This is a genomic window from Calothrix sp. CBUCES-K 9914, from assembly GCF_059640475.1.
Map to the genome: position 1 here is coordinate 1 of NZ_JBXXZH010000023.1, position 57,671 is coordinate 57,671.

The window sequence follows — 57,671 nt, forward strand, 5'->3', positions numbered from 1 at the left end:
GACTCTGTAATTATTGCTAATTCGGTTGCGCTAGCTGGACATGTATATATAGAATCGCGCGCTAGGCTCAGTGGAGTACTAGGTGTGCATCAATTTGTACATATTGGCAGACACGCGATGGTTGGCGGAATGGCGCGTATCGATAGAGACGCACCACCATATATGACTATCGAAGGAAACCCAGCTAGAGTTCGAGCAATTAATTTAATTGGACTTAAACGCGCGGGTTTTATTCCTGAAGAGTTACAAAATCTCAAAAAAGCCTTCCGCATTTTATATCGCTCGCAGTTATCCTTCAAAGATGCTTTAGACGAAATTGAAATGCTTGGTGATACCGAACATTTGTTACATCTACGTCGTTTCCTGCTACTCTCACAAATGCCTGGAAGACGCGGTTTAATACCTGGTAAAGGCAAAGCTGCAAACATAAGTGATGAATAGGAAGTTAGGAGTTAGGAGTTAGGAGTTAGGAGTTAGGAATTGAGAGTTGAGAAGAATAAATCAATATTTTTGTATCAACTATAAGCTTTTAACTTGATCTTTTTCTAAACTACTATATCAACTTCGTTAAATTCCTAACTGATAACTCCACGCTTCCTAACTTCTAACTCCTAATTCGTTTTGGTGCGTGACGCCACCTGATGATAGCTTCGTTTAACAATTGTCAAGCGCGTCACGCACCCTACCTCCTAACTTAATTTAAATGCGAATATTTATAAGCACTGGTGATGTATCTGGAGACTTACAAGGTTCCTTACTTGTTCGTGCGTTATTACATCAAGCATCTTTATCTGGTTTACAATTAGACATTGTGGCATTGGGTGGAGACAAAATGCAGCATGAAGGCGCCACTATAATCGGTAATACGAAAAAAATTTCTTCGTTTGGTTTGTTAGAAGCTTTACCTTACGTTCTGCCCACACTCAAAATTCAACGTCAAGCAATTGCATACCTAAAGCAAAATCCACCTGATTTGGTAGTACTTATTGACTATATGGGACCAAATCTGGTAATAGGTAATTATGTAAAGCGCCATTTGCCAAATGTCAAAGTTGTATATTACATTGCACCCCAAGTTTGGGTTTCTACTTTAACAGCTAAAGATACTAAGCGAATTATAGATGTTTGTGACAAGCTATTAGCGATTTTTCCCGCTGAAGCAAAGTATTTTCAAGAGCGCGCGGCAAATGTTAGTTGGGTAGGACATCCATTGGTAGATAGAGTCAAAGAATTTCCTTCTCGACAAACCGCGCGCGCTAATTTACAGATAGCGGATAATGTTACTGCGGTTGCACTGCTTCCAGCATCACGTTCCCAAGAGTTGAAGTATGTGTTACCTGTAATGTTTCAAGCTGCTCAAGCTTTACAGGAGAAGTTAGAGCAAGTGCATTTTTGGATTCCGCTTTCTTTGGATATATACAAAGATAAAATCGAAAAAGCGGTACAAGAATATGGACTAAAAGCAACAATAGTATCAGGTCAACAACAAGAAGTACTTGCTGCGGCGGACTTAGCGATTACTAAATCCGGTACAGTAAATTTAGAATTGGGACTTTTGAACGTACCGCAAGTAGTACTGTATCGTCTCAGTCCTTTTACTTATTGGGTTGCAATAAAAGTGTTGAAAGTAACTTTTGATTACGCTTCACCTGTTAACTTGGTGGCAATGGATGAAATAATACCAGAATTTATTCAGGAGCGCGCGACAAAAGAAAACCTTGTACAAGCAGCAATGGAACTATTATTAAATCCCGAACGCAAAAAGCTTATGCAAAAAGATTATCAAGAAATGCGCGCGCGCCTAGGAGAACCAGGAGTATGTGACAAAGCAGCTAAAGAAATTTTAGGATTATTGTAAGTAATCTAAGTAATATAATAACTTATTAAGCATTTTTGTTTACCCAAAATTTAAAAATTAAGTATTAATATTGATAAAAAAGCATATTTTTATTTCGTATGGTTGTATTATTTTATATCTAAGATTATATATTTCTTACAAGCGGTTAGAATTATAAAAAATTGGGGACACTGAGTCCCCCTAATGTTTTAGATATCAGGCAACGCTTCCCAAGATATTACCATGCCTTTTCCAGATTTTGGTTCACTAAGTTGGGTTGCCATTTTTTACCCCACGCTTCGGTTGATTTATCTTTATTGTAATTTTAGATGAAATACTCGGTAACAGATTTGTTTCACTCTCGTCTTATAAAAATGTGAACCGTGGTTCACATTTTGTTAATGATAATCATAATCAAAGTCAGTTGGAGTAATATAGCATTTTTCAAACAAGTGAGGTACAAATTGATTTAGCACAGCTCTTGTGGAACGGGCATCCCTGCCCGTCCCGCCTGTGCTTTATTTAAATGGGAACCGCTATATAGTAGGTGCCTATAGGTTGATACTACTTTAGTATTATGTAGTACAATAGCAAGCCTGTAAAAATTAATGATTGAATTTTACAGACAATTTATTACCAGCCAAAAAATGAGAGCAGAAGCTTTACGTCTAGCTCAGAGCGCACTCTTACCGGAGATGATGCCACTTTCAAGCATCCTTATTATTGGGCATTTTTTGTTTTAGTCGGAAATTGACAGTAATAATGTACTCTCGGAGAGATGCTGCATACTTCAAATTTGTTTAGCTATTAAACTATAGGAATAGATTATTTTTATTTCTAGCTAACTTTTGATAGAAGCTAGCGCAAATAGCTACAAGTATATTATTCTAGATTCAAGCGTATGTAAAATCCGTTTGATATAATTATACAGACTTGATTTTATAGGCTTGTAAATACAAATAAAATAGTATAAGCAGCAAGACAGAATGAATCTAAAGCACGACTTTGATTACTTTGAAGGAAGCTCTTTGTCAGAATTATACGCCCAAGATGTACAAGACGCATCTTACGCATTTATTTTAAATTATCCTACCACTGCGGGCTGGGCTGCTTACCCGAACAAAAGTAAATATTTAATTCAAGATGGTAGTGATGAATATAATAAAATTTCTTATGATAAACTATTTCAAAAAGAAGCCTGGAAAAATCTCGCGGTCTTAGGTGATATCATTTCGGGTATTATGGTGAGTCCACCACCGAAATTATTATTTGATTATTGGCACCAGCATTTTGGTTTTAATTATAATAACATTCACGTGATTCCGCAATCACTTTATTTTGATTTTCTGAATCAAAACAAGCACTTCGATAAATTTATTTCTTTATTCCCTTTCGATGCTTTACAAACAGACAAACACGCTGTTGCACCTGATATTCATTATCATTTACTAAGTAAAGTGAGCTTGTCAAAACTGGGAGTGCAGTGTCCAAAATACAAAACTTATAATCTTGAAGAAGTAAATATAGAAGATATTCAGTTGCCAGAATATCCATATTTAATTAAAGTATCTCACGGACTCTCAGGAGAAGGTACTTACATTATCAAGGGTGAGAATGATTTAAAGTACTGCTATGGAGAACTGAGAAAGTATCGCGCGAGTCAGTTGGTATCCACAATTGTTGTCTCAGAATTTGTGAATCATATAATTCATAATTACTGTGTACAATTTTATCTTAGTAAGACTGGAAATATAACATTAATTGGTACAACAAGCCAACTCGTTACAGAAGAAGGAAGTTATTTAGGGGGAATAATCAACTATCGTCAAACTGATATGAGCAGATTCTTTACCATGATTGATGCGATAGGTCAATATGCTCATAAACTAGGTTATTTTGGCGCCATTGGATTTGATGTTTTGGAAAACCGTGATGGGGAAATGTTTGTCATTGATGCAAATTTTCGAGTAAATGGTTCCACTCCATTGTGTTTACAGCGTCATGCATTACTAAAACTTGGAAAAGAAGTTGCTAAGTATTCGAGTGATTATCGCATTGCTGGAACTTTAGAATCAAATTTTGAAACATTGAAACCTGAACTTGAGAGCAGCGACTTTATAATACTGTCAGCGCAGGAAATTAACAAGGGAAGTGAGTATACTGATATCTATGGAATTATAGCAGGGAATACGCTTCAGGAAATACAGTCTATTGAGAATAAATTGCAAAGTAAGGGTTTACTGATTGTTTAATATTAGTCACTGCACAGGCTTTCCGACCTGTGCTACAATTCATCGTAATTGATAGTTTTTTCTGTGTTAAGCACATGGCAATGCCTTTTTCGTAATATGCTGCTTCGTTGATGAAGATGGGGTAAACCGTGGATGTTCCTTCATAAAAAATTTCTTGCCCGTCAAATGTTATAAATACTGGGTCGCCTGGATTTAAAGGGTGATAATCTTTAAACTGACGTTGAGGATGAATCATCGCTTCAATTTCACCCCCCGCGTTTCTGGGATAATCGATGGCACCAGTATAATTATAGACATTTAGTATATTTGGAATTTCAGGAAGTTTATCTTGGTTGTATGCTTCAAAATAGTCTAAAGCAGCAAGTACAAGTTGTTCTGTTTTCTCAAATAATTCTGCATATAACACTCCTTGTGGAACAGCACCAACTTCGATAGCAAACCCTAATTCGCTAAGAGAGTCAAGATATACACCGTTTTGAGATTTGGGTGAACAGCAAACCTTTACACCATCACTAATACAACTCAAGTAAGCAGATAGCCTGAGTAAAAAAGGATGCTCACTACTTAGTAGTATACTCAAACCCATGTTCGAGGTTGTAGTGTGTAAATCAATAATTACATCAACAGGTAAACCTTGCGGAGATAATAAAATTTGTTGAATTTCCTTCGCGCGCGTATCCTCATAACTAGCAAGTGTAGCAGAACGCAAATCAGCAGGACTAAAACATCGATTTAAATCTTTATCGATATATCGTCTACATTCTTTGATTGCTTTGGGATTACCAAATAGAACCTGAGATGAAAAACTAGGTCTAGTTATTAAATCTTGATTATTAGTAAATTTTTTGGCTAAGTAGACTCCGGTTAATTCATTACCGTGCGTACCACCAACAATTGCAACAGTGTTGATTTTATTCATGATAACACTCTGTGTGAATAACGTTTGCTTTATACCTGCTTGATATCTGCTGGTTAGTAGCTCAATCAATTTTTTTGTTGTAATACAAATCTATATCCAAACAACTCATGATAGTTGTATTCAGCGTTAAAGATTTCCAACGCACACGTTCATTTGTCGGGAATCTGACACCCGGTATATATACTAAAGCGGGAGGTTTTCACTCTCGTGTGTTATTTTGGTAGAATTTACGGCGTCTATGTCTATACAGGTAATAAATAAAGATTGATGTTGAAATTAATTTTATCGCGCGCGGGTTTAATGACTGTTTGCTGTTTAATGGTAGCCTGCACGCAAGCACAGGATAATCAAGCAACGAGTACTCCAACAGAAGCGGCAACTGCTACAAACGTAACTGCTACTCCTACACCTACAGTTACTGCCACGACAACAGTAACTGCTACACCGAAAACGACTTCAACCCCCGACACTAAAAAAGGTGGCGAAAAGGTAGTTACTACTGCTTCAGGATTAAAATATGTAGACCTAAAACCAGGTACTGGCGCCACACCAAAAAAAGGTCAGACTATCAGCGTTCATTACACTGGTACTTTAGAAAAAGGCACTAAGTTCGATAGTTCGCGCGATAGGGGTCAACCTATTGAGTTTACGCTTGGTGCTGGGCAAGTAATCAAGGGTTGGGACGAAGGTTTAAGTACTATGAAAGTTGGTGGGCGCCGCAAGTTAATTATTCCACCCAACTTGGGTTATGGTGCCGAGGGTGCAGGTGGCGGTGTTATTCCTCCGAATGCTACTTTGATTTTTGATGTTGAGTTAGTGGGAGTTAAGTAGTGAAGATTTCCTGAAGATTTCATATTCCCGACTTCTTAAAGAAGTCGGTAATGTTTTTAATTTCGATGACTTTACCTTTTAACTGTTGACCATACCAAGGCGTATTTGCGGAAAGTGTATGTAAATTTGTTTGCTTGACTGTCCAAGTTTCTTGAGGGTCAAATAGCACTATTTCACAAGGTTGGTTCGGCGCCATTGTACTAGGTTTTTGCTGGATACATTGTGCTGGACTAGTACTAAGCGCACGCCACAATTGTAAAGCTGTAAGTTCACCTGTTTCTACTAAATTTTGCCATAACAGCGGTAATGCTAATTCATAACCTATCGCTCCTGGTGGTGCATCAGCGAAAGCAACGGTTTTCTCTTCATATGTATAAGCTGTATGGTCAATTGCAATTGCGTCGATGATTCCTTGCTGCACACCTTTTCGTAATGCCATCATATCACTGGGATTACCTAATGGTGCTTCCAGATGTAAACTCGGATTATAACTTTTTAGTGCAAGAGTATCAAGTAGTAAGTGCATCCAAGTTGTACTTGCAGTTATTGGTAAATTCTGTGATTTTGCCCAAGCGATTAATTCTACACCGCGCGCCGTAGATACCCGCATAATATGAACTGGTGTGGATGTAGCGGCAACTAATTCTATCAATGCGGCAATTGCTGATGTTTCGGCACTTTTTGGTATAAAAGGTAATCCAAATCTTACTGCATTGGTGCCTTCACGCATAACGCCATTTCCTCTTAGTTGAGTATTACAAGCCCAAAAAGCGGCTGGTTTGCCTAAAGGTTGTAAGTATTCAAGAACACGTCGAATCATTCCTAAATTATCTAAAGGTTTACCATCTGCAAAACCCACTATTCCTACTGCTGCTAAGTCTGTGAATTCGGTTATATGTTGTCCTGCGATATTTTGAGTAATTGCACCCCAAATGTTTAAATGAGGAATTGGGAACGGGTGACTAGGAATAGAAGTAGCTATTTTTTGCAGTTGTACAACTAAAGCAGGACTATCAATTGCTGGGGTTGTGTCGGGTAAAATGCAAACGCGCGTAAAACCACCATGTGCTGCTGCTTGTAACAGTGTACTTAAAGTTTCGCGTTCCTCAAATCCTGGTTCACCAGAATGGCTGTACAAATCTACTAACCCCGTTCCTAAAACTAATCCCCGACAGTCACGAATTTCTGTATTGGATGGTAAATCAGATTGTAATTGGGAAGTGCTAGCTGCAATTTCTATAAATTTACCATCGTTAATTAGCACGTCTGCTAATTGGTCGGTTTCGGAAACTGGGTCGATAACTCTTACTTGTTGTAGTAGTTCAGCCATAAGAAATAGAGTTGGGAGGTAGGGTGCGTAACGCTATAAAAATCATAAAATGAAACTAATGAACTAGTGGCGTTACGCACCTTACGAAGCTTCTAATTCCTAATTCTTAATTCCTAATTCGTAAGGTGCGTGACGCTATTAGATGCTAGCTTCGTGCGCGAAATTATTGTAGCGTCACGCACCCTACCTCCGCGCCTTATAAAGCTCCTGCGGCAGTTTTATCGAGTACACCTCCACCTAGATGGGTGGTAATATTCATCGCTTGTAAAACTGGAAGACCGTTTAAACCAGAGGGATAATCAATAACGCTGACGGCGCCATTGCCTTGACGAAAATTCCAGAAGTTTTCCGATGATAATCCTAGGATATGACAAAGCAGGGTCTTATTTGTCGCATCATGAGCAATGATTAAACCAATCTGTTGCTGTTTATCTAGCGCACTTTGTATAATTGATTGCCATGCAGCAGTACTACGCTCACAAACTTGCTGTAAATTTTCGCCTTCCGGCATTTGGACTTCAGCAGGAACTGTACGCCATCTAGACAACTCTCCAGGGTATTCTTGCTCGATTTCTTGCTCAAATTTTCCTTCCCAAAGTCCGTGGCTAATTTCACGTAAATCACTGTTAAATTTTAACTCTACATTCTCGTGAGAATTTAAAATAATTTCGGCTGTTTCTTTGGGACGTGCCATTGGACTTGATACGGCAAAATCTATACCTACATCTTTTAAAAATTCACCTGCTTTCTGCGCTTGCAACCTCCCATTATCATTGAGGGGAACATCAATATTACCTTGAAATCTACCCTGACGGTTCCACTCAGTTTCTCCGTGACGCACAAGCAACAACCGTACACCTTGATGTCCCGGACGTATTGATGGGATAATCTCACCCATATGCTGCGTTTGATTCATGGACTCAAGTTGGACACTTTCTCCCAAACCACCGGAGAAATTTAAAACGCTAATTCCACAATTTGATTGTTGAAGCGAGTGATACCGTGCTGGAGAAATTGACAACGCAGTACTAATCAACGCACGGTTGATACCGTTGTGTCCCACAATCAATATAGTCTTGCCACGATGGCGCCCTAAAATTTCTTTCCAAAATTCTTTTGCTTGTTCGTACAAAGACAAAATTGGAAAATGTTCGCACGTTCCATTATTAGCAGTCGGAACTAGCATCATAAACTTATCGGGCGCCGAGTGCCAAGTTTCATATTCTTCTGGAAACTTTTCCTTAACCTCAGTTGTTGTCATTCCTACCCATAAAGGTAAGTCAACCTCTACTAAATTATCGTTGGTTTGAGGAACTGCTGATTGACCAGAATCGCTACAAATAATATCTGCCGTCAGCTTCGCACGCTGTAATGGGCTTGAATAAATAGCGTCAAATGATATATTATTAAGAGTCTTACCTACTTTGCTTGCATCATCACGACCTTTTTGTGTTAGCTGCGACGCATCGGAACGTCCTTGAATGCGTTTCTCAGTGTTGTACGTACTTTGACCGTGGCGCACGATGATGACACGAGTCATCTGATAACCCTCCTCTATCTAAAGGTATAATTCTACCACCCGGATATTATTATGATGCGGCACCCGCTCAATTGTAAAACATTGTAAACTTTTCCTTTTTAAAACTTTAAATACTGCATAACTTAGTCATTTTATTCTCTACTAGTCTTTATGACTGCGCTAATTTTAGATTTGTGCAGACCATTAAGTATGTACTAGGAGCAAATAATATGTCAGAACACAATAGATACTCAACCAATGGATATAGAAGAGACTTTCACCGTTTGAACGACCTGAACCTATCTAGTTTTTGGTGGCACAGTGGCGCCGAATGGAGTTCTATAATCAAAGACGAAATTATCAACGATACAAACGAATCAGAAAAATTACACGCGAATACACATAAACCAGTTGTATATAGCGTTTTTGCAATCTTCATACTGTTAGGCGCCGCAATAGCAACACGCACTGGTCAAATTTCTCACACAGCAGAATCAGCACAAAATCATTCAGTTAAACAACAAATAATATTTAGTCAGAAGTAATTCTCTAATATTGAAGACGCGATACAATAACATGAATGAACATTACATAAATGCATCGCGTCTTTGAACCTAAGCAAAGTTAAAACAAAATTAAGTTGTATGAAAATATACTACGCTACTTTTGCTTTGGTCTGTCCAAACTAGTTAAATCAACTTGGACTTGCACTCCATCATTACCACCAAGTGATTGTTGTGCAGGTTGTAAGTAAACGGGAGTATCTGGAAGCGTCAGTGTTTGGTTGAACTGAATTGGATTAGCAGTACTATTTTGAGTTTGGCGCCCAGTAGCATTTCCAGAGTTGATAATGCCAAAAAAGCTGGCAAAATCGTCTTGTGCGCTTCTATTGTCGATTCCAACTAAAGAAGTTCCAGATAAAGAGGAAGCTTCTCCTCTAGAGTTGCTTGATGATTGTGCAGTCGCAGGTATTCCAAAGCAGACAACAGCCAAGATTCCCAAGGCGCCACAGGTTACAGCTTTCATTGTTTTGACCCAGATTCAAATGCTATTTGATATCTATTATACTAACCATCCTAGTTTTGGCGAGTAAAAAACTTAGGTAGGAAATTAGTGTCAACCGCAGGAAGGATTCTAGTATTTTTTGTCTAGAAATTTTAATTTTTGATATAAACAACTGCTGAAGTGGTAAGTTTACTCCTAAGCTGAGGGCTGTACGTAGTTGGGTATTTTCACATCCATATTGATCACACATTGATCACACATCAATTTTTTAACCAATTTACTTGTATGCATGTTCGTCATCAGTTCGTGTGTTATCGCATTTAAAACTATTGATATAAGAGATATTCCACACGATTTTTTTTTACAGCGTGCGAACTGTAAATCATTAGTTAATTAGATTGATATTTTAAAGTAAAGTTTGATATGAATTATGTAAATTAACCTGATTTATAGATTTTCTAAAAACTATTTTAAAAGCTTATTCAAGCCAAAGTAACATATGTATGACAAATAGATATCATAAACAAATACTCGTTTAAATAAATTTACCATAGTTTACAATTTATGACACGTATATACCTAGTGAAACATGGCTGACATTGTTGATATCGCTGTTGGTGCGGGTTCATTCTCAACCCTTGTTACAGCAGTCCAAGCTGCGGGGTTAGTAGAAACACTTAAAAGTCCCGGTCCATTTACTGTGTTTGCACCTAATGATGATGCCTTTGCCAAGTTACCACCGGGCACCATCACCACGTTAGTACAAAATATTCCTCAGTTAACACGGATTCTCAAGTATCACGTTGTACCTGGGAAGTTAACGAAGGCAGACCTTGCAAAACTTGGAACCGTTACTTCTGTAGAAGGTTCAACAATCAATGTAAATTGTGATGATGGCTTTGAAGTCAAGAATGCAACTGTATTAGCCGCAGATATCGATGCTGATAATGGTGTAATTCATGTTATCGATACAGTCATCCTCATGGGTTAATTAAGAATTATGTAGAGGAGGGTAGTAATACTCTCCTCACTATGTTGATTACGTTATAAAATGTGGAAGGCGCAATCGATTGTGTCTAAAGCATGTAAATTTAAATTAACTCGCGTAATCTTAAAGAAATTTTAATTATTATTTGTTTTTATTTACATTGCTTTTTCAATAGAACAGCCAAAACTTGTAGTAAGTTGAGACTATCACAAGAATAATGCTTGATTTAAATACGTTAGCTGATTTTTCTCGCACGAACTGCGTATCAATTTGCGCGTTTCTTGTACCGGCAAATTTGATTGCAACATCATTGACGATGATTCTAGTTTACTTGCATCGTCATCGTCCCTCACAACAGGTATGGCAAGCATCTGGAATTGCAGGCTTTTTTGCTGTGGTTATGATGTTACACGTGTATACCTGGTTTCAAGTTGGTATTGTCATGACAGAGACCTATGTCTTGCTATCGCTAGGTATTAGCTGTTTGTTAACTAATATCACGTTAGTTTATATACATTCCCGTATGGCGAAAGTTTTGGGTAATGAGTGTTGACTTTGGTACTTGTAGTAAGGACTTTATTCCTAAATCTAAGCTCTGAAGTGCTTACTACGACTCAACTTATCGTAATTATTGATCTATCGTATTACAGCAAGATTACATAAAACTATAAATGTGAACCGTGGTTCACAAATTTAGAAAATCTCTATCGGGTTATAGTTTAAATGTATTTACCATCCAAAAGGAATATTTTTATACAAAGATTATGTAGTTTGAGGTAACATTTCAAGACTAGTTAAGTTTCGTGCTTCTCTCTCTACAACAATAGTAAAGAGAAAAGCTAGCGAAACAGGGTCTGGTAAACATTAGGTGAAATGGTATTACTTTGTGCCCCTGGTTAAAATACCAGGGGTTTTCATATTGACCTAAATGACCTTATTCTCTCTGTGGAACAGGAGCAGGTTGAACGGGAGTAGGTTGAACGGGAGTAGTTTCAAAAGTACGGTTAAACTGGTTAGGTTGACTTTGGGTTGGTGTAGGTGTTTGTACAGGAGTAGTATTTCCTGATGTGAATGAAGGTAGAAGTCCACCGAGTCTGTCACTAGCATCAATACAAGTGTCCATTGCTTGAATTGCTGAAAAATCGATTTCGCGACGTATCCCAACAACACAAGATGCGAATCTAACTGGTAATAAACTGCGGTTGCAGTAGTTGAAAACAGATGGGTCAAAAGCTTCTTTCTTGCTTGAGCTGATACCAACAACGCAAGTCGCTAAATCTTCTGGACGACGCGCGGTGCGGCAAGAAGGAAGTATATCAGCAGCAGCAACTTGGGTTTGTCGTTGAATGCGAGTAACACAGTTAGAAAAGTCTCTAGGACGCAACACTTCAGCACAAGCTTGGGAAGCATTTTCAGGGGTAATACCCAGTCTCAAAAGTCTTCCTGCACAAGCACGGTAGTCAGTCCCAAAATTGCCTGATTGAATTTGTGCCATTGCAGGCAACGTTAGCGTCATCGAAAACCATCCAGTAATTGCAATCAAGCTAGCAACACTGTTGGTACATTTGCCTTTATTTAATCTAAGCATTTCAATAAATCTCCTTTCACCCAATTTATGCTACCGCATATGAAGGCTAGGCAGTAGTTTAACAGGGTTTTCTTTGCTTTTCCCTATCCCGTATTTCCAATTTGCATCTATAATTAAATGTCTGAGTAAAATTTAAACAGGATTACAGTCAAAGATCATGTCCCGATACAGAGGACCCCGTTTAAGAGTCACCCGTCGCTTGGGTGAACTACCTGGATTAAGTCGTAAAAGTGCCCGTCGTGCTTATCCACCCGGACAGCACGGTCAGAACCGCAAGAAGCGTTCTGAGTACGCTGTTCGTTTGGAAGAAAAGCAAAAGCTTCGTTTTAACTATGGTGTCACCGAGAAACAGTTACTGCGTTACGTTCGTAAAGCAAGACGTGTAACTGGTTCAACCGGACAAGTGTTGCTGCAATTGCTCGAAATGCGCTTGGATAATACAATTTTCCGTTTAGGTATGGCGCCTACCATTCCTGCCGCTCGACAATTAGTGAATCACGGTCATGTATTAATTAATGGACGTGAGGTTAACATTGCCAGTTACCAGTGCCGTCCCGGTGAGGTTATTAGTGTCCGTAATAATGACCGCTCGAAAAAACTTGTGGAAGCTAATTTGCAATACCCAGGTTTGGCAAACCTCCCCAGCCATTTGGAGTTTGATAAAAACAAACTCGAAGGCAAGGTTAACGCTGTTGTTGAGCGTGAATGGGTCGCATTACAAATTAATGAACTGCTCGTCGTTGAGTACTACTCACGTCAAGCCTAAAAATAGTGCTGAGTGGAAAGTGCTGAGTGCTGAGTAGTAATATTATACCCTACTCATCACTCAGAACTCAGCACTCATCACTTCTTACCCTCCTATTTGCGACATGGTGCGGCTGTAATTACCTGTCGCAGTTCCGGAATCACGTTGTTTAAAGTTTATTTCAGATTTTACCGTCAATAATTCTTTTAGCTGCTCCCGCAATTTGGTAATGCTGATACCGCTGCGGAGAGCAGTTTTTAAATCGATTTGACCCGTTTCGTTTAGTAAACAAGGACGTAACCAACCGTCAGCGGAAAGTCTAAGTCGGTTACATTTATCGCAAAAGCATTCTGACATTTGGCTAATAAATCCTAACGTACCTTTGGCGCCAGGTATTTGAAAGACATCCGCAGGACCATTACCACGGACTTGACTTTCGGTTAGTCCAAAAGCTTTGCGGATTTTTTGACGTAATTCAAGAGAAGCTACCCAACCTTTATCTCCAAATAAATCACCATTACCAACTGGCATAAATTCAATAAATCTTACATGCCATTGTTTATCGATAGTTAACGCAGCTAAATCTAAAACTTCATGGTCATTGACACCGGGTATCACTACCACATTTAACTTCAACGGGTCAAACCCTACATTATACGCAGCTTGAATACCTTCCCATACATTACGCCACTTCGAGCGTCCGCGATTACCAATAATGTAATTAAATGTATCTTCTTCAAGGGAGTCCAAGCTAATATTAACCCTTCTTAAACCAGCATTGTAGAGGTCTTGAGCTAATGGCGCCAGTAAAAAACCATTGGTAGTCATCGATAAATCTTGCGTCTCTGGGAATGAGGCAATTTTCTCTACAAGTTCAACTACGCGCGGACGCAATAACGGTTCTCCACCTGTTAAGCGAAAGCGAGTAAACCCAACAGGAATAAAAACTTCTTGAATCAGAGTCAATAATTCTTCATTCGTCAATAAATTTTGCTTTAGTATATAATCTAACTCCGCTCCCTCCGGCATACAGTACTGACACCGGAAATTGCAACGGTCAACCAAACTAATTCGCAGATAATCTACTTGATTCATCTTTAATTTCTTGCCTATACTGGTTTTCAATACACAGTGTACTTATTTTGTCAAGATATTAAACACTTGTTTTTGGAGTGACTATACTATCTTTCTTTTAAGTTAACCTGGAATTATCTAAAATTTTTCTTCAAAAAAGCGTATATAGTGCAAATCAACGTTTTAGTAAGCAAAAATACTCAAAATCAAAATTGATTCCTTTTTGATTATTTTTTCCCACAGGCTATTGATAAGCTTGAATGCACAGTAAAGACGCTCCGGTTCCGGAGCGTCTTTACTGAGAGAATTTGCTATTACCTTTTGTTCAAAGATTCTTGAATAGTGGATATTTTGACGGCAAGGTTGGTAATATCTTGTCCTGTACGAAGATTTTTAGCTTCAGCGTTATTTAAAGCGATAATATAAGGATCGCCGTTTATTACACCAATAATGGCGCCACCGCTTGAACCACCAGCTGTGGAACAATCATGTAATAGAAAACCAGAATCTTCCTTAACAATACTGCACCCAGATTCATAAGATGCCGTCCAACCTTTACCAGCACTAAAGTATTTTTTATATTTTTCAGTTGGGAAATCTCCTGAGTAACCAACAAAAAAGAAAGCTTTGCTATTTTGAGTCAGTGTTTGAGTAGGTATAGATTTTAATCCTAAATAACCGTATTTACGACCTAATGGCTGATTGATTTTCATTATTGCCCAGTCGTTAGGTGTTATACCACTGCCGTCTTTAAAATCTGTACCATAAATAACTTGTTCAACTTCTGCTACATCTTGATATCTTTTATCAATAACATTAGGCATAAATAAAATTTGCTTGCTCAATTCACCCGTTTCTGGGTCAATTACACAATGAGCGTTAGTCAAAACTAAATTATCAGCAATTAAACTACCTGTACAATGATAGCTTTTTGCATCCGCAGTAGTTCCTTGAACTCTACCGATTGCTGACCAAGGGTATTTTCTACTTAACATTGGAATGCGATTATCAATACCAGTAGGAATACCTCTAGTACCACCTTCATTCGGTTTTGCCGAACGTCCTAAATTTTGAGGTATAAAAGGTTTGCCGTCAGTTTCCAATTTAATATTATTTGCTTGTTTTGAATTAATAAACTGTGGTGTAATACTTTGTTTAGTTTGTGCTTGTACTGATATTGCTGTTACCACACTTATAATTCCAGTTAAAAACAGCGCGGTATATTTCTTACTAGTTATCATCCTCTGCTCCAAAATTACACTAAGTTTGTAACAACGCGAAAAACTAAAAAAACCAGATTTTGTATTACGAATTTAGGCAATAATCAACACGAAATACATGTTAAGTGTATATTATTGCACCATCGTCAAGATGATTAGAGAAAATTTGTGATTATTTTGCTTTTTCCCCATCAAGCCCTTAATACCCGACACTAAGACATATTTCTGGTGCCGGATTACTTATGCATACTAATTTGAAACCAAGCAAAGCTAATCTAAATTTAAAGGAAATAAATGACCCTACGAAATAAAAAATGAACCAAGAAATCTCTGCTTTGATAAACTGCCAACAAATATTGATTGAGTTGCAACGCTCTTTGGGTGATAACATGGCACGCATGACACTTATTGAGTAGCAAATAGCAGAACAGCTAGCTTCAACGAATGCAGCAGTAGAAAGACTTGATCGAATCATAGATTATCTAATGCGACGCGATGGGGAGCGAGGACAATAAATTTAGCTTATTGCCATTCACCTTGTACAGTAAAACCAGCCCAATAATAAGGACTTCTCCATTCAGGGTTTTGCCATAGTTTCTTTTGAGCCGCGCGCAGAGCATTTGCAGGTGTTTTTTTCTGCTGCAACATCTCCTTATAAAATTCCTGCATCAATACTGATGTTCCTGCGTCATTAACATTCCATAGTGATAGAACAAGGCGCCTGCCACCAGCATACATTAACCCGCGCGTTAATCCCACCAAACCTTCACCGTTAACATCTTTACCAAGTCCAGTTTCACAAGCGCTCAAAACTATTAACTCTGCCGGATAGTCTAAATTGAATAAATATCCTAAGCGTAAGTAACCAGCTATTGGTTCGCCTTTTTGATCAACTAAAGAAAGTACAATTCCTGATAACTCTGGATTTTCATAATTTACAAAGCCGTGTGTAGCAAAATGTATGATGCGGAATTGATTTATCATACTGCTGGTTGCTGAGGAATAGTTCGCATCAAAACCAATTGCCTGCATACTATCGGATGCTGAAACCAGACCTAATATTCCTTGTGCTTCTGTAACTGTACCTTGAAGTCTATCAAAACCGGAACGCTTTAAGCTTTTGGCAGAATTTTGAAGGTCAGAACTTTGCAGTGCTAGTTCGGGACCTAATTGATTATTCTCTGGTTTTCCTGTAACTCGTTCGTCAGTTAGATTATATACAGGGTCGGCAAAAATAGCTAATGCTTTCGGCGCCAGTTTTCTTTTTGAGAGTTTTTCACGTTGAATAGCAAGCGTTGATGCTGAAGGTAAACTAATGATTTCATGGTTAAGCATCAATGGTTGATAATTGCCAATTTGGCTAGGGTCAGGTAATGCAGCAAAGGGAACATCTTGTAATGCACCATCTCCAACAATTACTAACCGCTTTCCTGACAATTTATCAGTAACAGGCGCCAGTATCATCTTACTAAATTCGTTTGATGCTTTAATCACTTCTGGTGGCAGATTGCTATCTGGTATTAGTACGCCGCTTCTAAATTTACTCGATAAAGTTTCGATTTGTTGGCGCCCAGGTAATACATAACTGGAGAGTGAATTTTGAGTTACTGCCCACAAATAACTGCGTTCTTCACCCAAGGAGTATTCGAGCAGAACAGTATCTTTATCAAGTTGTCTTTGAATTTGTGGTAGTTCAAGAATATCTCTCCCTAACTTCGGCTTCAAGACTTTTTCACGGTCTGGATTTTGCGCGCGGATTTGAGTGTTAACTTCCTCTTGCTCTTTAATAATATTAGTTATTTCTTTGTTAGTCGCTGCAATAAGTTCTACTGGTTGTTGTGGCTGGTTTAAATATTGTGATAATCTTTTTTCTGCTTCATCACGTTTAGCAACTAAACGCTCCTCAGCTTCCATAAGTTTAGGGTCAATACCTTTACACAAATTTGCCTTAGCTTGCTTTAATAGTTCAACTAAACCGCGCGCGTGCGAACGTTCTGATGTATAGAGCGCTAAAGCGTCATAACCTTGTTTAGGATTTTTTTTATGTAAATCCATCAACAAATCTATGTAAAATTTGTAATATTGATGCACTGAGGCAAAGTAAGCGCTTTGCTCATCTGTATTAGTATATGAATTCCTTAAATCTTCGATTAACGTGATAGCGTTTTGAATACTTTGGCTTGATTTATCTAAACTACCTTGACTGCGTTCTAACGAAGCAATATAACCAAAAATAGTAACTTGTCCATTTTTATCGTTGACCGCACGACGTAATTCTAGTGCTTGATTATAATTTTCAAGAGCTTCTTTGTTCTTTCCTAAATTTGAATATATTTGTCCCAATGCTACTAGAGCATTACTTTGTCCTGCTTTATCTCCTAATTGCTTCCATAATTGCAATGCTGTCTCGTATTCTTTTATTGCTTTTGCCTGTGATGAAGTTGAATTCAGCTTAGAAAGTAATAATCCATTTTTCAATGCTTTTTGTGCAGCTATATAATTCGGGTCTTGCTGCCTTGTTGCTATTTTCTGTTCTATTGCTGGCAAAGTAGATGTATTTTTTACTCGTATAGAACTCAACAAAAGTACGATGCCTACTAATAATATTAAACTATACAGACCCCATTTTGGGCGTAGATGTTCAAGTTGACGTACTAAAGACTGGCGACTTATGTTAATTTTCATAAATTTTCGGTTTCGGATAATTTAAATACTGGTAAATATTGTTTCTTATCTCACGTACTCACGTACTTACTACTTTTATCTTCAAATCTATAAACATTCGCCCTTTTTGTAAACGCGAATACAAATCGTTGCTCATAAGGTTGATATTACATTAGAGTATCTGTAAATATACATATTTCCAGAACTCAGATACTTATGCATTTTTCCAGGCGCCGATACAGTTAACGCGCGGTTGATTCCCGACGCGAGCGTTCATTTGTCGGGAATCTGACCACCCATAACGTTTTGAAGCATGTTTCTTATTTTTTCATTCCTGGTAATTTCCATTCTTGCAAAACTCTCGCAACAGTCTCGCGCGTAGCTTCGGCGCCGAAACCCCATGCGAGTAGTGAAAAATAATCGATAACTCCTTTGACGCCAAAAGTGCTGTTTGCTAAATATAGTTGTGTAAAACCTGCATTTCCGAGTAGAAAAATAGCTATTACGTAACTTAAGGAATTGAAAATAAACAAGCGATTACGAGAGAGTCTTTCTCGTTTATTAGTATTTGAATCAATTTGGTCTGGGAAAATATCGGGAACAGGTTCAAGTAAATCAGGATAAGTTGGATTATTGATTGCTCTAGATACATTTCCTAAAAAAGTTTTACTTGGTGGTGACTTGCTCTTTAAATTTCGGATGTCTTCTATAAGGTGTTCTGTTTTACTTCTAATATCATCTTGCCATTTATGATATGATTCTATATCTGTGGGAGAAAGGTTATATAAAAGTCTTTGCAGCGTCAATGCTTCTTGTTTCCAATATTTTTCTTCATCTCCTGGGTCATATGGTATTTGGTTAGTTAACTCACGAAATTCATCTAATTGAGTTTTAGCTAAGAGGTAATTATTGAGTTGTATTTGCACTTCTTGTAGCGCTTTACTTACTTGTCCGGGACTATCTTGTGATGGTCTACCTTTATGTATACTATCAAGCTGCCAAGTTACCTGTTCTAAATAAGGAATTTTGCTATCAGGGTTTTCTTCCTCTACACGTTTGCGTAATTTAGACTCATAACCTAATAAACTTAACCAACCTTGCTTACTTTGATGCCATTTATCCCAAAGGTCTTGCGCTTTATTTACAGCTTCTTGTGCCACACTAGAGCTTTTGTTCTCTAATGCAATTTCTACCGCTTCTAAATAAGATTCAGCTTTTTTATAAAAAGAATCATCTTGTTTAAATTCTTCATCTCCACGTATTTTACTGCGAAGCCGGGTAACTTGAATCACAACTTCATCGCGCGCCATCCATTCGCTACGATACATCGAGATAATGATTCCTAAACCCACACCGAGCAGAAGTACTAACAGCGGCATTAGCCAGTAGTCTCTAATTTTGAGACTGATAGGGATAACCAGCTCGCTATCAGAAGTAATTACTAGTAAATTGCCATTATATTCTCCGCTTTCCACATCTCTCAAATCAAACTCAATTGGAGTTAATAACGGTTGGTTAGGTAAACTATTAATACTTGAACCTGCTAAGTTAACTTTGATCGCATTTGCAGGAAATACCTGTGTACCATTAGAACTAGGTAAATCCAGGCTCAAAATTCTAACATCTTTGACAACTTGATTTGACCGCAAGTACAAATTACGTTCAACCTTTGGGCAAAAAAACCTACCTAACCAACATTTTTGCTCCGCTACAGATATATTCGTGGGTGTAGAAATTATTTTCGGTTCTGCCTTGACAATAATTGGCGCCAGTAAACTTGATGCAGAAACCAGCATTCCAACAGCTAGCTTTTTATAAAAATTCATATGTATTAGTTTAAAGAAGACGTATCATTCACGCACATGTACAACGTAATAATACTCAATTTTTCTGAAATTGCTAGTGGGCACCCTGGCAACGGATGGAACGGATGGAACGGATGTAACGGATATATTGTGCGTTGGGTGGAGCGCGAGTGCGTAACCCAACATAGAAGGCTTAAGCCAAGCAATCAAGGTAGCATAGGCATTCGGCGCCTGTGCAATATCCGTTACATCCGTTGCAAGCTAACTTCATCTACATAAATTTATTTAAAGAAATAAAAAAGTATATTTGTAGGTTGTCTAGTTAGTACAATAATCCTAAATACAAATCTACCAAGGATTATAATAAAACTTACGATACAGGGTAACACTTGAGGAGGTTTATCAAGAGTGGGAAGAAAAAACCAGGCGCCGAGGACTCGAACAAGGACTCGAACAAAGACTTGAGCAAGGACTCGAACGAGGGCAAAATCTTTTAATTCAAAATATGCTTAAAGCTCGTTTTGGCGAACTTGACCCGGAGCTAGCTAGTATTATTTCATTAGACAATTGATAACTCTAAACGTTATTATTCCAATGAGACTATACGTCAGGCTATAGACGAAGTTATTAGTGAGAAGTTAGAGGTAAAACCAAAATGACACAAATTATTCAAGCAAAAGATGTTGATTTACGATGGTTAATTGATACATTTGGTCTTCAGCTTGTTGAAGATGACGATTTTTTTAGAGAATGGCAAGATGATTTACCAGAAATTACGGATATTGAAAAGCAATATTTAGATAAAATTAAAGCTGGTTTCGTTAATCTTCTTAATTATCCTCCTCTATTAGAAGACGTTGTGCGAATGGCTGTACTTGACCCACTTTTGTTTCTTGCAGAACTATATTTACAACCGTTTTATGTGAGGTCGGAAGAGTCTATTGATATTATTACAGAAGATGAAGGTGTAATTATCAAAGGAAAAATAGATGTTTTAGTATTGAAAGATCAATTTTGGTTAATGGTTATTGAGTCGAAGAGAGCTTCTTATTCAATTGAAGCAGGTTTAGCTCAAATTCTTGCTTACATGCTAGGTAGTCCTAATTCAGAAAAGCCTTGTTATGGGATGATTACTACAGGTGGAACTTTTGTGTTTATTAAGCTGGTAAAGGCAGAAACTCCTCAGTATGCGCTTAGTAATGTTTTTGAAGTACGCAATCGAGGTAATGCTTTATATGATGTCATGAAGATATTGAAGCATATTTGTAATGCTATATAGTTTTCAGCGTATTGCTGTGTCTGTAGGCGCCATTATTAATGCGTAGGGTAGAATTTTGTTATATGTTGGGTTACGCAAAGCCTTCACCCAACCTACGTTCTAGTTTTACAAAATAGTCAAATAAGTTTCTGTCGGAGTTATTGGTAAAACTTTCAACTTTTGATTTTTAAGGTCTAATTCTAAACCTAGCGCTTCAAGTGGAATTACACTTAAAAGCGCATCTTTTCCTCCAGGCAGTTCCAAGCACTCAAAAGTTTCTTCTCTACCACATAGAGAGATTTTAGCATCCTGAAATATTCGAGCTTTTCCATGTTAAAATATACTGTAAAAATCATATATTTTATATTTAATAAAATTTAGATTATTTGTAAAAGTTTAAAGTAATGGGACAGGCAGGGATGCCTGTTCCACAAGATAAAAAATGTTGGTATTATAGTAACTCTTTGACGATGCTTTCCCAACGTTGCGTGACTATATTAACGACAGTCTCAAAATCTTCTTCTACGATTTGTGAGTGCTTTTTGCGAAGAAACCATTTCCATTTGCTGCGGCTTTTACTATTATGCCACCACTCAGGCGCCGCTAAAATTGAGTACACTTCTTGTAATGGTGTGTTGCGACTGCTAAAGGCAATTTTTATTGCTTCTGCTAGTTCTGGTTGCGATAAGTTTAAATATTTGGCATATAGCATTAAGTCGTATAACGTCTTTGGATGCCAACGTTTTGCACCTAGTTCTACTAACCCGTGCAGTTTCCAACCTACCATTGTTTCCGCGCGCGCTGTTTGTATTGGTATTGCTTCTCCTATTAATGCTGGATATTTTATATATGTAGCAGGTGGCGCCAGTGGGTCACCAAATCCTATATCGATTTGAATGTTACGCTGATAATGTCCAATAGTAGCATCGATGTTGATACGGGCGCCTGGTGATTCTGTTTCCATCCAAATACCTTCGGTGTGTAAAGTATTTAAATGGAATTTCACACCATCACTACAATCTACAGAAAGAATATCTTGAAATTTTGCTGCTGTCTGTTCAATATTAAATGTGTACAAACTTAGAAAATCAACATCTACTGCTGTTCTATATTCAGAAGGTATCCATAGTCGCGTTAACATTCCACCTCGCAGTACTAACTCATCTATATATATAGAGTAAGATACTCGTCGCAATACACTTTCGAGTATATGATATGTTAGTACTTCGTCGAAAGGACGATTTGTTGCTTCGGAAATTTTAACTAATTGCTCTACATTATTCATTTTACTTACCTGCACACGTAATTGATCCCCCCAACCCGCCTTGATAAGCTCAAATAAGCCTCTTAAAGTCCCCCTTATTAAGCTGGCTGAATTTAGGGGGATTTTCTTTTAGAAGCAGCAAACCACCCAGCATCAAGATTGATGTTGCTATCAAAGACGCTATATTCCTGTTGCGGTTGAGAGAGTTTTAGGTTTTTTGCTCTTAATTCAGCAAGCAAAGTATTAAAACGCAACCGAGCAGTATGTAAACCTACACCATACATTCGCATGGTGATAAATCTCTGTTGTTGCCCGTGTTGCTGATATTTAAATGCGTTCGCTGATAAATGCGCGTCGTGATGAAGGCATAATTGCGCTAGCATCTCAATATCTGATGGCGCCAATGTTGCTTTGGCGTGAAACTCAAAGTAATTCGTTGTAGGCAATACCTGCGCTTGTTTATCTGATGCTGGTACATCTCGGTTATTTACCATCGCTTCTATTTTGACGCGCGCGACCGCAAAACCAGCTTTATCAAATTCACGCGCGAGACTATAAGCTTCCTGCTTGATACTAATTAATGTACCGCGATGATATGATGCCGTCATTAATTGCTTTGCGACAACACCAGATGGTAATTCTATAAGTACGCTTTTTACTCCCAAAGTTTCACATAAGCTGCAAAACTTATCCTGTGCAACTTCTGATGTCGTATCTACGGTTACGTGTACTTCAAACGTTCCTGTGTATCTAGGTTGTTTTACCTAATAAAATGGCTGCTTTAATGCAAGATGGCGCCGTATCCATGTTTTGACTTTCATATATTTTTGCTCCTTGATTAATTGTGTTACAATTGTAGTATAAGTTTAGGTCTATGGCAAGTCCTAGCAGCCAATACCGAGCTACAATACACGGTAAATAACAAATCATAAAGGTATGTTTAAAGTTCCGCTTCAATAACTGTCACTATAGCAAGTGAGATTGCCGACATTGTAACGTGGGCATCCTTGCCCGCCTGGATAATTGAACGGGCTTTCTATGCCCATTCCACAAGAGTTTTTTACACAAGATGGTTTTTTTTGATAATTGCTAGAATTATTCTTACTATGTAATAGGAGCTACTACCATTCCTTATTAATTATGGAGTGAGTGTGGGGAATGAAATTTATAGTATTGCTAAACAATCGATATCAAATTATACGCGCGTTAGGAAAGGGTGGGTTTGGGGAAACCTTCCTAGCTGAGGATACTTATTTGCCTTCGCGTCGTATTTGTGTAGTTAAGCGACTTCAACCAGTTACGAATAATCCGAAAGCTTATGATATTATACAACAACGATTCAATCGAGAAGCTGCTATTTTAGAACAGTTGGGTGAACGTAACGAGCAAATACCCAAGCTGTATGCTTATTTTGCTGAGGGAGAATATTTTTACCTTGTTCAGGAATGGGTTGAGGGTTTAACTTTAAGTCAAAAGTTACAATATCAGCATCAAGGTGTGTTGAGTGAGAGCTTTGTTACTCAGTTGCTCGTAAGTTTACTACCAGTATTAGATTATATTCATAAGCACGGTATTATTCACCGAGATATTAAACCCAGTAATATTATCTGGCGCCAGAAAGATAACAAACCTGTTTTAATTGATTTTGGTATTGCCAAGGAAGTAATGAATACTTCGTTGAATGATGAGGGTGAACCTCGTAGTATCGTTGTAGGAACTCAAGGTTTTATGCCACCTGAACAAGCTGCTGGTCAACCTGTATATTCTAGCGATATTTATAGCTTAGGGATGACGGCAATTCATCTACTTACTGGTAAACACCCTTATGACACGCAGTATTCATCTAATACTAAGGAGATTTGGTATAAAGATACTGATATTAGTCATCATTTAGCGACAGTTTTAACTAAAGCTACTCATCCATATCCCAGTGAGCGTTATCCAAATGTAAAAGCAATGTTAGCAGACTTGCAACCTCAAGATTGGGTGGCGCCATCTGTTGATAAAATAGTTGATGTAGCGGATATTGAAACAACTCCACTTTCGGGATATAACTCAAAAAGTCCAGTAGAGGTAATTTCATACAGTAGGGAAGAATACCGTCATCGCCAAATATTACTCAATAAAGTCAAAAACTACTGGATAAAGGGTGTTTTAGAAACTTCTCTACATGGAGTAGTATTAATTGAGCTACAACTTGAAAATCGTTTCGATGCTTTAGACCGTCCTTGGGGTATGCTATGGGAAACTCCTGAACTTGCAAGACAACCTTTAGCAAGTAATACTAAAATATTGAATTTGTTTCAAGAAATGGGTGCTGGGTGTTCACTTTTAATTTTAGGTGAACCTGGCGCCGGGAAAACAATTACACTTTTAGAATTAGCGCGCGATTTAATAGCACAAGCTGAATATAATATAAATCACCCAATACCAGTAGTTTTTAACCTTTCAGCTTGGGCAAATGAAAAGGTAACAATTGCTCAATGGTTAGTACAAGAACTGAATACTAAATATCAAGTTTCTAAGGAAATTGGTAGAGCTTGGATTCAAAATCAACAGTTATTATTACTTTTGGATGGTTTGGACGAAGTTGGCGCCGAACTTCGAGACGCTTGTGTGACTGCTATTAATAAATTTAGTCAAGAATATGGCGAAACTCAAATAGCTGTTTGCAGTCGCATCAAAGATTATGAAGTTTTACCCCATCACTTGCGCTTTCAAGGTGCAGTCTTTATACAACCCCTGACTTTAGAGCAAATAAACCAATATTTGCATAATGCTGGTTTACCCCTCCAGGCATTATATAAAACTCTGCAAGCCGATACAATAATGCAGGAATTAGCAAAGTCTCCCTTGATGCTAAGTATTATGACTTTAGCTTATCAAGATTTGTCGGTTACAGACTTGCCAGAAATGAACTTGGAAGAACGGCGCCAGCATTTATTTGATAAGTATATTCAAAGAATGTTTTCTCGTAGAAGCATCAGTAATCAATATTCACAAAAACAAGCAACACATTGGCTAATTTGGCTGGCAATAAAACTCAAAAAACAGTCACAAACAGTATTTTTTATTGAAAGAATGCAACCGAATTGGTTAGATAAATGGCAACCTCTTTACATAAGCGGTCTTGTACTCGTTTTTCTACTTATCACTACACCTGTAGGAATGCTGATTTTACCATTTCATAGAGTAATACCAGTACTCATCTTTACAAAACTGTTTTTTTGGAAAATTTTTGGCTTTGGCAAAATTCATCCTGCTGAAAATCTAAATTGGTCTTGGAAAAACGTTAAAAAACATCTAGCTGTAGGATTAATTTTCGGACTAATTTTTGGTATGATGTTAAAACTAACTGCTGAAATAATAGGTACACCACCTCACTTACAAGGCTTGATTACATATATTACACAAATTTCTTTTGATAAATGGTTACAAGGAGCAGTATTTGGATTAAGTTTAGGAACTATTTTTATATTGACTCGCGGTTTAACAAGTCCCAGTATCCAAACACTAACATATCCGAATCAAGGAATTTGGCAGTCCGCAAAAAATGCAGTTATTTTTGGTTTAATTGGATTAGTACTACTGGGTTTTACTAGTATAGCGTTATTGCAAGTACGAAGTGTTATTTGGGGCGCCTTTGGATTATTGTTTGGAGTTGCAGCAGGAGGTGGTGAAGCTTGCATCAAACACTTTATATTACGCTGTATTTTATATTTTAACGGTAATATTCCTTGGAATTACGCACGTTTCCTCGACTATGCTACAGAACGTATATTTTTACAGAAAGTAGGTGGTGGATACATTTTTGTGCATCGCTCGCTTTTAGAACATTTTGCCCAAATGACAAAATAACCTGGAGCAAATTTGTCTTCTGCCGTAAGCAAGAGGACAGAGCTACATGTTTGCTTTAAACTCGATGCTAGAGTATTCGCGGCTAGAAAGCAGATGTTGTGGCAAATTGAATATAGTCCATCAAATAAATGCTCGAACTGGCTAATTACATGGGAAGGTCAGTTATGAAAAGACTACGCTTTCTGCTGCTAGAAGATAATCCTGTTGATGTTAAGCTTGTACAGTTAGCTTTGAAGAAAGCTGGTATCGAAAACGATTTGATACTGGTTGATATGTATGCTGATTTTTTGGCAGTACTTGAAAGTGATTCTTTTGACCTAATACTGTCTGATTATTACTTACCTGATTTTGATGGACTTGAGGCTTTAAAGGTCGCGCGCGCGCGAGTACCAAACATACCCTTTATTGTTATTTCTGGGATGATAGGAGAAGAGACAGCAATAGAAGCAATCAAACTTGGTGCCACTGACTATATATTTAAACAGCGTTTAGGTCGATTAGTACCTTCGATTAATCGAGCATTAAACGAAGCGCAATCTTCGCGTGAACTTCAGCATACACAGCAAGAACGCGACCGTTTTTTTATGCTCTCGCTTGATTTATTGTGTGTTGCTGGACTCGACGGATATTTAAAGCGTGTAAATCCTGCTTTTGTAAATGCGTTAGGTTATGGCGAAGCGGAATTACTCGCTCAACCTTTCATTGAATTTGTACACGCTGATGACCGTGCGGACACAATTACTCAATATAACAGACTTATAGCTGGGGAATCTACACAAGTTATTGAGAATCGTTATCGCTGTCAAGATGGTTCTTATAAGTGGTTATCTTGGTGTGGAAACCCAATAATTGATGAAGGATTAATTTATTCTTCTGCCAGAGATATTACAGAGCGTAAGATTGCCGAGCAAGAGCGAGAGGAATTATTACAGCGAGAACAAACCGCGCGTATAGAAGCAGAAAGAGCTTCACGGGTCAAAGATGAATTTTTAGCTGTGATATCGCACGAACTACGCACACCCCTAAATCCAATTCTTGGTTGGATAAAACTGCTTAAAAGCGGAAGATGTGATACTGTTAGAACTAAACAAGCTCTTGATGTCATCGAACGTAACACTCAACTACAAACGCAATTAATCGAAGATTTACTTGATATATCATGCATTTTACAAGGTAAATTCAACCTGGAAAAGGCGCCTGTAAGTGTCAACGATGTCATGAAAGCAGCTATTGATACAGTGCAGTTAGCAGTCGATGCCAAATCAATAGACTTACAGCTTAATTTACCTGAGAGTACTATACAAATAATTGGCGATGCTACAAGATTACAGCAAGTAGTATGGAATTTATTGACGAATGCAGTAAGATTTACGCTGCATAAAGGAAGAATAGAAGTAAGTTTATATACATCTAAAGTTGAAAGTAACGGTGAAGAGACTCAGGAAGCTTGTATTATAGTTCGTGACACAGGAAAAGGAATTAATCCAGAATTTTTACCGTATGTGTTTGAATACTTTCGTCAAGAGGATAGTTCAACAACACGTAAATATGGTGGTCTGGGTTTAGGACTAGCAATTGCACGGCAAATTGTTGAACTGCATGGTGGGACACTTAGTGCTGAAAGTTTAGGAGAAGGGTTTGGCGCCACATTTATAGTTCAATTACCATTACAGCAACTTTCTACCGAAGAGACTTCTTTTGATTCGGCATCTTACGTTAATCCCGACTCAGTTTTATCTGGTTTGAATATTCTTGTTGTCGATGATGAAAAAGACTCGCTTGAATACCTCACCTTTACACTACAACAAAACGGCGCCAAAGTTACATCTACATCGATAGCATCGCAAGCGCTACAAGTATTATCACAGTCGAACTACGATTTATTAATAAGTGATATTGGAATGCCAGAAATAGACGGTTATGAGTTAATACGTCAACTTAAAGCACCGACATCTCAACAAAACACTCCACCAAAAGCAATTGCCTTAACTGCTTATGCAGCAGAAGAAGACCAACAGCAAGCGATTTCCGCTGGTTTTGAAATGCACCTATCTAAACCCATAGAGCCGGATATATTAATTGACGCAATAGTCAAGTTATATAATTGTAGACTTTAAGTAAAAAATGCACATTTAATCGAATCAAGAGGTATCAAAAATTATGGCTACCAAAAAGATTTTAATGCTTGTGGGTGATTTTGTTGAAGATTATGAAGTGATGGTTCCTTTCCAAGCTTTACAAATGGTAGGGCATACTGTGCATGCTGTTTGCCCGAACAAAAAAGCTGGTGAGAAAATACGTACTGCTGTACATGATTTTGAGGGAGATCAAACGTACAGCGAAAAACCTGGTCATAATTTTACCCTCAATGCTACTTTTGATGAAATCCAAGCTGCAAGTTATGATGCTTTGCTCATTCCTGGTGGACGGGCGCCTGAGTATATTCGCTTAAATAACAAAGTCATAGACATAACCCGTCATTTCGCTTATGCCAATAAACCTATCGCTGCAATTTGCCACGGCTTACAATTATTAGCAGCAGCAGACGTATTGAAAGGTAAAACTTGTACAGCATATCCTGCTTGTAGTCCAGATGTTAGAGGTGCAGGTGGTGAATACTTAGAAATTCCTGTAGACGAAGCTATCGTTGATGGAAATTTAGTGACGGCGCCTGCTTGGCCTGCTCATCCACGTTGGCTAGCCGAATTTTTACAGTTGCTCGGTACAAAGATTGAATAATATTCAGGACATAAGGCGGGCAGGGATGCCCACCCCACAAGAAATTAGTAAAGAAAATGATTATAAAAATACAGAATAAATATATTTACTTTGGTAACTTTTTGTGAAGATGCTAGTGGTAATACCCAATATGGTTTATTAAAAGTGTTTTTATTTTTTATTTTTAATTCTTAATTCTCCTTCATAGAGTAAAGCTATAGTGTATTTATCAATGAATAAGATGCGGTTGTGGTAAGTTTATTGCCGCCACCGTCTCTAATTAACGTGTTAATAACCTCCTTGTAAATGAATGACAGGCAAAAACGCGCCGTTAACTAATGCTTTTCTGCGGCTAGTGTCTGGCAATGGAATAACTGGTGAGTCAGAGTCTAACTATGCCTTACTCAAAAACCGAGAGGTGGTAATTGGACGCGACCCAGGTTGTCAAATTGTTTTGGATGCGATGAAATTTCGCATGGTCTCGCGGCGCCATGCGGTTGTTCGCTCAATGAGTTCCCCAGATGGTCAGTGTAGCTGGGTAATTTGTGATTTGAGCAGTGCTAACGGTACTTACCTAAACGGGCAACGTTTAGAGGGTTGTCAAGAATTACACACTGGCGACCGCTTTTCTTTAGCACAAGATGGCCCAATATTTCATTTTGAATATGAAGTTAGTACACATCCACAAACACTCATTAATGCTGGGCAAGCAACATCACTTACCCCTGCAAGTCGATACGAAGCACCCACACAAATAGATTCTGTCAGCTTTACACAGCTTTTTCCAATTATCTCAACCGGAAAGGACTTAACTAGCAAAGCTTTTTTAATCCCCGGAATCTTGACTGTAATATTTGTAGTATTAATGTTTGCGACGGTTGGCTCGCCGCAAGCAAATCAAGTTATTGTCGGCACTTATATTGCTGCTGCTGCGTATTTATTTGTTTATCGTTTGTGTGGTAAGCACAAACCTTGGTGGATATTACTTGCTTCTGCCTTGGCTTGTGCTGTGATTTTAAAAAGCCCTATTTTAGATTTGTTTATTTTTATATTCCGTGTTGTTCTGCCTGGAAATTTGCCTAGAGAAAATCAGGAAATTACACTTACTGAATTACTTGTGCGGATGTTTTTCGGCGCCGGCTTAATGGAGGAGTTGCTCAAAATTTTACCAGTTTTAGGTATCTTTATTGTTTCTAGAACACTTCCTACACCTTGGCGTGAAAGACTTGGGGTCTCAGAACCGCTTGATGGTATTCTGCTCGGAACTGCCTCGGCGGTAGGCTTTACCCTGTTGGAAACACTAGGTCAATATGTACCACAAATTACATTATCTGTTGCACAACAATCAGGTGTCCAAGCTGGACAGTTGGTTGGACTACAACTTCTGATTCCCCGAATTTTGGGATTAGTTGCAGGTCACATGGCTTACAGCGGCTACCTGGGCTATTTTATCGGTTTGGCTGTTCTCAAACCCAGCAAAGGATTACAAATTCTCGTCGTCGGCTACTTAACTGCAGCTGGACTTCATGCCTTGTGGAATGCTTCTGGAGCTATTAATCCGTTTTCACTCGTATTTGTAGGCGTTATTTCCTACGCATTCCTTATGGCTGCTATTCTAAAAGCGCGCGCGTTGTCTCCAAATCGTTCACAAAATTTTGCAACACGATTCCTAGAGCGTAAATAAAACAGCAGGTTGGGTGGAGTAACCCAACCCAACCTACATATTTCAATATTTTCTACCTTTTGATAGATGCTTGTTAAATAGCAAGAACCTATAGTTGTATTTAAGATGGCAAAGTAGTATTTAAAAATAATCTATCTAATCGCGTAATCGCGGCAACTGCGTACTATAAAATTGGTGCAAGATAATTGCCACGAAGTCACAATGCTGACTCTAAGTTAAAAGACTCTAAGTTAAGAGAAATATTCACCCTGCACCCGATACATTGTGTTTGAGCTTAAGAATTCTTCTTAAGTTGTTGCAATGCGTAGTAAGCAACCGCTACACTAACACGTGCTTGTTCGATTTCTGAAAGATTATTCCATCCAAGTTTACCAACCTTATTCAGTGCTGATTCTAAGCTGTTTCCTTCGCTCCGCATTGCGTAAGCATAAGGACGTGCTAACACTGATAAATCATCGGTGCCTAAAGCTGGTACTACAGAAGCAGCAATTTCGATTAATTGGTCGGCTATGGACATTTGCGAATTGAATAACTCGCTGGCTTTTTGAGCTATTTTTTCAATCCAATCATGAGGTATCCGCGATGAAATCGCTGTTTGTAAATTTTCTTGAAGCTTAGATATTAATGCTACATTTGTGTTACATTGAGATTGTTCGGTTGGAGTTGTAGACCACAAAGTATCAAGATAGTTGTAAAAAGATTCTTGATGAGCATCAAAAGAGGAGTCGAGAAGGTCATCAATGGCAAAATGCGCTTCACATTCATTAAAAAAATCTTCTGACTCAATTGAGCCTGGGTTCCAAGGATAAGTTGCATCGTCTGGTTCGAGCAGAGCTTCAAGCAACTCTAGATGTATTGGAGATGAGTAAAATTCTGAACTGTTTGCCGAACCGTTATTTGTATAGTTCATGTCTAGCCTTCCTTCATTTAATTGGTTTAACTAATTGGTTTAACTTGTCTGTACCATGAGCTACAGCAGCTTCTATAGCGTTTCCGCAAAAAGAATATGATTTATCTCATTTTTGCTTTGCTTTGAATACAAAATGTTTTGAACAATGTCTTTGAATACAATCTTAAGGCAGATAGGTAGGAGTTATGTTTAAACTAAAAATATAAAAATGTCAAGAGTATTTGATTTTTTATGACTGACTTTCTATCATAAACTCCCAAGTCTCACTACGGCTACTACCAAACTTTAATTGCATTCCTGATTCTAATGGTACTTCTTCGTGGTGAATTCGCTGCCATGCTCCAGACTGATAAATCAATGTACCTCCAGTTGATTCATCGCGTAGATAGTAATTATGCTCTAACTTAGTGTCAATAAAACTATCGCGGTAAATAATTTGAGCATGTTGTCTAGAAACTGATAAATCTGGAATTATAATGTTGTTGTCTGTGGTTCGACCGATACGGGTAACAGGAGTTGGAAGTAATTGCTTACTACCATCGGTAAGTAGTCGCAGCGAAGCAACAGGAAAAGACCTTCTTAATTCTGGTAAAGAAGTAGGCAGTTCAGTTATGCTTTCATCTAGACTGCGAAGTAATTGTCCATCGAACTCAGGATGTAAGTACAGAACAGGTAAAGTCCAACCAGGTTGGTTAAATTTGTATAGCGATAGTAATTTTTGACGCGCTTGAGCCACAGAAGCATCAATGGGTTGACGCGACCGCAATGCTTCCGAGAAAGCTTGAATGAAACTTAGACTTTCGCGATCAGCTATTTGGTCACGCATTCCTAATACTGCTGGTACTCCATGTCTAATTAATACTTCTGCCAAGCTGCTATAAGGTACTGGTTGATGATTTTCGCTGAATGGTTGGGCGCCCCAGCACGAGTTGAAAACAGCTAGTTTTACACCTGTTCGCGTTAATACCTGAGCTAATTCAATTCCGTTGAGTGTAGCTTTTGGGTGCAGGTTTAAGATACCACCATCTGGACCACGCAAACCATGACCAGCATAAAAAAGCACGTTGTATGCGCGTGTTTCTAAAGCAGCTATTAATTCGGATGGTGTTGGTTGGATGAGTTTAGTAACAATACAAGGCGCATAGCCGCGCTCCGGACTGCTAACAGGGCTACCTTGTGTGAGAGTTCGCTTTAAAAGTTCAGCCTCAGCTTCTAACTGAAGATTTTCGTCTTCTCCAAAAACAAGCAAGATATTCAAGCCCGCATCGCTACGTAAAACAGGCAACCTTTCAACATCGCTTGTCGTGCGACTAAATATGACATTTTGGCTTAGGGAAATTGCGGCTTGACCTGGACGCTGCATAATTTCCCAAGGAACTGAGACTAAATTGGGGTCACGTATTTCTAAACGTAGCTGTAGACTTTTTTCTTGTCCAGACGCAATTCCACGACTATGTTCTAAGCTACCCAAAATTGGCCCTTCAAAAACCCACTGCCATAAACTGTTACCAAAATACTGCATCAGGCGCCCAGCATAATTGGTGGGTTGTCCAGTTGCGGGAGCTGGCAACTCAAATGGTAAGGAGTTAGGTGTTTGGTTTAGTGTAACTGGGTCGGAGTTAGGAGATACATCAATGTTGCTGTGACCAGCGAACAATTGTTGCCATTCCTGCCATACTTGTGTCAGGTTGGGTGTCCAAACGCAATCGTGAAAAACGTGCCCACTGGGATAGGGAGCGCGCACCACCCAAATAGCGAAATTGTTGGTGCCAGCGTTAACTAGACGGGCTATCGCCAGGTTTAGGGATGGCATGGGTTTCAATGACTTTGGTTCTATGCTGGTTAATTTGAACAAACAAATAAATAGAAGGCTAACGCTTCTACCCTTTTATAGTTTTAACCGAATTCGCTATAAAAATATTTTACATTTGCGACCAGATACCTCAAGTTTAGCTGAAGAATGCAGTAAAAGTGTTTTCTCCAAGCAGCTTTTGAGTAGCTTAAAACAAAAAACATCCCCACTGAGAAAGAAGTTTCAGCTAATTTTATGAATCTGGACGGTCTGGAGATGAAGTTTTAGCGGGTGCTACCGAATTATCTTTGCGTGTTCCACACTGGGAGCTTTGATTATCGGGTTTAGAGTAGGAGCCAGGTTGGAGTTGAGTTTTCTCAATCAAAATTTTATCATTAGGCTTTATTGGTAGCTTTTGCGTTTCAATACCAGGCGCCTCCGGAGCTTTTGGAACGCTACAAACCAACACGTGTAAAAACTGGCTCGAAGTGCCTTGAGTAACTGGTGGTGGCTCTAATACCTCTAAAATTGTTTGCACTGGAATTAAATCATCTTTCTTTAATTCCGTACTTCGGCTAAACTTTATTGGTGACGTTATGCTGATTAGTGACCCGACAGGGGGCAAGTTTGGTTCTGGAACTGCCGTTGACTTAGATGTTGGTGTCACTGTAAATGGGGATTTTATGGATGACAATATAGATGGAAAAGCTTGTTTTAGAGCGAACCCGATTATACATCCTAATGCAATTACAGAAAAAAGCGCAATCAAATGTAAAGGTATCGGTTTTTTTACCTTCGCTGTATCAGGTATTACCTGAGTTCTTTGATTTGGGGAAAACTTGGTTGTAGCATTGGGTGTAGGGTAATTATCACTCTTTATGGGCAAATCAGCAATATTCGGCGCCTGTATTTTTCCTGGCTCAGAGAATTTGATTTGATAATGGACTAAAGCAACTGTAACGTTATCGTGTCCATTTTGTTTGTTGGCAATTTCGATTAAATTATTAACTGCTTCGCCAACATCAACACCGTCAGTCAAAATTGGTAATACAACCGTATCCCAATATTGTTCAACTCGATCAAAATCGCTTAACCCATCTGAACACAGCAAAAATACACAGTCTTCATCCAGCACAAACCGTTGAGCTGTTGGATGCAATGAATTACTATGTCCCATTCCCAGAGCTTGTACCAATGAACCGCTGGCGCCTTGCATAACAGCATCACGGTAAATAGCATAGCCTAGTCGCACTTCTCGCGATGCAACATCATCATCAAGCGTAACTTGGTAGCAACCTGTGCGGGTAATTAAATAAGCACGACTGTCACCAACATGGGTAATATACATTTCATAAGCGATAGGTAACGCCATTACTAACGTCGTTCCCATCCGCTGGCGCCCTTGTCTACCCTCACTGTCATTTCGCTGACTAATTTTATCGTTTGCTGCTGCTGCTGCCTTTTCCAAGTCAGTAAGCAAAACCGTCGAGTCGATACGGTCGCGCGGTACTGACGCAAACTGACTTACCTGCTGCTGAATTACCTCTATCGCGATATTTGAGGCTACATTACCCCCCTCGTGCCCACCTATACCATCGCAAACAATTGCGATAGCTGTAGGTGATGGTGGCTTACTGATAATACTTCCAGGCGATGGATAGCAGGCATCTTCGTTTCGCTGACGGCTTGGTCCTGTATCCGTATTTGTAACTATTTTTACTGAATACGGTGAAACATCCCCATTTGCTGACATTAATGAAATTAATCCTTGGTCTAAAACAGCAACTAGCTGCTCACCTGAACGAATTTCACCCGATATTAGTGAGTCACAAACAGTAGACAAAAATTCTTGAATTGCACGAGTGGTGTTTGGCAGTAAATTTACACGCCAAAAATCACCCAAGTTCGCAAGCGTTGGAGAAACTTCAGAGTCTAAGCGCAATTTTAATATTTTGATAAAAGAGCCTTCGGGACGCAGTAATAGTGGGTCAAGCAAGGTTGAAGCTACACCCTCACTTGCAAAAGGTTGCCAAATATGTGCGATTTGCCACAGCCAGTTGAGTTGTCGCATTGACGTTGCTTCACGCCATGCCGAGTCAAGGGATTGATGCAAATGCACTTCTAGAGGAGTTTCTACGAATAGCGGCGGCTTCTCTAACAATAAAATACTATGACTTTCATCACTATTACTACCGATAATTCCGTATACTTGGGGAACGTGTAATCGGTAGGGAAATAAACGTAGATAAGGTCTTAACTGAGCGAGCGATTCAATAGGCGCCTGTGGGACTAATCCGGGTTTGGTATCTAGAAGAACAAACTGGCTGATGATTAAATAGCGATCATCTAAGTAGGTGCCCACTTGTCCCAAATTTCCTTCTGTGACTGCCCATAGATAACGTCTTGGCAGAGGTGTTGAACACCGCTGACAATAATTGTGATTAAGCGGATTGGCTGCCTGACAAAGTTCGTTTGGGCATTGGAGCGTTGCCGCGTCTTGTTCCATAGTTTTCGCGTTTCACCGATCGGCTACCTTAGCAATTTTAATTAAAATAATAAGCAGCGACACTTGTTTGCCGCAACCAGTTCTTTTTTAGCTTTATTAATATACTCCTGCTTGACTTGTGCGCTCCATAAATCTTGTAATAAGTTTGGTTGGATACAAATACTTATCGCACAGTCACATATCAGGTTGTTTGAATCGCTTGCGGTGCGATGCTTGGTGGTCAGGTACGGCGCCACTCAGATATGACGCTAGTTACGAGGTATATTGTAAAGAGCGATGATTGAGACAAAGCGCACGGTTTGGGGTCATCTATATTGTGATTCATTGTGATTCGACGAAAGCCATAACTATCAATGTAATCTATGAAAGTACAGTAAAAATAGTGAAAGTATGTTTCTAGTTTATAAGAACACGACCAATAAGAAGCTTAATTTAAAACAAAAAATATAGTTCTTTACTTATAACTCGTATAGTTGGGGCTGTAACTAGCTAGTTCGCGCGCTTTAATGCTTTGTCTAACCTGATTTTTATAAATTCAGTGTTGTCAGCTTGTTTTGGTATTCGCCCGATACTATCGGCATAGTTATTATCGTTGATAACTAGTATCGTTTTTGCATCTAGCGGTAACACACTCTCAATCGTTACAAATGGAAATGTGAATACACCGTTTTTAGTCGCGTTCGTGCCAATACCCTTGGGGTCAGAGATATTCAGCAAATCTACTAATAATGCTTTTTCTACAAAACCAGCTTTACTGACTTTCTCAAAATTAATCTTGTAAAGATTCTTAAAGCCAGCAGGTGTCTTAAAAGCTGGATTGTTTGGGTCGCCTTGAAAGTTGTCGCGCTCAATCACAATATATTCATTATCATTAATCGCCGTCAATTCACCAATTGCGTGATCAGCGTTTTCGAGTTTATAGGCAAAAACTCTGCCCGTGTATTTTTTTGTTGCTAAATCAAACTCATGAATTAATAAACGATTTTTTTCGACATCATTTTTGAGTGTCCCTTCCAACATCGCGTATAGCTTTGTCTTACTAATGTTAAGCGCTAATCCTTCAAACCCTTTGGAACCACCCAGGTTAGCGAGTACACTTCGTTTGTCATCGGGTGACGAAGCAAAATCAGGGTTATCGGGGGATTTAACAAATTCATCAGTACCTATCCGCAAGAAATTTGGTAATGGTACAGGCGCCTCCAATAATTCTCCTGTTTGTCCGAAGTGTAGTAAAAATGGACCAAACTCATCTCCTACCCAAAAACTACCATCTGGCGCCCGACGGAAAGATTCTGTATCAAAGTCACCCCCTGTAAGTAAGCGATTAGTTTTAATGAAAGAAGAAACACTAATATTACTGTTTGGATAATTTACTTGTTCTGCGACGATAGGAAAATTAACTTGACGGTTACGGTCGTGGAGTTCAATAAAGCTTTGGCGACTAAACCGCGCGATTCGTTCTCCTGAAACAAAATCAACCGGATATACTTTACCTGTAGAAAAATCTGGTTCTACAGCATAGATACGAAGCACGTAATCTGGAGAATTTGCTTTCGACCCAAACCCGTTATCTGAGATTACAAAAAATGTGCCAACTTTCGGTCCCAACTCTACACAGGAAAAACCTTGTACTGGTTGGGCGGCTGAAAACGGTGTAGTTCGGTTAGTGTTTTTGAACTGCCCGCTTGTGTAACCTGGGGCAAATGTATCAGCAGGTAAAATTGCTCTTCCGACAAGTTTAGCCGCTTGAGCAGGACAGACAATGATCAGCGAGATGATTGTCGAAATAAGGAAACTCGCTATAATCCGCTTTCGCTTCATAATAAGAGTGCATAAGAGTGCTGAGTGTGGAGTGTGGAGTGTGGAGTGTTGAGTGTGGAGTGTTGAGTGCTAAGTTTTAATTTATAACTCCTAACTCCTAACTCCTAACTCTTAACTCTTAACTATACTCAGCACTCAGCACTCAGCACTTTCTACTTTTTATTTTGCTTCAACGCGCGGAAGTCCCATGCTGTAGTTTGCGACACGGGCATTGAGGTTGTAGCTAATTTCGCCTTTTTGTAAAAGCGAGCGAATCAAATGCTCCAAATCTGAGCCAATACGACGGAGATTATAATCGGTAAGGTCGGCGCCGCTTGATGCCTCGACATATTCATCAAATTTACGGTAAACCTGTTGTAGGGCATCCTCACTCCAGTTGAATTCGTTGTCAGGGTCAACGTCCAGTGTTAAAACTTGGCTGCTGGGAACTAATTCACCACCCTGGTCTAATTCCGCTGCAAAAATACGGATATGCCGGGTTGTTGACTTGAGCAGCATTGCGTTGTCGTCCATAGGAGGATGTCTTTGTAAGGGTTAATTTTACTCTTAATAATTGTAGACTCTACAATCCCCGACTATATACCTCATACCTCTACGGGAAATTGATACAAAGCATTTGTTCATAGCGTGAAAACTGGGGGATTGGAGACTTTTGCGTCCTCACTGCTGCCCAAAATCTTGCAATTTTAATAAAGGACGGGAACTATCGCTGTTCATAGGCGGTCGTTTGATGACAATATCAACTTGGGATAATCGTGTCTGCTGTTTATAAGCGCTTGACTCGGCTTGACTGGAAACGCCATATCACAAAAAAGTTTCGTTCATGTCGATACAGTTGTTTATTGCTAAAAATCCCCTAGTTTCTTTACCCAATCATTGACAATTTTTCCTGAGATGAACAAATCATACATTTAGTATTTTTACGTAGGAATCGTACAGTTGGCTTAGTTGTTGACTAATCGTAAAATTTATCGCGTTATTGCTTACGTATAAATACGCTTATTAATGTAACAACAAAAACTGTTGTTGACGTTAATATCAAGTTGATGTAAAAACCTTTAAAAAGCAGCAGCAAGTTCTTACAAAAACTTTATTGTATAGAATCGTAAAAATTGAATAATAGTTATGGTTTACCTAAATCGCATCTGGGGGCGCGGCTGGTAAAATTTACAAAAAAAATAAGCAAAGGAGCTATATGGGATACAAATTGCATTGACTAATAAGAATTCTTAATTCAAACTAGAGAAATTTAAAAAAGATATAGCTAACATATAGCTAATTGCAGCTTCTCCACCTTGACTGATACCAACAACCGAAGGAATCCTGAAAATTATGAACTCGAAAGCGTTACCACGCCAAATTAATAACGTCGAAGTCGGTGTATACGAGTGTGAAATCCATCTTAAGTTCCGTCTAGTTGAGGAAAAAAGTTTGTTTGGCGACCGTGACCAGCTATTACAGGTGCTTTTAGAAGCTTTGGTTGATGGTTCAGATGATTTTATCGAAACTTTACAAGCAGCGGTCAAAGCTCATGAAGTTAGCGAGTTGAAAGCTTCTCCGCAAATGCGCCGTCAATTAATGCGTTTACGTAACTCTACTGAATCTATTCAATAGCTTTTTACTAATTAAACGCGCGTAGGGCAAAGAATATACATGAAAGGTAATTTTTTTAGGTTTGCCTATTTTTACCTCTGTGTTCACTTCGACAGCAAGTTGGCTTATGTAATCTGAACGAAAACGTCTATCCCGATTCGATGTTGGCTACTCAAGGCTAAAATTGTTAGAAGGCACGTCACAAGTCGGCAGGAAAGCTACCTATGATTAACTTCGGTGGTATTTTTTAGGTATTTTCCCTTGTAAACAGTGCAGCAGCAAGCTTCATCTGATTGAGTTAAGCCTAGTGTTGTAGTCAAGCTAAGATTGAATCTTGATTGAGTTCGTCGTAGTAGTATTTGCAGTAGCCCTTACCCATTGCACTACACAAGATACTTGGGTGCCTACTATATTAGTTGTTCCTTGCTTACAAGCCAGGTCGAATTTTATAACTTTTAATTTCAGGGTAATTTCTCGCTTCTTAATAAATTTATGGAATGGGAGGCAATGGCGATAATGCTCTTGAGACAAGGGAAACTTTAGAAACTTCAGGAGCAGAAGAATCAACTTCCTTGATAGTCTTCTTCACAACCCCTCCAACTTTTTCAATTTTCCCTGTCCAAGAATAGCCTTTACTAACTCAACAACCCTTAAACATGCCTCTCCTACTTTGCTAAACCGTGTTCAAGGGCAAAACGTACTAACTCAGTGCGGCTATTTGTACCAGTTTTACTAAATAGACGACTAACGTATTTTTCGACGTTGCGAACGCTTGTTTCTAAACGACGAGCTATTTCTTTATTCATTAACCCTTCGGCAACCAGATTTAAAACGCTTTGTTCTCTAGGAGTCAAATCGATAGTAAACGGTGCTGGTGATTGCGCTATTGCATTTTTCTGCGTCAATAGCGCTTTAATTTGGGCAATTTGTTTTGCCAATTCAGCGATATCTGGCGTTTCTGCGTCATCACCTGATTGCGTGCTTGCTGTTCGTCGTATTAATAAATTTTCGACAATAGCTACCAACTCATCTGGGTCAAATGGTTTGGGTAAGTAAGCATCAACTCCTGCTTGATATCCTTGAATACGATCGCCTGTCATTCCTTTAGCTGTTAGAAATATTACAGGTAAAGATTTAAAACGGACATCTTCACGCACTTGCTTCAGAAATTGGTAACCATCCACCTGCGGCATCATAATGTCCGAGATGAGTAAATCTGGTGTATTTTGTTGCATCAAATCCCACCCTTCACGGGCGTTACTGGCAACTTGAACGCTGAAACCACTATCTTCTAAGTAATCCTTCACGGCTTCACGCAATCCTGGTTCATCATCTACCAGTAACAATTGTGCTGACATCGAATCATCCTTATCCATTACTTTCCTCCAATTTAGCGCGTAACTGTGGCGCCCGCGCACTATGAAGGTTTCATAATGTTTTTATTTATGTAGATTCACTACAACCAATCGATTTGAGTGGCATTTTCTGGCAGTTGAGCTGATACTTGTCCGTAATAGCGCGCTCTGGCTGTAAATAATCCGATTGGGGTACTGAACAAATCTACGACGTTACCTTTACCTGTTAAAGCTTTTAAACTAAACTTGGGAACTTCTTTAAACATCCAGCGTGCCAAACGGTACGCACATTCTCTAAGCGTTATTGTCCGCATTAAATCTACACCGTGCAATTCGTGCAGGTAGCGATTGGAACGTCCATAGCGGCGCCACTGCGAAGCAAGTTCATTTAAAGTTGCACGATGACGGTGTTGAACTATCGCTTTCGGAGCAAACTCTAATTTTCCATCTAATCTTCCAATATATTCTCGCTGAATCCGCCAGCAAATATCAGCATCACCCCCCGTTGTCAGATAGGGACGGAATAAACCGACCTTTTTAAAAGCAATGCTCCGAATCGCCAAATTAGCTGTTTGACCGTAAGGACAAAACTTATGGGCTAAGGTATGTTTCTGTGATAATGTTTCTTGAAGGTCGGCAAACCTTTCGAGCAGCGTTTTACCTGGTAGCGAGGTAACTTCACCCGCAACGATTACAATATCTGGGTTTACAAAAGGTTGTACTAATAGTTCTAACCATTGTGGTTGTGGACGACAGTCAGCGTCTGTAAACGCGATGATTTCACCAGTTGCCGTGCGAATTCCTGTGTTTCTAGCAGCGTAAGAGCTTTGAATTTGATTTTCACTTAAAGCACGAATTGTAATCGGGCTGTTTTCTGCTACTGAAAGTATACATTTTAAAGTATTGTCACTGCTATTATTGTCTACTAATAAGTATTCGACTTGTTCAGACGGATAAGTTTGTGCTAGCAGGCAAACAATTAGCTCGCGTAAATCAGCTTCACCATTATATATAGGCACAACCACAGAAACTTTGGGTAGAAAGATTTCTTGCTTTTCTTGCTTGGTTATGTCAGATGTATCACTCAAGTTATTACTCATAAAATAAGGACTTTGAATAATGAGATTTACTACTTACTGCTTACCTTTATAGTATTCCCAATTCAAAATCCCGAATCAACATTCATATAGTCCTGAGTGCTGAGTGATGAGTGCTGAGTGATGAGTGCTGAGTGCTGAGTGATGAGTGCTGAGTGCAAAGTATTAAGAAGTATACTCAGCACTCAGCACTTTCTACTCAGCACTCAGTTTTTACAGTTTCAAATCAACTGCGCGTCCGTTAACGGGTCGTTGTGAAGTTTGATTTGAGGTTGGAGAAGGTTTTGTAAAATTATTACTAGTCAAAACAGTTAGCGCACGTGCATACTGTGGGTCATTTGGTGTGCCTAATAAATCTGGGTTTGATGCCAGATAGCGCTGCTGTGACTCACTTAAGTCAAGCTTAACGTCTGGTGTAATTCCTTTGTGGTTAATATCAGTACCCTGTGGTGTATAGTAGTGAGCTATGGTAATTGCAACACCCGAACCATCTGCTAGTTCGTGTACTGACTGAACAAGAGCTTTACCAAAGCTTTGAGAACCAATTACCACCGCGCGCTTGTTATCTTTGAGCGCACCAGTTAATATTTCGCTGGCACTGGCTGAATTACCATCGATTAATACAGCAAGAGGTAAATTTGTCAACGCTGTTCGGTTAGCCTTAAAGGTTTCATCACTTACACCTTCACGGTCTACAGTGCGAACAATTGAACCACTATCCATCCACATACGCGCGATTTCGATACTCGCTTGTAACAAACCGCCAGGGTTGCCGCGTAAATCTAATACGTAACTATCGGCGCCTTTCGTATTTAAGTCGCGGATAGCTTTCCGCATTTGCTCACCAGCATGAGCGCTAAATTCACGTAAACGAATATAACCTACACGCTTATTACCTTCCTGTCGCAAAGCATAACGAACAGTTGGTACTTCAATACTAGCTCGTGTTAGCTTCATATCGAAGTCGTTTTTTCCTTCGCGGGAAATTTTCAAGGTAACTGGAGTTCCAGCTTTACCGCGAATTAACTTAGAGGCATCGTCAACTTTCATAGATGAAGTGAGTTTGCCATCAATCGCAACAATTTGATCCCCAGGCTTAATACCTGCTTTTAAAGCCGGCGAGTTTTCTATAGCTTCAACAACCGTTAAACGCTTGGTCTTAGTGTTGACCTCCATCCGGATACCAATCCCAGATACTTCGCCTGAAGTCTGACTAGTAAGGGCTTCGTATTGTTTCGGATCCATAAATCGGGTGTAAGGGTCACCCAACTTTTGTAAAGCTCCACGAATGGCAACATATGCTTCGTCGCGTGACGAGTAATTCTTACTCAACAAATCTTGGCGAATAGCCACCCAATTTTGTTGATTAAATTTGCCATCTACATATTCACGGTTTACTAGCTGCCATACTTGATCGACAATAGCTTTTGGACTATCTTGTAGTGCAGCGCGAACCGACCGACACCATGCTGGACCAAACACAGAGAGCATAGCTGTGGAGGCAATCGCTCCACCAATCAAAGCGACTTGCAGCGGCGAGTAACGTTTCGCAGATTGGTTCATGTATATTAGCTGGAATAATTGTGTTGTTGACAGTTTAGCAATTAGCTTTTGGGAGAAGCTTATAAGTCTTTATACTGTTTCAGCTTTCTTTAACCTGAAACTTTAATCGAAAATCTATACTCAAAAATCTATGTAGCTTTAAATACATTATCTCTCATCTATGGGAATTTCCTTTTTCGCAACTTGGAATCAAATAACACTCGAATGCCACGCATGAAGCACCCAATGTTTTTTTCTAAGATAGCACTTGAATCCTTAAATAGTGGGAATTTATCAAAAGTATGCTCCACAAAATTTGATGATAAATAATAGAACAAAAAGTTACATTGTTCCCATCAAGACAAAACGTAGACCTCGGTTGCCGAGGTGGCAATTTTTACGAAAGTTCACCAGGGGCTTGTGTTTTCTCCTTTGTATCTGGTTGCTTTTTAACACTATAACCTTAATTAATTCATCTTCCAAGCCAGTTAGTGCCACTTTTGTGCTTGGTGGAAGCATTGCCCGCGAAGAATATGCAGCATCTTTAGCGTCTCAAAACGCAAAAATTCCGGTTCTGATCTCGAAAGGTTCACAAGACCCGTGTATTTTGGAGATTTTTCGACGTAACCAAGCCATTTTGTCCAATATTTGGCTAGAGAAGTGTGCGGATTCAACGTTTGATAACTTTTTTTACAGCTTGCCTATTTTGGAGAGGTGGAAGGTTCGCAAAATTAAGTTAATTACCTCGCAGAGTCATTTGCCGCGCGCGAAATGGATGGCACAAATTATTTTTGGAGCGCATGGTATCTGGGTAGAGTTTGACGTTGTGCAAGAACAAGGTGTTCCCGGTAACAAAGAATCTTCCCTAAAAACCGCGTTGGATATCGCTCGCAGCTTTGCTTGGGGAGGTTTGAGCCATTTTACACACCCGCAGTGTGCAAATGTCATAAATCTTAAAGATGTAAATTTAGATGCTTGGCGCCTTATTGGTTATAGATGTGAACGACAAGTAGGAATTCAAGGTGTAAAGGAGGACAATTAAAAAAGCTCATACTGAGTTACAAAAAGTTTATAAACTTTACAACCATAGTATATCTAACTTAAGTAATTGAGAAAACATAGCAAAAGTCACGTTCCGGCCATTACTAAAGTCATGTTTTTTGTCCGGTCGTAAGATTCGTAAGATTCCCGACTTTTTTTAGAAGTCAGGAATCTGAACTAAAGTTCCTTAACAAGTTCTTGAATAAGCGTCACTAATCGCTCAAAGTCAATCGGTTTTGGAAGGTGAGAGTGAAATCCAGCGTCAATTGCTTGACAATAATTATTATCACCAGCATAGACAGTAAGGGCAATTGCAGGAATTTTACCACCTTGTGCCGCACTTCGAGAACGAAGCGTCCGCACTAGCATACAACCATCTATTTCTGGTATTCCGATATCACTGATCAAAATATCTGGTATACATTTATCTAACACTATTATTATATACCTAAAGAGCGATTTTTATTGTATTGAAGGTGATAACTTTTTACACAATCAAAAATCCAACCGAGATGCCATTGCGTTGACCGCAGAAAGAGGTACTTCATCAAAGTACGCGCGTTGAAACTGTTCTTCTTGAACTGCTGCTAAAAACTGTTTGACTGAAGATTGTGCTGATGCCAAACTTGATTTGTGTTGAGAATCTTCGATAAACATCAAATTACGGTCACGAAAAGTACTTTTTATTCCTAAATGTCGTAAAGCTTTCAATCCTAAATGTAATGGTTGGTCTCCAACACCAATTTTTTTTCGCATCTGGACACGTGTAACTGGTTGTTGAGTGCGCGCGAGATATTTAGCAAGTCCTGCGAGTTTGCACCAAATCTCTTCTGGTGATTCCTGAAGGGGTTTTGACCAAGCTAGCGCTAAAGGTTGGTTAAGATTATATGACTTCTTAATCCACGCGCGGATTTCATCCCAACTTGTAGGACAATCTTCTAGTAAGAGTGCTGAGTTCTGAGTGCTGAGTGCTGAGTTCTGAGTGCTGAGTGCTGAGTTCTGAGTGCTGAGTGCTGAGTTCTGAGTGCTGAGTGCTGAGTTCTGAGTGCTGAGTGCTGAGTTCTGAGTGCTGAGTGCTGAGTTCTGAGTGCTGAGTAAAGAATGGCGCCAGTCTAATATTGCATTTGTTATTTGAGTGTTTGGTAATGAATTCGTACTAGGACGGACTGCGATGAGACGAATTTCGTAGCGTTTTTTGAAGCTGTTATAGTCGAGTTCAACGATGCAGTCGCATTTACCTACTGGTAATTCTTCTTTATAATGTCCCCACCATATACCTGGAAATGGATTAACTGTGGAGTTATCGCGAATATCAAACTCGGTTTTTATATATTGTACTTTTTTGCCTTGTGCGTCTTGTTGATTGCGATGCCAAGCATTTTCAAACCAGCAATTTTGGATTAACAGTTTGGGAACTGGGTTGCCCATTCCGCATGGTTCTAGTAATTTAAACTCTAAAAATAATTCTTTACCCAAATCTGCCACTTTAACTGTAATGTCAGCTTGTACTGTTGGCGCCAATAATACAGTACCCATAGTTTGGCGCAGTTGCTGATTAATCGCTTCGGAAAATAAAGGAATATTTTCGATAGGTAAACTTAAACCTGCTGCAAATGGATGTCCACCAAATTTATGTAGCAGGTGTGCTTGCTCTAGTACGAGTTGATATAAATCTACCGAGTTCACCGAACGTGCAGAACCACGGGCAAGGTTGTTAGGAGAAGATTCCGTACTTAGTAAAATAGTCGGGCGCCCTGTTTCCTGTGCTACTTGTCCTGCTACTAGTCCTAATACCCCAACTGCCCACTGGGGGTCAGCGAGAACTATCACGTTTGTAGTTGATAAATCTAATTGGGAAAGCTTTTGATTGACTTGCTGCAAGATGTCTTTTTGTAGAGATTTACGACGTGCGTTTGCTAATTCAGTTTCTTCAGCAAGTTGACTAACACGATTTTGTTCTTGGCTTGTAAGTAATTCTACGCAAAATTTGGCATCACCTTGAATACGACTAACCGCATTAATGCGTGGTCCTAAACCGAAGGATATATCGGTTGGTCTATCACCACTTTTTTGACAAAGTTCTAATAATCTTCCCACACCAGGGCGCCGACGTAGTGCAGGTGGTTGTTGAAAATCGCTTTGTAAACGCTGAATTCCTCGCTGCGCTAAATAACGACAGTCACCGCTAAGTTGGACTAAATCAGCAATTAGTCCAACAGCTACTAAATCAATTAAATCTTCAAGTGGTTGCTGTGCAACATTTGGCAAAGCTGTATATAGTGCTTCGACTAATTTGTAAGCAACAGCAACTCCTGAAAGGTTATATAACGAATGTTCTTTAGGTAAATAACGCGGGTTAATTATTGCTGTAACAGCCGGACGTTCGGTAGGTAAAGTATGATGGTCTGTAACGATTACATCAATCCCAAACTTTTTAGCATAGGCAATTTCATCTAAATTAGTGCTGCCTGTATCGCAGGTAACGATAAGCTTGCATCCTTGTTTTACAAGCATATCAATGCCTTTTCGATTCAGCCCGTGAGATTCAGTAATCCGATTAGGTATGTAATAAATTAATTTAGTGTCTTGAGCAAAATATTGTCCCAAACCATCCCATAAAACTGCTGTAGAAGTAATACCATCTGCGTCAAAATCTCCCCATATTGCCACTTTCTCACGATTCGCGCGCGCTGCTTGTAAACGTGCTACCGCCAGTTGCATTTCTTGTCCAAATTCAAATGGACTAGCAGATTTATATGCTTTTGGGTTGATAAACGCTTCGAGTTGTTCAACTTCGCAAACTCCTCGCTGCCACAATAACCGTGCGGCAAATTCACCGCTGGAATTTGGAGTGTAGCATTTGACTGCTTGAAGAAACCACTGCGGTGGTTGTTCGGTCGAAATAAGATTCCACTGCGGTTGAGAAGACATTACAGCTCGTGTTATATCCAAAATTAAATTATCAAATTATGTGTGGAGAGGTTACATGTAACGTCTCTACATAATCTAATAATACTAATAATACAGACGTTCTGTAAATATTTGATTTCGTAATTTTAAGACCTTCTGCCACTACCGCGAGCAGGTACTTCATCATCATCTTTTGATTCTGATTTTAGTTTAATTCCGCTTGGTGTTTCTAGTTCGTTTTGTAGTGGATGTAGTCCCATCCACGCGCGCGCACGGATTGACACTTCTTCGTCGTTGTTAGCAATTTCAAGAAGTGGCGCCGTAATTTGTGGGATAATTTCGGGTTGAGTTTCACCAACAGCTTTCATAAGTGCCTCTAATCCAGTTACCGCTGCATAGCGTACTACCCATTCTGGGTCACGGCAAACCTGAATTAAAGTTTCTAGCACCTGTAGTTGAGCGGTTTTAGCTTGTTCTGGTGGCATTAAGTGCCAGTGAATTGTGCCCAAACCGCGCGCTGCTGCTCGACGTACACTTAACGCAAAGTCATTTTTTGCTGCATCAAGTAAAGTATTTAAACCTCTAGGGTCGCCAATTCCTGCTAGGGCACGTACAGCCCAAGCGCGCGCTCCATAATTATAATTATCAATTAACTGCAATAACGGTTCAACGGCTTTTTCGCCAACGCTGATCAATCCGTCAACTGCTGCGACTGCGGCGCCTGGGTTGTTGTATCCTAGTGCTGCAATCAATGTTGGTACACTTTCTTCTAATCCGGAGGAGGCTAAATTTTGTACAGCCTCAAGTAATTTTGCCGAAGAATCAGCTTCTTCGACTGCAAGAATCAGTTGTTGAGCATTATTATTTGTCATAGTTTTGTAGGGTGCGTGACGCTACTGAGAATTTTGAAACGAAGCTAGCATCTAGTAGCGTCACGCACCTTGCCTCATATATTTTTTGTTTGAATTTATAACTTCTGATTCCACAGCGGAGCAAGGTGCGTGACACCACTAGACCATTAGCTTCGTTGTAAGATTGTTTTAGCGTCACGCACCCTACCTCCATAACTCTTTAAAGTAAAGAGTCCATTAATTTCATGATCTTTATAGCACCTGCAGATAAAGTGGGGGTGAGGGGTGTTAACTCTTTTACATGAAATTCTAGTAATCCTTTGAGTGCAATTAACTTTAAGCTATTCTCTGCAAGGGTTTCAGCAATTGCTTCTGCGGCTCCTAAGTATCCTATTGCACCTAAATCAGCAAGTGCGGAGCGTCGCAGTTGAAGGTTGTCTCCTGCTAATGCTTTTACCAACCGCTCTCCATATGTTTCTTCTCCAGTTAGTTGGTACATTGCGCGCGCTGCGGAATATTGCACTCGTTCGGTTGGATGCTTAAGAAATAATTGAATTTGTGGTATCGAATCGATGGCGCCTAGAAAACCTAAAGCTTCTAATATCGCATCATATGGTTGACTTTGAGTTGATTCGATTCGTAACTGCTCACTACTTAATCCAGTAACTAATAAGTTATGTAACGCCTTGATTGCGCTTGCCGAACGCAACATTCCTAAAGATTCGGCGGCAGCTTCGCGCACGTAATAATCTGAACATTCCAAGCTTTGAATCAAAGCAGGTACGGCACGTTTATCACCTAACTTACCTAACGCGCGGGCAGCATTGCGTCGGAGAGGATAACCACCTTCGGGTGTTCTGTCCAACTCATCTTCAAGTGCTTGAATTAAAAGAGTAACAGCACGTGGTTCGTTAACCTTAAATCGACCCAACCACCAAGCAGCATAAAATCGCAAACCTGAGTCTGTACCTTCTAGATTTGCGATTGCAGTTTCGATTGTTAATGATTCACCACCGCCAGTACTTTCTGACGATGATAAAGGTTCAAAGTTGTCCTTGCTAAAATTCATTTTTAAAAGCGTTGGCGTTATCATCTGATTGTGCGCTTTGAGAATTCAAAGCCTCAATCTTTACTATTCTGCCACCCATACGGGTAATTCGCTGCATTTCTGAATTCATGCGGTTATAAGGAACCGTAATAAAAGTGCTGGCACTCGAACGAATCTGGTAATCTGTTTTATCGGTTTCCTCGTTTTGACGCAATCCTTCTACTTCGTAGCGGAAATAGCGAGCTGCTGATTCTTTGTTGGGTGCAATTTGTCCAAGCATATATTTTTAGTTGCTAATTGTGTTGATGTTGCTAATTATTATGTTAATTGTCAATAGCACGCAAACCTTAAACTTTGTCGATAGCACTCAAACCTCAAATTTTGTCATTCTGAGCGAAGCGAAGAATCTCAAATTATTTGGATGGAAATTTTTAGATGCTTCACTCCGTTCAGCATGACAATTGGGATTATGCTGGCAATTGTTATCTAGAGTGGAGTTACGCTGGCAATTTTACCGCCTTGCTTGAGAACTCTTTGGATGTAACTAGATAATTCTTCGTAAGGAATAACCACTGCTTGGTTAACACGACGAGTGCTAGGATAACCAGAACCAAATACTTTGGCTGCTTCAACGCGGAAGAGTCTACCTTCTTTTCCAAAGGTTCCGGCGCCACCAAAAGTGCTGTTAGGAGTAACACCACGACCAGGTGCAACGTATGCAAATCCTTCGCTACCGCTACCGCTAGGAGGAACTACTGCACTAGCGCCATTACGACCTAATTCGACTGCTAGGTGTGGAAAGCTGCCTCTAAGTTGCGCGCGGTCGCTGTTTGCGTAACCACGATACAACTGGAACATACGGTTGAATCCAACAGTTTTTTGACCTGTTTGAGTTTTGAAACCACGGTAGTAAGGTACAGTGTTTTCGCCGAAATTTGCTTCGTATTCATCAGAATCAATGAAGGAATCAATGTCAGCATCGTAACCTTCATTTTGATACGTGTCTAAGTGGAAAACTACTTCTGACTCATCGTAAGGAGCGCGACCCAACAAGTGTTTGAAATTTAACTCGATGGTACGGGTTTGGAAGTTGCTATAAAAGAATTTCTCTTTGTATAGCTCAGATTTTGCCACTTGACGCACGAAGTCGCGTACCGTAATCTTACCGTCACGCAACAGCGATTCAGCACTGATTAAACGTTGTGACTTCATTAAATAGTCATTACCCAAAAGTTGACGATAAACTGCTAAAACTGCTTGTTCAATTTCTTCTTTTGTTGCACGTTGACGTATCTCAACTGGAGCTATATCGGTGTAAGCTTCAGTTCCCAAACGTGATGCTGCTGTTGTGACTGCCATGTATTAGACCTTTTCTTGACGTTTAGAAAGATATTTGACGTGAATGAAAAAACGCGCTTTACGCTCTTGTTATGCTCATTACCTTACTACCCTTGCGGTTTAACTGCTGCAACTTCGTCGAAAGTTGTTCGTAAGATACAAGGATTTCAGTTGTTGCTTTGCGTACCACCGTTGATTTTGGCGAAGCACTGCTCATCAAACGAATTCGGTAAATTTCGCCTCTAGAACCTGTTGCTGCACCAGCTAATGCATTACTTGATGCTGCATAAATTGGTGAGGCTATATTTTTCGCTACTTCCCAAGTTAATCGTCCATTTTTATACCCTTGCGCGCGGTCGCTATTTGCATAGCCCCGGTATAATTGAAATATACGGGTATATCCGACGTTTTTTTGCCCAACCTGACTCTTAAAACCTCGGTGGTAGGGAACTATGTTCTCGCCGAAATTTTGTTGGTATTCGGATGAGTCTATATATGAATCAATTTCTGCTTCGTAGCCTTGTGCATTGTATAAGTCTACGTGATATGCTACCTCTGATTCATCTTCGGGCGCCCGTCCGAGAAAATGCTTGTAATTGAGTTCTATGAATCTAACTTGCGAGTTATTGTGAAAGTACTTATCGCGGTATAGTTCGGAATTTGCAACAGCACGGACAAATTCTCGAACTGAAAGGCTTCCATTTCGCAGTAGAGACTCTGCTGTTTGAAGACGGTCGCTCTCCATCAGATAAGCATTACCTAATATCTGACGATATACTGCTCGAATCACAACATCAACATCATCGTCAGTCCGGTCATTACGTAATTCGATGATATCTGTTTCCGCAACTAGCGCTGCCATGTTACCTCGCTCCTTCACTACTTTGAGTTGGATTGACTTTACGAACTACATGGATACATACGCAAAACAATGCCCTCGATTATACGTCTAAGGCAAAGGCTTTCTATATTTTTATATTCAATTTTTTCAAAAACACTAGCCCTGAATCACTCTGCATTTTCACACAGCGAAGAGTTAATTTGAGTGAACTAGTATCTTAGGTCTACTATTTTTAGGGAAAAGTAAAACTTCCTATTCAAACTTTTTTTACTGATATTTCCCTGAAGTGAATATTAACTATCTAGAAAGCAATGCGCTCGTCCTGTGTCGTTCGTGATCAAAAATCGGATATTAAATTAAAACTGCCCGGAAAGCTAAACAACTCCTAGCTATATTCGCCAGTTGAGCCGCTCAACCTTCCGGGCAAGAGTCCTAGTATTAGCTTAGGACGTTAATTGCGTAATCGATGTAAGAATTAGCTTCAACAGCAGGATCACCACTCAAACCGTGGTTGCCTTTGATGTACTTGAGAGCTTCTACGTACCAGCTGGGAGACAAATCAAATGTTTTGTTGATTTCTGCCAAACCAGCGATCAGGTAGTCATCCATTGGACCAGTACCACCAACAACTAGGCAGTAGGTAACCATCCGCAAGTAGTAACCGATGTCACGTGTACACTTCTCTTTACCTGTTTGGCTAGAAGCAAAGTTTGGTCCCTGCATTTGAGTTGTGTAGGGGAACTTTTGGTATACAGAATTTGCTGCACCTTCTGCCAAACGTTGTGCATTGCTGGTCAAAGCTTTAGCTGCTTCTAAGCTTGCTGTTGCTTGACGGTAACGACCAAAAGCGGTTTGCATTTCGGTGCTGCTCAGAAAACGTCCTTGTGAGTCAGCAGCTGCTACTGCTTCGGTAAGAGGGGTTTTCATCGGTCCGGTATCTCCCTTTTACAAAATTTTGTTTGAAAGTAGTTTATGTGGAACTGACTATAATAGTCAGCGTCAGGCGCATAGCGCGGTAATTATGCTACAGCAGATGCTGCACGGTCGAAGTAGCTAGATACTTCAGACATTAATGCACTGCAATCACCTCTGGTGATATTGTTGGTGTCACCAGCAATTGCTAATGCAGCTTCTTTCATCTTTTGAACGCCAACTGCTACTGAAGCTCCAGGTGTTCCTAAAGCCAAGTAGGTTTCACGTAAACCGTTCAAGCAACGGTCGTCGAGAACGCTAGCATCACCAGAGAAAATTGCGTAGGTTACATAGCGCAAAATGATTTCCATGTCGCGTAAGCAAGCAGCCATACGACGGCTGGTGTAAGCGTTTCCACCAGGTGCGATTAGCTGAGGCTGTTCTGCAAACAATGCGCGAGCCGCGTTAGCAACAATTGCTGAACCGTTGCTGGTAATGCGGTTTACTGTGTCCATGCGCTTGTTGCCCTCACGAACCATGTTCATCAAAGCATCTAACTGAGAGGTACTCAGGTATTCACCACGAGCATCTGCTTGGGAAACTACTTTGGCAAACGCATCTAACATCGATCCAATCTCCTATCTGCTTGATTTTCGACTTTGTTTTGTTTCAAAACTGAAATCTCTTAAGCACTCACCCTAAGCTTTCAGTCTTTACTGATGTCAGACTGCAACAGCAGCTCTAAAAGGGAAAATAGACATCTGCTATACAGTTTAATCGCTTTTGTCCAAATAGATTAAATTTTTTTAACAAAACTTTATATTTGGATAAAAGGCTTGAAAGCACGAATAAGCAACACTTCGGTCAACCTCGTCCTGCTTTTTTCCCTTACAAATTTAATTTATACAATGCTTGAGGCCTAATTTTCGTTACAAATTATTGTTTTGTTGTCGCATTCCGTTACATAACTTCATATTTAACCTCATAGTGAAGCAATGATCAACGTAATAATCAGGTTTTCACGCTGATGCCATTGTTAATTTCCGTTCTAAGTCAAATAAAAAGCCGTGAATATATTCTTCAGTCCACTCTTCGCCATAGAAGCGTTTGAACATTCCGCGCGCTGGGTCTTTTTCTGCTCTATAGCGTAAATACCGCAGTTGTGACTGTTCGATATCGGCAAGAAGGCGCCCATCAGTTATTGGTTGAGCTTGTTCAACAAAATCCAAATAAGCCTGAAGATAATCTTTAAAAGCCGCAAAAACGTGAGTTTCTACAACTGCCGTGTCTTGAGGACGAGTCCATAGAAACGCAGGCGAAAAAAACGGTTGTGCTTCTTCTGGAAAATCTCCTCCCCAAGGTAGATGTTTTTGGTGCTGATGAAATATCTCTAGTATTGGCTCGGTGTAAGTAGCCTGATATGAGCTAGTGTGAAACAGAGGTTGCATGTCCAAAGCGATTAAGTGCCCTCCCGGAAGCGTTACTAAGTCGGCGCCGAAAAAGGGTAAATCGTAATTGAGGTGTGGAAAAATTACAAAATTGAGGACTTGTAAAGACTTGCCACCCTGTACATGCGCTGCACGAATTTGACGTAGCTTAGGTGTTTGAAAAGCATAACTGGTAGTCAGAACAACTTCTTGATTTTTGCCCTTACCAGTCATCGCTGACTTCGACTCAAACCCAGATGGTATCGGATAGGGTTCAAGTTCCAAGTGCGCTTTCATATACGAAACCGCATAATCTAAAAATGGTTGATAAAGCATAAACCTTACTTTTTGGCGCCGACAGTTAAAGGTGCAGAATCTTCAAATAGAAATTCGTGTAAAAATCTCTCTGACCATTCATAACCAAAATAGCTGCTGAAAAGTCCTGAAGCTGGGTCACGTTCGGCACTGTATTGGTCATAGTCTTTTTGTGCTTTGATGATGCGTTGAATGTCACTTGCATCTGTAAGTGGCTCCGTAGAAGCAAGCATTTGCCAGTACAAATTTAGATAATCTTGAAATGCCTCATATACACGTGTTGCAACTGTTTGCACATCGGTTTTAGCAAATAATAGGTACTTTGAGAAATATTGATTTGCATCGTAAAACTTCATTTCTAAGTTTTGCGCCAAATCAGGATATTTACTGTGTAAAAAACTGAGCGGCTCTATATATTTTTGCTGATATTCTTCATCTTGAAATAACGGCTGAAAATCTAGCACTATTAAATTTTTAACTTTTCCAAACGATAAAAAGTCAATTCCTAATAGTGGTAAATCATAATGATATGCCGGATATATCACGCTATTAAATATCTGCGCTCCCTCTCCTGCATCTATATATGTATAGCGGATTTTTCTTAACTCGCGACACTCATAACACCAACTGCGAATCGTTGCAGGATTTCTACCTCGTTCACTGACATTGACTTCTAAGCCAGCAGGTATCGCACGTTGTTGCAAATCAAATCGCTCAAATAGCTCTGTTTCTAAAAAATTCAGGAAAGGCTTGTACATAAAGGAATATTTTTTCTACCTTTTCTATGACCATAAGGTATGTATTTGCCGCTAGTCTCAAATCTGATAAACAAAGCAACATTCCTTAATGAATATAAAGTTTTCTTCCTTTCCTTTATTAACATCATTTTCTTTCTTGGTTTCGTTTGATCATTGCTTCTAATGTCTGGTCAGAAACACATCGACGTTCAGAACAATAAGTCATTAAGTTAACACCGTTCATCATTCGCACGCTACTAACACGCACCCTAAAGTCATCTGTAACAAACCAACAGCGTTCTTGACCTTGATTATTGTCATAATCAGTATCAATAGTTAACACTCCTTCTGGTGTAAAGTGGTATCTACTAACTACAGGAATAGTTTCCACATAACCTTGATTACGAAGTAGTTTCCCTGTACCTGCTGTATCTGGAACATCAACTAATATTGCTGCGTTTCTAGAAGTTAAGTCGCGTTTGTCTAAGTTGACTTGCCATGCAAAACTGGCGCCACAAGTCGCAAGTTCGGGGTCTATTGCTTGAGATTCACATATTTCTTGAACTCGTGGGTCATCTTTTTTAAGTACTTCAATTGTTAAATTTGATTCTCCTGATTCGTCTTCGACTAAATCAAAGTGATGAACCGCGCGCTGTGTAAACCATGTTCCCTCGCTTTTACGAAAGAAGTCACTCATTGTTAAAGGTGGTATTAAATGCATTGTTTAATCCTTGATTTTATTAAAAATTTACCATAGAGACATATATTCCTAGGGATTTTGGTTAAGTTTTTAATTTTAGGGCGTTGGTGCCGATATTAAATATCTGTTACTCTTACCTCTGCAACCTCTGTGTCTCCGTGGTAAATAAATATACTAATTTAGGTGCCTTAATCAAAATCAACTATTCGCGTTTATATCCGTTGCCAATCTTCTTTTTACTACGCCCGACAGTAGAGACGCGATTAATCGCGTCTCCACACACAGAAAAGAGTGTCGTGAATTTTATTTTTGAGGTAGTAAAGTTGGTATATTTAGAAAAATCGTAATTTATAAAATGAACCGAAGTATATAAAAAAATGATAAATACTGAAGTTATTGATGCAATAAAAGCAAACGGCGCCTCGGATAATGGTCGCATCGATTTGTACAAGCAAAATCTTCAAGCTGCGGATTTAAAAAACGCTAACTTGAAGGGTGCTAGTTTACTCGGCGCCAATCTTAGTAAAGCAGTATTATCTGGTGCTGATTTAAGTGGTGCTGACTTACGCGGTACTGACTTGTCGGAAGCTGACTTAAGTGGAGCTAATTTGAGTGGAGCTTATTTAAACCGAGCTATTCTAGAAGGAACTAATCTAACTGGTGCAAATCTCACGGACGTTAAATTACAGCTAGCGCGCTATGACGGTAAAACCCTGTGGAGCGAAGGATTTAACTACAAATCAAGTGGCGCCGTTGGTCCAGGTGCTAGTTTAAATGGTGCATACTTATGTACTGCTAACTTAAGAAATGCGGATTTACAAGGTGCAAATTTACGAGGCGCCTATTTAAGTGGAGTAGACTTAACAGGAGCAAATTTAAAAGGCGCCGCGTTAAGCAGTGCCAATTTAAGTCAAGCTTTTCTTACAGGTGCATTTTTACGAGATGCACGAATGATGTCATGTGACTTACGCGGTTGCGACCTGCGTGCCGCCGATTTAACAGATGCAATGCTAGATAATTTAGTTAGTATTGCTGGTGCGGATTTTTCTTTAGTTCAAGGATTGAGTGACGACTCGCGCGCAATGCTCAAAAACAGTCCACCCTCCGAACTTGATGTTTGGAACTCCTATACCCGTCGTACCACGCGCGAAAGTCTCAATGAGTAGAAAGTGCTGAGTGCGCTCGTGCTGAGTTTTTAATTTACTCAGCACGAGCGCACTCATTACTCAGCACTCTCTTATATTCTTCTTTCCAAATACTGTCCAATCATAATTTCCTCACCCGCGCGCGAGATAATTGTTTGGCGGGTACGGTGACTTGCACCAATAAGTTTGATTTCTTCCTCGAACACTGAACCGCTGTACTCAGTTCGCAATTGCAATGTTTTCGGGTCACGCATCTGGTACTTAGCTGTGACTGGTTTCGATGTGGCAAAACCACGGTCACGATACAAAATATCTCCTTGAATACCAAATACTGTTGAACCTGTAGTTGGTTTGCGTCCCGGTTGTGAATAGTTACTTTCCCAGGTAGTGAGAGCGCCGCAAATTATCGCTGTTGAATCTTCTAACTCGTGCATTTGGGCAAGCTTTAACAATTCTTCATTGCCCCTTTCTAAAAATTTAACTGTGATATAACTTACAACTTCTTCTATTTGACCACTTTTCAAAGTGTAATAACGTCGCTCTGAGTGCCAATTTCCTTCGGTTTGCTCGAAGAATCCCTCTGCTAAAGATTCTAGTGTCTGCTGTGCTATCTGTACTGTAGTTGTCATGGAGTCTTATACCTCTTTAGTTTACACCATCATATACTTGACGTTTGGTCAAGCTCTTCCAAAAGACGTTCACATATCTTAACATTAAAAAATGTTGCAACATGTATAAATCAGTTCGGAAGAAGCTATAGGCTCTTATATAGAATTTGTAGTCTGTGTCATCCAAAGCTTATTTACATTGACTGCCAATTTTTCTTTAACAGTGCTAAGAAGGTCGCATATCCTTCTGAAAAGCCTGGTGGGTCAGGGAGAAAGTACTGCGGAAAATCTTGGTAAGGGCGCCAGGGTTCCATATCGCTGTGCCGGAGGTGCAAGCTGCAATCGGTTGTACCGGGTGCTTTCCAAGTCATTTGACCTGCGGAATTATCACTCATATTTATCTCCGAGTAGTAGGTAACTATAGTCCATAGCTACAGTTATTAGATGTATTTTTACGGATTTTGGCAGACTGACACAAAATTGCTGTCAATTTGAATACTTTTTGTGCTTAATTTTGTAAACTTCTGTAAATATTTGAGTTGTAAATTTTTGATGATCACAGAACTTACAATATCGTCAGGACTAGAATTCTCCTTAAATAAATTCCATAAATATCATTAATA

The 57,671-nt window shown here is 39.5% G+C and carries 49 protein-coding genes and 1 pseudogene; 16 read left to right on the forward strand and 34 right to left on the reverse strand.

The window, feature by feature from the left end:
- From AC2JBO_RS07395 to AC2JBO_RS07405, 3 genes and pseudogenes are all read left to right on the forward strand, one after another.
- Window positions 1-441 (forward strand): annotated as a pseudogene (locus tag AC2JBO_RS07395) (acyl-ACP--UDP-N-acetylglucosamine O-acyltransferase); the annotation flags it as partial.
- Between the two features lie 262 nt (window positions 442-703).
- Entirely contained in the window at window positions 704-1,858 is a 1,155-nt protein-coding gene (gene lpxB, locus AC2JBO_RS07400) for a lipid-A-disaccharide synthase (protein ID WP_496952987.1), read from the forward strand.
- 965 nt (window positions 1,859-2,823) lie between these two features.
- On the forward strand, window positions 2,824-4,089 hold the full coding sequence (locus AC2JBO_RS07405; protein ID WP_496952988.1) for an ATP-grasp domain-containing protein: 1,266 nt from the start codon (window positions 2,824-2,826) through the stop codon (window positions 4,087-4,089).
- Here the strand turns inward: AC2JBO_RS07405 and AC2JBO_RS07410 are convergent.
- Window positions 4,046-5,008, reverse strand: a complete 963-nt coding sequence (locus AC2JBO_RS07410) for an aspartoacylase (RefSeq protein ID WP_496952989.1) — start codon at window positions 5,006-5,008, stop codon at window positions 4,046-4,048. The two genes, AC2JBO_RS07405 and AC2JBO_RS07410, sit on opposite strands and share 44 nt — an antisense overlap.
- A gap of 267 nt (window positions 5,009-5,275) precedes the next feature.
- On the opposite strand from AC2JBO_RS07410, the gene AC2JBO_RS07415 reads away from it, so the two are divergent.
- Window positions 5,276-5,839, forward strand: coding sequence for an FKBP-type peptidyl-prolyl cis-trans isomerase (locus AC2JBO_RS07415; protein WP_496952990.1), 564 nt, complete (start codon window positions 5,276-5,278; stop codon window positions 5,837-5,839).
- 19 nt (window positions 5,840-5,858) lie between these two features.
- Here AC2JBO_RS07415 and AC2JBO_RS07420 read toward each other — a convergent pair whose 3' ends face one another.
- Window positions 5,859-7,169 (reverse strand): dihydroorotase, encoded by a 1,311-nt coding sequence (locus tag AC2JBO_RS07420; RefSeq protein WP_496952991.1) that lies wholly within the window; start codon window positions 7,167-7,169, stop codon window positions 5,859-5,861.
- A 196-nt stretch (window positions 7,170-7,365) separates the two neighbouring features.
- Window positions 7,366-8,709, reverse strand: a complete 1,344-nt coding sequence (locus AC2JBO_RS07425; protein ID WP_496952992.1) for a histidine phosphatase family protein — start codon at window positions 8,707-8,709, stop codon at window positions 7,366-7,368.
- Between the two features lie 209 nt (window positions 8,710-8,918).
- Between AC2JBO_RS07425 and AC2JBO_RS07430 the strand changes: the two genes are divergently transcribed.
- Complete coding sequence (locus AC2JBO_RS07430) at window positions 8,919-9,233, forward strand: hypothetical protein (RefSeq protein ID WP_496952993.1); 315 nt, start codon at window positions 8,919-8,921, stop codon at window positions 9,231-9,233.
- A 115-nt stretch (window positions 9,234-9,348) separates the two neighbouring features.
- On the opposite strand, the gene AC2JBO_RS07435 is transcribed toward AC2JBO_RS07430, so the two are convergent.
- Window positions 9,349-9,714 carry a hypothetical protein gene (locus AC2JBO_RS07435; RefSeq protein WP_496952994.1) on the reverse strand — a complete coding sequence of 122 codons (366 nt, stop codon included), beginning with the start codon at window positions 9,712-9,714 and terminating at the stop codon, window positions 9,349-9,351.
- 568 nt (window positions 9,715-10,282) lie between these two features.
- Here AC2JBO_RS07435 and AC2JBO_RS07440 point away from each other — a divergent pair.
- Both AC2JBO_RS07440 and AC2JBO_RS07445 read left to right on the forward strand, forming a co-directional pair.
- A complete protein-coding gene (locus tag AC2JBO_RS07440; protein WP_496952995.1) occupies window positions 10,283-10,684 on the forward strand; it encodes a fasciclin domain-containing protein in 402 nt (133 codons plus the stop codon).
- Window positions 10,685-10,898: 214 nt separating this feature from the next.
- A complete protein-coding gene (locus AC2JBO_RS07445; RefSeq protein WP_496952996.1) occupies window positions 10,899-11,234 on the forward strand; it encodes a hypothetical protein in 336 nt (111 codons plus the stop codon).
- Window positions 11,235-11,615: 381 nt separating this feature from the next.
- Here AC2JBO_RS07445 and AC2JBO_RS07450 read toward each other — a convergent pair whose 3' ends face one another.
- Entirely contained in the window at window positions 11,616-12,269 is a 654-nt protein-coding gene (locus tag AC2JBO_RS07450) for a hypothetical protein (RefSeq protein ID WP_496952997.1), read from the reverse strand.
- 157 nt (window positions 12,270-12,426) lie between these two features.
- Here AC2JBO_RS07450 and rpsD point away from each other — a divergent pair, with 157 nt between their 5' ends.
- Complete coding sequence (gene rpsD / locus AC2JBO_RS07455) at window positions 12,427-13,035, forward strand: 30S ribosomal protein S4 (protein WP_127080772.1); 609 nt, start codon at window positions 12,427-12,429, stop codon at window positions 13,033-13,035.
- An 84-nt stretch (window positions 13,036-13,119) separates the two neighbouring features.
- On the opposite strand, the gene moaA is transcribed toward rpsD, so the two are convergent.
- From moaA to AC2JBO_RS07475, 4 genes are all read right to left on the reverse strand, one after another.
- A complete protein-coding gene (gene moaA / locus AC2JBO_RS07460; RefSeq protein WP_496952998.1) occupies window positions 13,120-14,109 on the reverse strand; it encodes a GTP 3',8-cyclase MoaA in 990 nt (329 codons plus the stop codon).
- Between the two features lie 293 nt (window positions 14,110-14,402).
- Window positions 14,403-15,329 carry a trypsin-like serine peptidase gene (locus AC2JBO_RS07465; protein WP_496952999.1) on the reverse strand — a complete coding sequence of 309 codons (927 nt, stop codon included), beginning with the start codon at window positions 15,327-15,329 and terminating at the stop codon, window positions 14,403-14,405.
- Between the two features lie 501 nt (window positions 15,330-15,830).
- Window positions 15,831-17,993, reverse strand: a complete 2,163-nt coding sequence (locus AC2JBO_RS07470; protein ID WP_496953000.1) for a CHAT domain-containing protein — start codon at window positions 17,991-17,993, stop codon at window positions 15,831-15,833.
- A 299-nt stretch (window positions 17,994-18,292) separates the two neighbouring features.
- The gene (locus AC2JBO_RS07475) at window positions 18,293-19,798 is read right to left on the reverse strand and encodes a hypothetical protein (protein WP_496953001.1); all 1,506 of its coding nucleotides are present in this window, start codon (window positions 19,796-19,798) and stop codon (window positions 18,293-18,295) included.
- Window positions 19,799-20,432: 634 nt separating this feature from the next.
- Here AC2JBO_RS07475 and AC2JBO_RS07480 point away from each other — a divergent pair.
- Entirely contained in the window at window positions 20,433-21,056 is a 624-nt protein-coding gene (locus AC2JBO_RS07480) for a restriction endonuclease subunit R (protein ID WP_496953002.1), read from the forward strand.
- 105 nt (window positions 21,057-21,161) lie between these two features.
- On the opposite strand, the gene AC2JBO_RS07485 is transcribed toward AC2JBO_RS07480, so the two are convergent.
- From AC2JBO_RS07485 to AC2JBO_RS07495, 3 genes are all read right to left on the reverse strand, one after another.
- Window positions 21,162-21,299 carry a hypothetical protein gene (locus AC2JBO_RS07485; RefSeq protein WP_496953003.1) on the reverse strand — a complete coding sequence of 46 codons (138 nt, stop codon included), beginning with the start codon at window positions 21,297-21,299 and terminating at the stop codon, window positions 21,162-21,164.
- Window positions 21,300-21,486: 187 nt separating this feature from the next.
- Window positions 21,487-22,320 carry a nucleotidyl transferase AbiEii/AbiGii toxin family protein gene (locus tag AC2JBO_RS07490; protein ID WP_496953004.1) on the reverse strand — a complete coding sequence of 278 codons (834 nt, stop codon included), beginning with the start codon at window positions 22,318-22,320 and terminating at the stop codon, window positions 21,487-21,489.
- A 92-nt stretch (window positions 22,321-22,412) separates the two neighbouring features.
- Window positions 22,413-22,964: a hypothetical protein gene (locus AC2JBO_RS07495; protein WP_496953005.1), complete on the reverse strand. Its 552-nt coding sequence runs from the start codon at window positions 22,962-22,964 to the stop codon at window positions 22,413-22,415.
- 493 nt (window positions 22,965-23,457) lie between these two features.
- On the opposite strand from AC2JBO_RS07495, the gene AC2JBO_RS07500 reads away from it, so the two are divergent.
- The 4 genes from AC2JBO_RS07500 to AC2JBO_RS07515 all read left to right on the forward strand — a co-directional run bounded on the left by AC2JBO_RS07500 (window position 23,458) and on the right by AC2JBO_RS07515 (window position 30,559).
- On the forward strand, window positions 23,458-26,157 hold the full coding sequence (locus AC2JBO_RS07500; RefSeq protein ID WP_496953006.1) for a protein kinase domain-containing protein: 2,700 nt from the start codon (window positions 23,458-23,460) through the stop codon (window positions 26,155-26,157).
- 164 nt (window positions 26,158-26,321) lie between these two features.
- Window positions 26,322-28,274: a hybrid sensor histidine kinase/response regulator gene (locus AC2JBO_RS07505; RefSeq protein ID WP_496953007.1), complete on the forward strand. Its 1,953-nt coding sequence runs from the start codon at window positions 26,322-26,324 to the stop codon at window positions 28,272-28,274.
- A gap of 43 nt (window positions 28,275-28,317) precedes the next feature.
- Window positions 28,318-28,896, forward strand: a complete 579-nt coding sequence (locus tag AC2JBO_RS07510) for a DJ-1/PfpI family protein (RefSeq protein WP_496953008.1) — start codon at window positions 28,318-28,320, stop codon at window positions 28,894-28,896.
- Window positions 28,897-29,185: 289 nt separating this feature from the next.
- Window positions 29,186-30,559 (forward strand): PrsW family glutamic-type intramembrane protease, encoded by a 1,374-nt coding sequence (locus AC2JBO_RS07515; RefSeq protein WP_496953009.1) that lies wholly within the window; start codon window positions 29,186-29,188, stop codon window positions 30,557-30,559.
- A gap of 274 nt (window positions 30,560-30,833) precedes the next feature.
- Here AC2JBO_RS07515 and AC2JBO_RS07520 read toward each other — a convergent pair whose 3' ends face one another.
- The 5 genes from AC2JBO_RS07520 to AC2JBO_RS07540 all read right to left on the reverse strand — a co-directional run bounded on the left by AC2JBO_RS07520 (window position 30,834) and on the right by AC2JBO_RS07540 (window position 38,101).
- Window positions 30,834-31,469 (reverse strand): hypothetical protein, encoded by a 636-nt coding sequence (locus AC2JBO_RS07520; protein ID WP_496953010.1) that lies wholly within the window; start codon window positions 31,467-31,469, stop codon window positions 30,834-30,836.
- A gap of 229 nt (window positions 31,470-31,698) precedes the next feature.
- On the reverse strand, window positions 31,699-33,282 hold the full coding sequence (locus AC2JBO_RS07525) for a CHAT domain-containing protein (protein WP_496953011.1): 1,584 nt from the start codon (window positions 33,280-33,282) through the stop codon (window positions 31,699-31,701).
- A gap of 232 nt (window positions 33,283-33,514) precedes the next feature.
- Window positions 33,515-35,767: a protein phosphatase 2C domain-containing protein gene (locus AC2JBO_RS07530; protein ID WP_496953012.1), complete on the reverse strand. Its 2,253-nt coding sequence runs from the start codon at window positions 35,765-35,767 to the stop codon at window positions 33,515-33,517.
- A 489-nt stretch (window positions 35,768-36,256) separates the two neighbouring features.
- The gene (locus tag AC2JBO_RS07535) at window positions 36,257-37,588 is read right to left on the reverse strand and encodes an esterase-like activity of phytase family protein (RefSeq protein ID WP_496953013.1); all 1,332 of its coding nucleotides are present in this window, start codon (window positions 37,586-37,588) and stop codon (window positions 36,257-36,259) included.
- A 159-nt stretch (window positions 37,589-37,747) separates the two neighbouring features.
- Complete coding sequence (locus AC2JBO_RS07540; RefSeq protein WP_496953014.1) at window positions 37,748-38,101, reverse strand: NAD(P)H-quinone oxidoreductase subunit M; 354 nt, start codon at window positions 38,099-38,101, stop codon at window positions 37,748-37,750.
- 819 nt (window positions 38,102-38,920) lie between these two features.
- Between AC2JBO_RS07540 and AC2JBO_RS07545 the strand changes: the two genes are divergently transcribed.
- The gene (locus tag AC2JBO_RS07545; protein WP_496953015.1) at window positions 38,921-39,202 is read left to right on the forward strand and encodes an Npun_R1517 family heterocyst differentiation transcriptional regulator; all 282 of its coding nucleotides are present in this window, start codon (window positions 38,921-38,923) and stop codon (window positions 39,200-39,202) included.
- Window positions 39,203-39,846: 644 nt separating this feature from the next.
- Here AC2JBO_RS07545 and AC2JBO_RS07550 read toward each other — a convergent pair.
- The 3 genes from AC2JBO_RS07550 to ctpB all read right to left on the reverse strand — a co-directional run bounded on the left by AC2JBO_RS07550 (window position 39,847) and on the right by ctpB (window position 43,196).
- Window positions 39,847-40,539, reverse strand: a complete 693-nt coding sequence (locus AC2JBO_RS07550; RefSeq protein ID WP_496953042.1) for a response regulator transcription factor — start codon at window positions 40,537-40,539, stop codon at window positions 39,847-39,849.
- A gap of 98 nt (window positions 40,540-40,637) precedes the next feature.
- On the reverse strand, window positions 40,638-41,636 hold the full coding sequence (locus tag AC2JBO_RS07555) for a glycosyltransferase family 2 protein (protein WP_496953016.1): 999 nt from the start codon (window positions 41,634-41,636) through the stop codon (window positions 40,638-40,640).
- 210 nt (window positions 41,637-41,846) lie between these two features.
- Window positions 41,847-43,196 carry a carboxyl-terminal processing protease CtpB gene (ctpB, locus tag AC2JBO_RS07560; RefSeq protein ID WP_496953017.1) on the reverse strand — a complete coding sequence of 450 codons (1,350 nt, stop codon included), beginning with the start codon at window positions 43,194-43,196 and terminating at the stop codon, window positions 41,847-41,849.
- A gap of 481 nt (window positions 43,197-43,677) precedes the next feature.
- Here ctpB and AC2JBO_RS07565 point away from each other — a divergent pair, with 481 nt between their 5' ends.
- Entirely contained in the window at window positions 43,678-44,217 is a 540-nt protein-coding gene (locus AC2JBO_RS07565; RefSeq protein ID WP_496953018.1) for a YdcF family protein, read from the forward strand.
- Between the two features lie 176 nt (window positions 44,218-44,393).
- On the opposite strand, the gene AC2JBO_RS07570 is transcribed toward AC2JBO_RS07565, so the two are convergent.
- The 12 genes from AC2JBO_RS07570 to AC2JBO_RS07625 form a co-directional block, all read right to left on the reverse strand.
- A complete protein-coding gene (locus AC2JBO_RS07570) occupies window positions 44,394-44,651 on the reverse strand; it encodes a response regulator (protein WP_496953019.1) in 258 nt (85 codons plus the stop codon).
- Between the two features lie 60 nt (window positions 44,652-44,711).
- Window positions 44,712-47,147: a single-stranded-DNA-specific exonuclease RecJ gene (recJ, locus tag AC2JBO_RS07575; RefSeq protein ID WP_496953020.1), complete on the reverse strand. Its 2,436-nt coding sequence runs from the start codon at window positions 47,145-47,147 to the stop codon at window positions 44,712-44,714.
- Between the two features lie 125 nt (window positions 47,148-47,272).
- Window positions 47,273-47,998, reverse strand: a complete 726-nt coding sequence (gene cpcF / locus AC2JBO_RS07580) for a C-phycocyanin alpha-cysteine-84 phycocyanobilin lyase subunit CpcF (RefSeq protein WP_496953021.1) — start codon at window positions 47,996-47,998, stop codon at window positions 47,273-47,275.
- Between the two features lie 199 nt (window positions 47,999-48,197).
- Window positions 48,198-49,046 carry a C-phycocyanin alpha-cysteine-84 phycocyanobilin lyase subunit CpcE gene (gene cpcE / locus AC2JBO_RS07585; RefSeq protein WP_496953022.1) on the reverse strand — a complete coding sequence of 283 codons (849 nt, stop codon included), beginning with the start codon at window positions 49,044-49,046 and terminating at the stop codon, window positions 48,198-48,200.
- Entirely contained in the window at window positions 49,036-49,305 is a 270-nt protein-coding gene (gene cpcD / locus AC2JBO_RS07590) for a rod-capping linker protein CpcD (RefSeq protein WP_496953023.1), read from the reverse strand. Before cpcD ends, cpcE begins: the two co-directional genes overlap by 11 nt.
- Window positions 49,306-49,511: 206 nt before the next feature.
- Window positions 49,512-50,384 (reverse strand): phycobilisome rod-core linker polypeptide, encoded by an 873-nt coding sequence (locus AC2JBO_RS07595; protein ID WP_496953024.1) that lies wholly within the window; start codon window positions 50,382-50,384, stop codon window positions 49,512-49,514.
- A gap of 58 nt (window positions 50,385-50,442) precedes the next feature.
- On the reverse strand, window positions 50,443-51,225 hold the full coding sequence (locus AC2JBO_RS07600) for a phycobilisome rod-core linker polypeptide (RefSeq protein ID WP_496953025.1): 783 nt from the start codon (window positions 51,223-51,225) through the stop codon (window positions 50,443-50,445).
- Between the two features lie 417 nt (window positions 51,226-51,642).
- Window positions 51,643-52,131: a C-phycocyanin subunit alpha gene (gene cpcA / locus AC2JBO_RS07605; protein WP_496953026.1), complete on the reverse strand. Its 489-nt coding sequence runs from the start codon at window positions 52,129-52,131 to the stop codon at window positions 51,643-51,645.
- Window positions 52,132-52,223: 92 nt separating this feature from the next.
- Entirely contained in the window at window positions 52,224-52,742 is a 519-nt protein-coding gene (cpcB, locus tag AC2JBO_RS07610; protein WP_496953027.1) for a C-phycocyanin subunit beta, read from the reverse strand.
- 393 nt (window positions 52,743-53,135) lie between these two features.
- Window positions 53,136-53,879 carry a phycoerythrobilin:ferredoxin oxidoreductase gene (locus AC2JBO_RS07615; RefSeq protein ID WP_496953028.1) on the reverse strand — a complete coding sequence of 248 codons (744 nt, stop codon included), beginning with the start codon at window positions 53,877-53,879 and terminating at the stop codon, window positions 53,136-53,138.
- A 5-nt stretch (window positions 53,880-53,884) separates the two neighbouring features.
- Window positions 53,885-54,616, reverse strand: a complete 732-nt coding sequence (locus tag AC2JBO_RS07620) for a 15,16-dihydrobiliverdin:ferredoxin oxidoreductase (RefSeq protein WP_496953029.1) — start codon at window positions 54,614-54,616, stop codon at window positions 53,885-53,887.
- Window positions 54,617-54,740: 124 nt separating this feature from the next.
- On the reverse strand, window positions 54,741-55,316 hold the full coding sequence (locus tag AC2JBO_RS07625) for a phycobiliprotein lyase (protein WP_496953030.1): 576 nt from the start codon (window positions 55,314-55,316) through the stop codon (window positions 54,741-54,743).
- 356 nt (window positions 55,317-55,672) lie between these two features.
- Here AC2JBO_RS07625 and AC2JBO_RS07630 point away from each other — a divergent pair, with 356 nt between their 5' ends.
- The gene (locus AC2JBO_RS07630; RefSeq protein ID WP_496953031.1) at window positions 55,673-56,461 is read left to right on the forward strand and encodes a pentapeptide repeat-containing protein; all 789 of its coding nucleotides are present in this window, start codon (window positions 55,673-55,675) and stop codon (window positions 56,459-56,461) included.
- A gap of 71 nt (window positions 56,462-56,532) precedes the next feature.
- Here the strand turns inward: AC2JBO_RS07630 and AC2JBO_RS07635 are convergent, their stop codons facing one another.
- Both AC2JBO_RS07635 and AC2JBO_RS07640 read right to left on the reverse strand, forming a co-directional pair.
- Window positions 56,533-57,069, reverse strand: coding sequence for a phycobiliprotein lyase (locus tag AC2JBO_RS07635; protein WP_496953032.1), 537 nt, complete (start codon window positions 57,067-57,069; stop codon window positions 56,533-56,535).
- Between the two features lie 173 nt (window positions 57,070-57,242).
- Entirely contained in the window at window positions 57,243-57,443 is a 201-nt protein-coding gene (locus tag AC2JBO_RS07640; RefSeq protein ID WP_496953033.1) for a hypothetical protein, read from the reverse strand.
- Between the last annotated feature and the right edge of the window lie 228 nt (window positions 57,444-57,671).

Excerpts from the sequence above, each read along its gene's own strand:
- cpcA (WP_496953026.1), bottom strand. The coding sequence starts at position 52,131 with ATGAAAACCCCTCTTACCGAAGCAGTAGCAGCTGCTGACTCACAAGGA.
- AC2JBO_RS07600 (WP_496953025.1), bottom strand. The coding sequence starts at position 51,225 with ATGGCAGCGCTAGTTGCGGAAACAGATATCATCGAATTACGTAATGAC.
- recJ (WP_496953020.1), bottom strand. The coding sequence starts at position 47,147 with ATGTCTTCTCAACCGCAGTGGAATCTTATTTCGACCGAACAACCACCG.
- AC2JBO_RS07635 (WP_496953032.1), bottom strand. The coding sequence starts at position 57,069 with ATGACAACTACAGTACAGATAGCACAGCAGACACTAGAATCTTTAGCA.
- AC2JBO_RS07490 (WP_496953004.1), bottom strand. The coding sequence starts at position 22,320 with ATGAATAATGTAGAGCAATTAGTTAAAATTTCCGAAGCAACAAATCGT.
- rpsD (WP_127080772.1), top strand. The coding sequence starts at position 12,427 with ATGTCCCGATACAGAGGACCCCGTTTAAGAGTCACCCGTCGCTTGGGT.
- AC2JBO_RS07425 (WP_496952992.1), bottom strand. The coding sequence starts at position 8,709 with ATGACTCGTGTCATCATCGTGCGCCACGGTCAAAGTACGTACAACACT.
- AC2JBO_RS07405 (WP_496952988.1), top strand. The coding sequence starts at position 2,824 with ATGAATCTAAAGCACGACTTTGATTACTTTGAAGGAAGCTCTTTGTCA.
- AC2JBO_RS07595 (WP_496953024.1), bottom strand. The coding sequence starts at position 50,384 with ATGGCAGTCACAACAGCAGCATCACGTTTGGGAACTGAAGCTTACACC.
- AC2JBO_RS07620 (WP_496953029.1), bottom strand. The coding sequence starts at position 54,616 with ATGTACAAGCCTTTCCTGAATTTTTTAGAAACAGAGCTATTTGAGCGA.
- AC2JBO_RS07540 (WP_496953014.1), bottom strand. The coding sequence starts at position 38,101 with ATGGACGACAACGCAATGCTGCTCAAGTCAACAACCCGGCATATCCGT.
- AC2JBO_RS07470 (WP_496953000.1), bottom strand. The coding sequence starts at position 17,993 with ATGAAAATTAACATAAGTCGCCAGTCTTTAGTACGTCAACTTGAACAT.
- ctpB (WP_496953017.1), bottom strand. The coding sequence starts at position 43,196 with ATGAACCAATCTGCGAAACGTTACTCGCCGCTGCAAGTCGCTTTGATT.
- AC2JBO_RS07415 (WP_496952990.1), top strand. The coding sequence starts at position 5,276 with ATGTTGAAATTAATTTTATCGCGCGCGGGTTTAATGACTGTTTGCTGT.
- AC2JBO_RS07510 (WP_496953008.1), top strand. The coding sequence starts at position 28,318 with ATGGCTACCAAAAAGATTTTAATGCTTGTGGGTGATTTTGTTGAAGAT.
- AC2JBO_RS07500 (WP_496953006.1), top strand. The coding sequence starts at position 23,458 with ATGAAATTTATAGTATTGCTAAACAATCGATATCAAATTATACGCGCG.
- AC2JBO_RS07435 (WP_496952994.1), bottom strand. The coding sequence starts at position 9,714 with ATGAAAGCTGTAACCTGTGGCGCCTTGGGAATCTTGGCTGTTGTCTGC.
- AC2JBO_RS07535 (WP_496953013.1), bottom strand. The coding sequence starts at position 37,588 with ATGAAGCGAAAGCGGATTATAGCGAGTTTCCTTATTTCGACAATCATC.
- cpcE (WP_496953022.1), bottom strand. The coding sequence starts at position 49,046 with ATGAATTTTAGCAAGGACAACTTTGAACCTTTATCATCGTCAGAAAGT.
- AC2JBO_RS07430 (WP_496952993.1), top strand. The coding sequence starts at position 8,919 with ATGTCAGAACACAATAGATACTCAACCAATGGATATAGAAGAGACTTT.
- AC2JBO_RS07550 (WP_496953042.1), bottom strand. The coding sequence starts at position 40,539 with ATGTCAGCACAATTGTTACTGGTAGATGATGAACCAGGATTGCGTGAA.
- cpcF (WP_496953021.1), bottom strand. The coding sequence starts at position 47,998 with ATGACAAATAATAATGCTCAACAACTGATTCTTGCAGTCGAAGAAGCT.
- AC2JBO_RS07625 (WP_496953030.1), bottom strand. The coding sequence starts at position 55,316 with ATGCATTTAATACCACCTTTAACAATGAGTGACTTCTTTCGTAAAAGC.
- AC2JBO_RS07545 (WP_496953015.1), top strand. The coding sequence starts at position 38,921 with ATGAACTCGAAAGCGTTACCACGCCAAATTAATAACGTCGAAGTCGGT.
- AC2JBO_RS07440 (WP_496952995.1), top strand. The coding sequence starts at position 10,283 with ATGGCTGACATTGTTGATATCGCTGTTGGTGCGGGTTCATTCTCAACC.
- AC2JBO_RS07445 (WP_496952996.1), top strand. The coding sequence starts at position 10,899 with ATGCTTGATTTAAATACGTTAGCTGATTTTTCTCGCACGAACTGCGTA.
- AC2JBO_RS07615 (WP_496953028.1), bottom strand. The coding sequence starts at position 53,879 with ATGCTTTATCAACCATTTTTAGATTATGCGGTTTCGTATATGAAAGCG.
- AC2JBO_RS07515 (WP_496953009.1), top strand. The coding sequence starts at position 29,186 with ATGACAGGCAAAAACGCGCCGTTAACTAATGCTTTTCTGCGGCTAGTG.
- moaA (WP_496952998.1), bottom strand. The coding sequence starts at position 14,109 with ATGAATCAAGTAGATTATCTGCGAATTAGTTTGGTTGACCGTTGCAAT.
- cpcD (WP_496953023.1), bottom strand. The coding sequence starts at position 49,305 with ATGCTTGGACAAATTGCACCCAACAAAGAATCAGCAGCTCGCTATTTC.
- AC2JBO_RS07480 (WP_496953002.1), top strand. The coding sequence starts at position 20,433 with ATGACACAAATTATTCAAGCAAAAGATGTTGATTTACGATGGTTAATT.
- AC2JBO_RS07630 (WP_496953031.1), top strand. The coding sequence starts at position 55,673 with ATGATAAATACTGAAGTTATTGATGCAATAAAAGCAAACGGCGCCTCG.
- AC2JBO_RS07520 (WP_496953010.1), bottom strand. The coding sequence starts at position 31,469 with ATGAACTATACAAATAACGGTTCGGCAAACAGTTCAGAATTTTACTCA.
- AC2JBO_RS07420 (WP_496952991.1), bottom strand. The coding sequence starts at position 7,169 with ATGGCTGAACTACTACAACAAGTAAGAGTTATCGACCCAGTTTCCGAA.
- AC2JBO_RS07450 (WP_496952997.1), bottom strand. The coding sequence starts at position 12,269 with ATGCTTAGATTAAATAAAGGCAAATGTACCAACAGTGTTGCTAGCTTG.
- AC2JBO_RS07475 (WP_496953001.1), bottom strand. The coding sequence starts at position 19,798 with ATGAATTTTTATAAAAAGCTAGCTGTTGGAATGCTGGTTTCTGCATCA.
- AC2JBO_RS07530 (WP_496953012.1), bottom strand. The coding sequence starts at position 35,767 with ATGGAACAAGACGCGGCAACGCTCCAATGCCCAAACGAACTTTGTCAG.
- AC2JBO_RS07410 (WP_496952989.1), bottom strand. The coding sequence starts at position 5,008 with ATGAATAAAATCAACACTGTTGCAATTGTTGGTGGTACGCACGGTAAT.
- AC2JBO_RS07525 (WP_496953011.1), bottom strand. The coding sequence starts at position 33,282 with ATGCCATCCCTAAACCTGGCGATAGCCCGTCTAGTTAACGCTGGCACC.
- AC2JBO_RS07640 (WP_496953033.1), bottom strand. The coding sequence starts at position 57,443 with ATGAGTGATAATTCCGCAGGTCAAATGACTTGGAAAGCACCCGGTACA.
- AC2JBO_RS07555 (WP_496953016.1), bottom strand. The coding sequence starts at position 41,636 with ATGAGTAATAACTTGAGTGATACATCTGACATAACCAAGCAAGAAAAG.
- AC2JBO_RS07465 (WP_496952999.1), bottom strand. The coding sequence starts at position 15,329 with ATGATAACTAGTAAGAAATATACCGCGCTGTTTTTAACTGGAATTATA.
- cpcB (WP_496953027.1), bottom strand. The coding sequence starts at position 52,742 with ATGTTAGATGCGTTTGCCAAAGTAGTTTCCCAAGCAGATGCTCGTGGT.
- AC2JBO_RS07505 (WP_496953007.1), top strand. The coding sequence starts at position 26,322 with ATGAAAAGACTACGCTTTCTGCTGCTAGAAGATAATCCTGTTGATGTT.
- lpxB (WP_496952987.1), top strand. The coding sequence starts at position 704 with ATGCGAATATTTATAAGCACTGGTGATGTATCTGGAGACTTACAAGGT.